General features: G+C 66.3%; 49 protein-coding genes (2 of these 49 cut by a window edge). 17 read left to right on the forward strand and 32 right to left on the reverse strand.

Features of this window, described 5'->3' with window-relative positions; genetic code table 11:
* The 5 genes in view from HCU76_RS15430 to HCU76_RS15450 are tightly spaced (at most 25 nt apart) and all read left to right on the forward strand, a layout consistent with a single transcriptional unit that may run on beyond the window.
* Nucleotides 1-122, forward strand: the 3' end of a protein-coding gene (locus HCU76_RS15430; protein ID WP_218509878.1) for a TauD/TfdA family dioxygenase. It extends 835 nt beyond the left edge of the window; only the last 122 of its 957 coding nucleotides appear in the window; its start codon lies beyond the left edge, outside the window; its stop codon occupies nt 120-122.
* Between the two features lie 25 nt (nt 123-147).
* Nucleotides 148-1,494, forward strand: a complete 1,347-nt coding sequence (locus HCU76_RS15435; RefSeq protein ID WP_218509879.1) for an ABC transporter substrate-binding protein — start codon at nt 148-150, stop codon at nt 1,492-1,494.
* A gap of 5 nt (nt 1,495-1,499) precedes the next feature.
* Nucleotides 1,500-2,441, forward strand: a complete 942-nt coding sequence (locus HCU76_RS15440; protein ID WP_218509929.1) for a carbohydrate ABC transporter permease — start codon at nt 1,500-1,502, stop codon at nt 2,439-2,441.
* On the forward strand, nt 2,428-3,375 hold the full coding sequence (locus HCU76_RS15445; protein ID WP_256354198.1) for a carbohydrate ABC transporter permease: 948 nt from the start codon (nt 2,428-2,430) through the stop codon (nt 3,373-3,375). The genes HCU76_RS15440 and HCU76_RS15445 overlap by 14 nt, the downstream gene beginning before the upstream one ends.
* 22 nt (nt 3,376-3,397) lie before the next feature.
* Nucleotides 3,398-4,474, forward strand: a complete 1,077-nt coding sequence (locus HCU76_RS15450; protein ID WP_218509880.1) for an ABC transporter ATP-binding protein — start codon at nt 3,398-3,400, stop codon at nt 4,472-4,474.
* Between the two features lie 41 nt (nt 4,475-4,515).
* Here HCU76_RS15450 and HCU76_RS15455 read toward each other — a convergent pair whose 3' ends face one another.
* Together HCU76_RS15455 and HCU76_RS15460 are read right to left on the reverse strand one after the other, a co-directional pair.
* Complete coding sequence (locus HCU76_RS15455) at nt 4,516-8,895, reverse strand: hypothetical protein (protein ID WP_213954437.1); 4,380 nt, start codon at nt 8,893-8,895, stop codon at nt 4,516-4,518.
* On the reverse strand, nt 8,892-9,635 hold the full coding sequence (locus tag HCU76_RS15460; protein WP_213954438.1) for a RusA family crossover junction endodeoxyribonuclease: 744 nt from the start codon (nt 9,633-9,635) through the stop codon (nt 8,892-8,894). Before HCU76_RS15460 ends, HCU76_RS15455 begins: the two co-directional genes overlap by 4 nt.
* Before the next feature lie 584 nt (nt 9,636-10,219).
* Here HCU76_RS15460 and HCU76_RS15465 point away from each other — a divergent pair.
* The 4 genes from HCU76_RS15465 (at nt 10,220) to HCU76_RS15480 (ending at nt 15,065) form a co-directional block, all read left to right on the forward strand.
* Nucleotides 10,220-10,744 (forward strand): universal stress protein, encoded by a 525-nt coding sequence (locus HCU76_RS15465; RefSeq protein WP_218509881.1) that lies wholly within the window; start codon nt 10,220-10,222, stop codon nt 10,742-10,744.
* 156 nt (nt 10,745-10,900) lie between these two features.
* The gene (gene acs / locus HCU76_RS15470; RefSeq protein ID WP_218509882.1) at nt 10,901-12,973 is read left to right on the forward strand and encodes an acetate--CoA ligase; all 2,073 of its coding nucleotides are present in this window, start codon (nt 10,901-10,903) and stop codon (nt 12,971-12,973) included.
* A 2-nt stretch (nt 12,974-12,975) separates the two neighbouring features.
* Complete coding sequence (locus tag HCU76_RS15475; protein WP_218509883.1) at nt 12,976-13,284, forward strand: DUF485 domain-containing protein; 309 nt, start codon at nt 12,976-12,978, stop codon at nt 13,282-13,284.
* On the forward strand, nt 13,281-15,065 hold the full coding sequence (locus tag HCU76_RS15480) for a cation acetate symporter (protein WP_213954442.1): 1,785 nt from the start codon (nt 13,281-13,283) through the stop codon (nt 15,063-15,065). Before HCU76_RS15475 ends, HCU76_RS15480 begins: the two co-directional genes overlap by 4 nt.
* 32 nt (nt 15,066-15,097) lie before the next feature.
* Here HCU76_RS15480 and HCU76_RS15485 read toward each other — a convergent pair whose 3' ends face one another.
* From HCU76_RS15485 to HCU76_RS15505, 5 genes are all read right to left on the reverse strand, one after another.
* Entirely contained in the window at nt 15,098-15,742 is a 645-nt protein-coding gene (locus HCU76_RS15485) for a peroxiredoxin (protein ID WP_218509884.1), read from the reverse strand.
* Between the two features lie 39 nt (nt 15,743-15,781).
* Nucleotides 15,782-16,429: an alkylhydroperoxidase domain protein gene (locus HCU76_RS15490; protein WP_218509885.1), complete on the reverse strand. Its 648-nt coding sequence runs from the start codon at nt 16,427-16,429 to the stop codon at nt 15,782-15,784.
* A complete protein-coding gene (locus HCU76_RS15495) occupies nt 16,426-17,094 on the reverse strand; it encodes a CMD domain protein (RefSeq protein ID WP_218509886.1) in 669 nt (222 codons plus the stop codon). The genes HCU76_RS15490 and HCU76_RS15495 overlap by 4 nt, the downstream gene beginning before the upstream one ends.
* Nucleotides 17,091-18,179, reverse strand: a complete 1,089-nt coding sequence (locus HCU76_RS15500) for a putative FMN-dependent luciferase-like monooxygenase (RefSeq protein WP_218509887.1) — start codon at nt 18,177-18,179, stop codon at nt 17,091-17,093. The genes HCU76_RS15495 and HCU76_RS15500 overlap by 4 nt, the downstream gene beginning before the upstream one ends.
* A gap of 124 nt (nt 18,180-18,303) precedes the next feature.
* On the reverse strand, nt 18,304-19,941 hold the full coding sequence (locus HCU76_RS15505; protein WP_371319833.1) for a rhodanese-like domain-containing protein: 1,638 nt from the start codon (nt 19,939-19,941) through the stop codon (nt 18,304-18,306).
* A 148-nt stretch (nt 19,942-20,089) separates the two neighbouring features.
* Here HCU76_RS15505 and HCU76_RS15510 point away from each other — a divergent pair, with 148 nt between their 5' ends.
* Nucleotides 20,090-21,037: a fatty acid desaturase gene (locus HCU76_RS15510; protein ID WP_218509888.1), complete on the forward strand. Its 948-nt coding sequence runs from the start codon at nt 20,090-20,092 to the stop codon at nt 21,035-21,037.
* Between the two features lie 416 nt (nt 21,038-21,453).
* On the opposite strand, the gene HCU76_RS15515 is transcribed toward HCU76_RS15510, so the two are convergent.
* The 10 genes from HCU76_RS15515 to HCU76_RS15560 form a co-directional block, all read right to left on the reverse strand.
* A complete protein-coding gene (locus HCU76_RS15515) occupies nt 21,454-22,341 on the reverse strand; it encodes a VOC family protein (RefSeq protein ID WP_213954449.1) in 888 nt (295 codons plus the stop codon).
* Nucleotides 22,342-22,353: 12 nt separating this feature from the next.
* Entirely contained in the window at nt 22,354-23,112 is a 759-nt protein-coding gene (locus HCU76_RS15520) for an ABC transporter ATP-binding protein (RefSeq protein ID WP_256354219.1), read from the reverse strand.
* Nucleotides 23,113-23,210: 98 nt separating this feature from the next.
* Nucleotides 23,211-24,083 (reverse strand): ABC transporter ATP-binding protein, encoded by an 873-nt coding sequence (locus HCU76_RS15525; protein ID WP_213954451.1) that lies wholly within the window; start codon nt 24,081-24,083, stop codon nt 23,211-23,213.
* On the reverse strand, nt 24,067-24,645 hold the full coding sequence (locus HCU76_RS15530; protein ID WP_213954452.1) for an OsmC family protein: 579 nt from the start codon (nt 24,643-24,645) through the stop codon (nt 24,067-24,069). The genes HCU76_RS15525 and HCU76_RS15530 overlap by 17 nt, the downstream gene beginning before the upstream one ends.
* A gap of 23 nt (nt 24,646-24,668) precedes the next feature.
* Nucleotides 24,669-26,498 (reverse strand): ABC transporter permease, encoded by a 1,830-nt coding sequence (locus HCU76_RS15535; protein WP_213954453.1) that lies wholly within the window; start codon nt 26,496-26,498, stop codon nt 24,669-24,671.
* 23 nt (nt 26,499-26,521) lie between these two features.
* Nucleotides 26,522-27,691, reverse strand: a complete 1,170-nt coding sequence (locus tag HCU76_RS15540) for an ABC transporter substrate-binding protein (protein ID WP_213954454.1) — start codon at nt 27,689-27,691, stop codon at nt 26,522-26,524.
* 167 nt (nt 27,692-27,858) lie between these two features.
* A complete protein-coding gene (locus tag HCU76_RS15545) occupies nt 27,859-28,218 on the reverse strand; it encodes a hypothetical protein (protein WP_213954455.1) in 360 nt (119 codons plus the stop codon).
* A gap of 11 nt (nt 28,219-28,229) precedes the next feature.
* Nucleotides 28,230-29,057, reverse strand: a complete 828-nt coding sequence (locus HCU76_RS15550) for a MetQ/NlpA family ABC transporter substrate-binding protein (protein WP_213954456.1) — start codon at nt 29,055-29,057, stop codon at nt 28,230-28,232.
* Between the two features lie 33 nt (nt 29,058-29,090).
* Complete coding sequence (locus HCU76_RS15555) at nt 29,091-29,753, reverse strand: methionine ABC transporter permease (RefSeq protein ID WP_213954457.1); 663 nt, start codon at nt 29,751-29,753, stop codon at nt 29,091-29,093.
* A complete protein-coding gene (locus tag HCU76_RS15560) occupies nt 29,746-30,624 on the reverse strand; it encodes a methionine ABC transporter ATP-binding protein (protein ID WP_218509889.1) in 879 nt (292 codons plus the stop codon). Before HCU76_RS15560 ends, HCU76_RS15555 begins: the two co-directional genes overlap by 8 nt.
* A gap of 223 nt (nt 30,625-30,847) precedes the next feature.
* Between HCU76_RS15560 and HCU76_RS15565 the strand changes: the two genes are divergently transcribed.
* Both HCU76_RS15565 and HCU76_RS15570 read left to right on the forward strand, forming a co-directional pair.
* A complete protein-coding gene (locus tag HCU76_RS15565) occupies nt 30,848-31,657 on the forward strand; it encodes a MetQ/NlpA family ABC transporter substrate-binding protein (protein ID WP_218509932.1) in 810 nt (269 codons plus the stop codon).
* A 16-nt stretch (nt 31,658-31,673) separates the two neighbouring features.
* On the forward strand, nt 31,674-32,660 hold the full coding sequence (locus HCU76_RS15570; protein ID WP_371319834.1) for a ketopantoate reductase family protein: 987 nt from the start codon (nt 31,674-31,676) through the stop codon (nt 32,658-32,660).
* A 207-nt stretch (nt 32,661-32,867) separates the two neighbouring features.
* On the opposite strand, the gene HCU76_RS15575 is transcribed toward HCU76_RS15570, so the two are convergent.
* The 7 genes from HCU76_RS15575 to HCU76_RS15605 all read right to left on the reverse strand — a co-directional run bounded on the left by HCU76_RS15575 (nt 32,868) and on the right by HCU76_RS15605 (nt 39,048).
* Entirely contained in the window at nt 32,868-34,769 is a 1,902-nt protein-coding gene (locus HCU76_RS15575) for a family 2A encapsulin nanocompartment cargo protein cysteine desulfurase (RefSeq protein ID WP_218509934.1), read from the reverse strand.
* Between the two features lie 90 nt (nt 34,770-34,859).
* A complete protein-coding gene (locus HCU76_RS15580; RefSeq protein ID WP_218509890.1) occupies nt 34,860-35,792 on the reverse strand; it encodes a family 2A encapsulin nanocompartment shell protein in 933 nt (310 codons plus the stop codon).
* A gap of 60 nt (nt 35,793-35,852) precedes the next feature.
* Nucleotides 35,853-36,125, reverse strand: a complete 273-nt coding sequence (locus HCU76_RS15585; protein WP_213954461.1) for a helix-turn-helix domain-containing protein — start codon at nt 36,123-36,125, stop codon at nt 35,853-35,855.
* A gap of 174 nt (nt 36,126-36,299) precedes the next feature.
* On the reverse strand, nt 36,300-37,226 hold the full coding sequence (gene epsC, locus HCU76_RS15590) for a serine O-acetyltransferase EpsC (RefSeq protein ID WP_213954462.1): 927 nt from the start codon (nt 37,224-37,226) through the stop codon (nt 36,300-36,302).
* A 33-nt stretch (nt 37,227-37,259) separates the two neighbouring features.
* Nucleotides 37,260-37,739 carry a rhodanese-like domain-containing protein gene (locus HCU76_RS15595; protein WP_213954463.1) on the reverse strand — a complete coding sequence of 160 codons (480 nt, stop codon included), beginning with the start codon at nt 37,737-37,739 and terminating at the stop codon, nt 37,260-37,262.
* Between the two features lie 155 nt (nt 37,740-37,894).
* The gene (locus HCU76_RS15600; RefSeq protein WP_218509891.1) at nt 37,895-38,857 is read right to left on the reverse strand and encodes an aliphatic sulfonate ABC transporter substrate-binding protein; all 963 of its coding nucleotides are present in this window, start codon (nt 38,855-38,857) and stop codon (nt 37,895-37,897) included.
* Between the two features lie 5 nt (nt 38,858-38,862).
* A complete protein-coding gene (locus HCU76_RS15605) occupies nt 38,863-39,048 on the reverse strand; it encodes a hypothetical protein (RefSeq protein ID WP_213954465.1) in 186 nt (61 codons plus the stop codon).
* Nucleotides 39,049-39,319: 271 nt separating this feature from the next.
* Between HCU76_RS15605 and HCU76_RS15610 the strand changes: the two genes are divergently transcribed.
* Nucleotides 39,320-41,941, forward strand: a complete 2,622-nt coding sequence (locus tag HCU76_RS15610) for an autotransporter (protein ID WP_213954466.1) — start codon at nt 39,320-39,322, stop codon at nt 41,939-41,941.
* Nucleotides 41,942-41,946: 5 nt separating this feature from the next.
* On the opposite strand, the gene HCU76_RS15615 is transcribed toward HCU76_RS15610, so the two are convergent.
* The 6 genes from HCU76_RS15615 to HCU76_RS15640 all read right to left on the reverse strand — a co-directional run bounded on the left by HCU76_RS15615 (nt 41,947) and on the right by HCU76_RS15640 (nt 50,688).
* Nucleotides 41,947-42,825: a TauD/TfdA family dioxygenase gene (locus HCU76_RS15615; protein WP_213954467.1), complete on the reverse strand. Its 879-nt coding sequence runs from the start codon at nt 42,823-42,825 to the stop codon at nt 41,947-41,949.
* A gap of 61 nt (nt 42,826-42,886) precedes the next feature.
* Nucleotides 42,887-43,033: a hypothetical protein gene (locus HCU76_RS15620; RefSeq protein WP_213954468.1), complete on the reverse strand. Its 147-nt coding sequence runs from the start codon at nt 43,031-43,033 to the stop codon at nt 42,887-42,889.
* 136 nt (nt 43,034-43,169) lie between these two features.
* Nucleotides 43,170-44,612 carry a hypothetical protein gene (locus tag HCU76_RS15625; protein ID WP_213954469.1) on the reverse strand — a complete coding sequence of 481 codons (1,443 nt, stop codon included), beginning with the start codon at nt 44,610-44,612 and terminating at the stop codon, nt 43,170-43,172.
* Nucleotides 44,609-44,881 carry a hypothetical protein gene (locus HCU76_RS15630; RefSeq protein WP_213954470.1) on the reverse strand — a complete coding sequence of 91 codons (273 nt, stop codon included), beginning with the start codon at nt 44,879-44,881 and terminating at the stop codon, nt 44,609-44,611. Before HCU76_RS15630 ends, HCU76_RS15625 begins: the two co-directional genes overlap by 4 nt.
* Nucleotides 44,878-47,229: a phospholipase D-like domain-containing protein gene (locus HCU76_RS15635; protein ID WP_218509892.1), complete on the reverse strand. Its 2,352-nt coding sequence runs from the start codon at nt 47,227-47,229 to the stop codon at nt 44,878-44,880. Before HCU76_RS15635 ends, HCU76_RS15630 begins: the two co-directional genes overlap by 4 nt.
* Nucleotides 47,230-47,232: 3 nt before the next feature.
* Nucleotides 47,233-50,688, reverse strand: coding sequence for a type VI secretion system Vgr family protein (locus HCU76_RS15640; RefSeq protein WP_256354199.1), 3,456 nt, complete (start codon nt 50,686-50,688; stop codon nt 47,233-47,235).
* A 277-nt stretch (nt 50,689-50,965) separates the two neighbouring features.
* On the opposite strand from HCU76_RS15640, the gene HCU76_RS15645 reads away from it, so the two are divergent.
* On the forward strand, nt 50,966-51,910 hold the full coding sequence (locus tag HCU76_RS15645) for a hypothetical protein (RefSeq protein WP_213954472.1): 945 nt from the start codon (nt 50,966-50,968) through the stop codon (nt 51,908-51,910).
* Nucleotides 51,911-51,919: 9 nt separating this feature from the next.
* On the opposite strand, the gene HCU76_RS15650 is transcribed toward HCU76_RS15645, so the two are convergent.
* Nucleotides 51,920-52,765, reverse strand: a complete 846-nt coding sequence (locus HCU76_RS15650; protein ID WP_213954473.1) for a M48 family metallopeptidase — start codon at nt 52,763-52,765, stop codon at nt 51,920-51,922.
* A 36-nt stretch (nt 52,766-52,801) separates the two neighbouring features.
* Between HCU76_RS15650 and HCU76_RS15655 the strand changes: the two genes are divergently transcribed.
* Entirely contained in the window at nt 52,802-54,232 is a 1,431-nt protein-coding gene (locus tag HCU76_RS15655) for an MFS transporter (protein WP_256354200.1), read from the forward strand.
* 47 nt (nt 54,233-54,279) lie between these two features.
* On the opposite strand, the gene HCU76_RS15660 is transcribed toward HCU76_RS15655, so the two are convergent.
* On the reverse strand, nt 54,280-55,383 hold the full coding sequence (locus tag HCU76_RS15660) for a mandelate racemase/muconate lactonizing enzyme family protein (protein ID WP_218509893.1): 1,104 nt from the start codon (nt 55,381-55,383) through the stop codon (nt 54,280-54,282).
* Nucleotides 55,384-55,579: 196 nt separating this feature from the next.
* On the opposite strand from HCU76_RS15660, the gene HCU76_RS15665 reads away from it, so the two are divergent.
* A complete protein-coding gene (locus HCU76_RS15665; RefSeq protein WP_213954475.1) occupies nt 55,580-56,584 on the forward strand; it encodes a GntR family transcriptional regulator in 1,005 nt (334 codons plus the stop codon).
* A 190-nt stretch (nt 56,585-56,774) separates the two neighbouring features.
* A protein-coding gene (locus tag HCU76_RS15670) for a beta-ketoacyl-[acyl-carrier-protein] synthase family protein (RefSeq protein WP_218509894.1) crosses the window boundary here: on the forward strand, nt 56,775-57,202 show its beginning. The gene runs 766 nt beyond the window's last position; only the first 428 of its 1,194 coding nucleotides appear in the window; its start codon is at nt 56,775-56,777; its stop codon lies beyond the right edge, outside the window.

Raw genomic sequence — 57,202 nt, forward strand, 5'->3', positions numbered from 1 at the left:
GCCGCGTGACGGTGCATGGTCAGCCGGCCGTGTCGGTCGATGGGCAACGCAGCCGCACGCGCAGCCGGCCCGAGGCGACGAATGACGAGCGCATCGATGAGCTGATCACGGCAACAGCCTGAAGCCCATCACGCACGCGAGGCAAATATGCACAACGATTTCAACAACGGCCGCCGCGGTCTTCTCAAGGCCGGCGCGGCACTCGGCGCAGGCGCACTCCTCCCCGGCCTGGCCGCAGCACAAGGCGGCGCGAAGAAGTTCGACGGCGTCACGCTCAACGTCTCCACCTTCAGCGCCGCCTACCCCAAGCTGCTGCAGCAATGGCTCCCCGAATTCGAAGCGCTGACGGGCGCCAAGGTCAACTTCGACGCGCCCTCCTTCCCCGTCTACAACCAGCGCGTCGACTTGGAGCTGTCGACCCGCGGCGCGGCCTACGACGTGGTCAACGTGACCTTCATCTATTCGAGCCGCTGGATCAACTCGGGCTGGCTCACACCGCTCGACGACTACATCCGAAACCCCAACCTCACGCCGGCCGACTTCGACCTCAACGACTTCCTGCCCGGCGCGCGTGCACCCGAGACCGGCAAGGACGGCAAGCTCTACGGCGTGCCGTGGACCGCCGAGGCGCTGCTCACCGCGTCCTCGCGCTTCGACCTTGTGCAGAAGGCCGGGCTCGCCTTCCCCGACACCACCGACGACCTGGTGAAGGTGCTGCGCGCCGTCAACAAGAAGGAGCGCGTGGCTGGCTTCGTCGCCGACAACCACTACGGCTGGACCTTCGTGCCCTACCTGCATGCCTTCGGCGGCGACGTGTTCCGCAAGGCGCCCGACGACCTGTTCCCCACGCTCGACACGCCCGAGGCGATTGCCGCCGGCGAGTACTACGCCAACCTGCTGAAGGAGTTCGGCCCCGACGGCGCCGTGACCTACCAGCCCGACCAGGTGACGCAGGCCCTCAAGCTCGGCCGCGTGAACTTCACCGATGCGGGCCAGCTGTACCTGGCGCAGCTCGGCGATCCGGCCACCAGCAAGACGATCCAGACCGTCAAGTTCGGCCTCATCCCCAAGGGTCCGGCCGGGCGCTTTCCGGGCACTGCGGTACACGCGCTCGGCATCCCTGCCGGCTCGAAGAAGAAGGAGGCCGCGTGGGCCTTCATCCAGTGGGCCCTGAGCAAGCAGACCACGCGCCGCGCAGTGGCAGCAGGCTACGGATCGCCCGCGCGCCGCTCCGACATCGACTCGCCCGAGTACCGGCAGAAGCAGGTCATCAACGGCAGCGACCTGGCCAAGCTCTCGCTCGAATCGATCGACCTCGCCGCGAAGAGCGGCCACATGAAGTACCGCACCGTGTCGGTCTATCCGCAGGTCGACCAGCAACTCAACAAGGCGATCGAGCTCATCGTGAGCGGCCAGCTGTCGGCGAAGCAGGCCTTCCAGCAGGCGCAGGCGCAGTCCATCGCGGAACTGAAACGGGCAGGCCTGAACCTGTGAGCGCGATCGCCGTTGCACGCGGTGGCAGTACGGCCGGCGGCAAGGGCGGCGGCAAGGGCGGAAGCTGGGAGGCCGAGCGCCGCCGCGCCTTCCTCATCGGCCTGTCGCCTTCGCTGCTGGTGCTGCTCGCGATCACGCTGGTGCCGGCCGCGGCGTTGCTGGTCGCGAGCCTCACGCCGCTGAGCCTGACCGACCCGGCCAACACCTTCCGCTTCGACGACCCGCTCGGCAACTATCGGCACCTGCTGGAAGACAGGCGCTTCCTCGCGTCGATCGCGGTGCAGCTCAAGCTGTCGGTGGTCAGCGTGGTGCTGCAACTCGGCGTGGGGCTGGGCCTGGCGCTGCTGCTCAACGGCAAGTCGAAGGTGCTGGGCGCGACGCGCACCGTGTTCCTCATCCCGATGGTGCTGCCGCCGATCGTCGTCGCGCTCATCTGGAAGATCATCTACACGCCCGACGTGAGCCCGATGCACCGTGTGCTGGAGGCCGTGGGCCTGCCGGTGCGCTCGCTCATCGCCAACCCCGACACGGCCCTGTGGGCGCTCACGGTCGCCGACACCTGGCAGTGGTTCCCCTTCACGATGCTGATGGTGCTGGCCTCGCTGCAGATGATCCCGGACGACCCGCTCGAAGCGGCCAGCCTCGACGGCGCCAACCGCTGGCAGCTGTTTCGGTACATCGTGTTCCCGTACATCCGGCCGGTGCTGGTCGTGTGCGGCCTGTTCCGCCTCATCGACAGCTTCAAGGCCTTTCCGCTGATCTACGTGCTGACCAACGGCGGGCCCGGCTCGGTCACCGAAGTCACCAACTACTACGGCTTCATCCAGGCCTTCAACTTCTCCTACTGGGGCTATGCGAGCGCGATCGCGATGGTGATCCTCGCGGGCGTGTTCACGCTGAGCTTGCTCGTCGGAAAACTCGGATGGAACGACCATGCAGAGCGGTAACTACGCCATCGACGGCGGCATGCTGATCGGCGCACACGACGAGGGCGTGTCGCTGCCTGCTGCGCCCGCGCCCACGACGTTGCGGCCTGCTGCGACGACACGGCCCCGCACGCACACGAAGAAGAAGTCGTGGCTGCGACGCCATGCGCGCCCCATCGTCGCGGTGCTGCTGATGCTGCTGGTGCTGTCGCCCTTCCTCTGGCTGGTGCAACTCGCCTTCAAGCCCGCGGGCGACCTCTTCGAAGACAGCCTGCTGTTCGTGCCCACGCTCGACAGCTTCAGGAGCCTGCTGCAGGGCAACTTCCTGAAGTCCTTCGGCAACAGCCTGCTGGTGAGCACGCTGTCGACCGGCATGTCGTTGCTGATCGGCGTGCCGGCCGCCTATGCGCTCACGCGCTGGCAGTTCCAGAGCCGCGACCGCATCGCGCTGTGGATTTTGGTGACGCGCATGGCGCCGCCGATCGCCTTCACGATTCCGTTCTTCCTCGCATACCAATACCTCGGCCTGCAGGACACGGTGATCGGCCTGGCGATCGTGTACCTCACCTTCAACCTGGCCATCGTGATCTGGTTGATGCAGACCTTCTTCGAGGCCGTGCCGGTCGCTCTGGAAGAGGCCGCGTGGATCGACGGCTGCGGCATCTGGCAGGCCTTCTGGCGCATCACGCTGCCGCTCACCGCGCCGGGGCTCGCGGCCACGGCGGTGCTCTGCTTCATCTTCTCGTGGAACGATTTCTTCTACGCGCTGATCCTCACGCGCACCAACGCCATCACGGCCCCGGTCGCGATCGTCAACTTCCTCCAGTACGAAGGCTGGGAATGGACCAAGATCGCCGCGAGCGGCACGCTGGTGATGTTCCCGGTGATCGTGTTCACCGTGCTGGTGCGGACCTACCTCGTGCGCGGCCTCACGGCCGGCGGCGTGAAAGATTGATTGATTGAACGGAAAAGAAGCCATGTCCTCTTCCATCAGCATCCGCAACCTCGTCAAGGACTTCGGCAGCACGCAGGTGCTGCGCAACATCGACATCGAGATCCACGAGGGCGAGTTCCTCGCGCTGGTCGGGCCTTCGGGCTGCGGCAAGTCGACGCTGCTGCGCATGATCGCGGGGCTGGAGAGCATCACCAGTGGTGAGATCCGGCTGGGCGACGAGACCATCAACGACGTGGCGCCGCGGGATCGCAACATCGCGATGGTGTTCCAGAACTATGCGTTGTATCCGCACATGACGGTCGCGGAGAACCTGGGCTTTGCGCTGTCGCTGCAGGGCATCGACCGCAAGGAGATCGCGCAGCGCGTGGGGCATGCGGCCGACATCCTGGGCCTGGGGGAGTTGCTGGCGCGCAGGCCGAAGCAGTTGTCAGGCGGCCAGCGCCAGCGCGTGGCGATGGGCCGCGCGATCGTGCGCCGGCCCGAGGCTTTCCTGTTCGACGAGCCGCTGTCGAATCTCGACGCCAAGTTGCGCGTGCAGATGCGCACCGAGATCAAGGCGCTGCATCAACGGCTCGGCACGACGACGGTGTACGTCACGCACGACCAGGTCGAGGCGATGACGATGGCGGATCGCATCGTGGTGCTGAAGGACGGCATGGTCGAGCAGGTCGGCGCGCCGCTGGCGCTGTATGACCAGCCGCGCAATGCGTTCGTCGCAGGGTTCATCGGGTCGCCGGCGATGAACTTCATTCCGGGGCGCTTGCAGCTGGACGGGGCTTCACCACCGCATGTGGTGACGGATGACGGGCTGCAGTTGCCGCTGGCGCGGCCTGCGCGGGGGGCGCATGGGGACCGGGTGTTGTACGGGGCGCGGCCGGAGCACTTCACGCTGGATGCGAGCCGCGGGGCGGGGGCGGATGTGATCGTTGTGGAGCCGACGGGGTCGGAGACGCAGATCGCAGCGCGGTTCGCGGGGCAGAACGTGATTGCGGCGTTTCGGGATCGGATCAGTGCACGGCCGGGGGATCGGCTGCCGCTGTGGCCGCTGGGGGAGGCGGCGCATTTGTTTGATGCGGGGAGTGGGGTGCGGTTGAATTGAGGTGGTTGCACGTTCGAACAATCGGCGGCTCCAGACTGATCTCAGTCACTCACGTCAGTAGCCGAACGGCAGCGATGCACCCGCGTCGCAGCCTTGGCACAGCTTGAAACGTCAACGACACAGATTTCCGGCTGCGGGCCCGAAAGCGATGACTCCCGGATCGTTGCCGCCAAAGCGCGCAGCCGCTCTACGACGGCCTCGAAGTTCAGGAACGTTCCGTCGGTCAGTTCCCATCCTTTCGGCCGCCGCGTCTGATGCACGAGTAAGAGGATGCCTTCTCGGCCATCTTGGGCGCGCAGATATTGGCCGCAGAGTTGTTTGACGAGGGCGTCTTTAAGCTGTGGCAGCGTCCAACTTTCCGCCACCTTGATCTCGGTTGCGACGTTGGCATCGCTGGCCTTAGCCCTGAAGCGCAGGTCCGGCTCCTTCTCTTCGGCGACGTGCGGCTCGCGCTCAATCGAATAGGCCGTTCCTTGTACGTGTCGAAGCCGGTCGGCCAACCAGTTCTGAACTGCAGGTTCGTCAGGTAGAGCGCTCAAGGTTGTACCCTGCCGAAAATCACCATGGATCAGGTCATGCTCCAGGTCTTCCAAGCGTTGCAGTGCGACGAGCTGCAGTTCCCGTCCCGTAACGGGCGGGCGCTCAAACCGCTCTTCAACCTGGCGCGCTTCTCCTGCTGTCCATGCGGTGTGCTCGGCGTCTTCTGCCGCGCGATCGTGTACCAAGGCACGCAGGCGCGATGCCGGTATCGGGAACCCAGGCGTGTCTATCAACCGCAGGATCGCCTCGAAAGTCGCGGCCCCGGGCATGCTGACCAATGCCTTGAATGCCGCCGATCGCGCCTCCTGGGCTTCGTCCCGTTCGTCCGGTGAGTACACCCCCTTCTTGGCGCGATCACGGTCATCTTCGATCCGCACGATGCGGTATGCCAGCAGGACGAGGCGTTCCAGTGTGGCAAGGTCAAGTGCAGCAGCCGATGGTTCTGAGCGCCCCCAACGCGAGCCGACTATCTGAGGTAGGGCGCGTTCGACGAGAGCTGTCTTCTCAGCTTCGCCAAGTCGGTCAAGCTTCGCGACCAGGGCGTCCGTTGCGCCTTGCGCGTTGATCGCATAGGCCGCGCCGAGATACTGCGCGCAGACCTGGGGATCGTCGGTGCCCTGAAACCTATAGAGAACAAGCGTGTACAGATCACCTTTTTCAACTTCGGGCAGACCGCGCACGAGGATGGGCAGCAAGGGTCGCAGGGCCAGTTGGTTCAAACCAGGCCTGGTCTGCAGCTCGCGCCATAAGGCGAGGGACATCAGTCGCGCGAGGTTTTCCGGGCCACGATATATGTCTTCCAGGGTTTGGTAGTGGACGCCCGGCGTTGGGTTGTCGAGATCACTGCCCGCTTCCTTGGCGAGCACCTGTTCGACGGCGGCGGGCCAAGCCGCGGCCAATGCTCCAATCCACTTGGGAAAGCCGTTGATTTCGAGTGTCGCGTACTCGGTGGCGCGAACGGCTTGCTCTTTAGTCAGCTGTGCTGCCCAGTTCGGCCGCGATGCCGCTTCGATTGAGACGCCAGCGATGCACATGCTATCGATCATGCCGATCTGGTTGCGCTCGTTCGGTGCGCGTTCGCTATGCAGCGTTGGCTTCCAGCTTCGCCAAATTTCGGCAAGCCTGTCGGCAAATGCTGTCGCGACTTCCTGCCCAGCAATCTCGGCGATAGGAGCGACGGTGTCGATGGCGTAGTGCGAACTGCCGCGAACGGCCTGGCGCAGCAGTTGCCATAGGTCATACACCCGTCCGTCAACGGTATTGGGTGCCGTGGGCAGGAGCTGCTGCAGCTTCACCGGATCAGCGCGCATTTCGGTGACGAAATCGACCCATGACTGTTCCCGCTGGGCCTGCGCTTGCTTGCCTGCCCGCTCGGATTTAGCCAGCTCTTCCTCGCTCTTGATCTCTTCTGCAGACTTGACTCGCGGCGTAATCCACTCGGTGTAAGCCGCCTGCATGTCGCTGTCGGAGGCGGCAACAGCAGCAATGCGCGCCTTCAGCGCCTCATCTTGTTGGTCTTCGTTGAACCACAGGCTGAGTGCTGCGTTGATTGCCAGCTGCCGTTCTGTAGCGCGGTCCCTGCCAGGTGCATCGGCGAGCAGCCAGTCGATATCGACTAGAACAAGTCCCGGCGGCCAGCCGAGGAACTTCATCTGGAAGGCATGGAGCAGCGGACGACCAGTAAGGATTCTGTGATTGCCGAGACGGTCGGCTGCCCGCCAGAAGGCCGCACGCCGGCGCTCCGGCGTCCGGTGCAGCTGCTCAACAGCGTCCGCTCCCTTCTTGAGCCGCCGTTGTGTCCGATCGAAGCGGCGATCGCCGATTCGCAGCACGGCGTCGATTGCTGCCTCGGGTGCGGCGTTCGGCGGCGACAGTTCGAGCAGTTGCTCCGCCGAGGTTGCAAGCGTTGTCGCGTATTGCGCGTCTCGCGATGAACTGTCGTCGGCGTCAGGATCGGGCGGCTCCGGTGCCAGCTGACTCAAGAGCCCGTCGATCAGCTTGGTTAGATCGGCAGCGGTTGCCAGTTTCGCGGCGAGGTCAGCGCCGTGCCAATCCAGATTGAAACCGCCGCCCTCACCATCACCAAGGTGCACGACCGCAAGAATGGCGAGCAAGTCATCGACATTGATCAGCCGCGGGAACAGGTCTTCCACGGCCTCCCATACGACGGTAGCCGGGATCGATGCACAGTTCCGCCTGACGTATTCGGCGTAGTTCGTTCGCTGACGATCGTCGCCGGCCGCAAGCAGCGCCCGGCCAGCCGTGATTGCGGTGTAGAGATCGGGAAATTGGCCGAATGACGCGGCCTCCGCGATGCCGGCGCATTCACCAAGTTTGCCAAGCCAGATCAACCGGAGGACGAACCGGCGAATTTCAGCGTTGCCCTTATCGGTCTCCCAGATGGCGCGCAGCGCGGGCGCGATATCCGGCTGGGTGAACCGTGCCAAGCTGCCGATGCCCAGCAGCGGGGTTTCCTCATCCCTGCGCATCCGCTCGATAAGTGCCGTCAATACGGCCTGGCGCGTCGCCGGAGGCAGGCTTGCCGGGTCGCCAGCGGTGAAGAGCAGAAAGGGTGCACGACGTATGACTTCGGTTGCCACGCTCTCATCCCAGAGGCTCAACCAAGCCGCTGTTTCGAGCATGGAGGGCTTGATCAGCTCGACCCCGTAGGTTCGCGAAAACAAGAAATCGTGCAGCCGGCGCCGAGGCAGATTTGCTTGTCGCAGTCGGTGCAGCCAGCGTGCAGCAAGATAGGCGCGTACTACCCCCTCGTTGTCGTTGTGCAGCCTGGCACGCCCGAACGTGGCCGGGTCGAATGCCGGTCTTGTCAACAACTGCAGCCGGTCTTCGCTCGGCCAGTCCGGCAATACGTCATCGATCGTGGCCGCAGGTCGGGCATCTTCGAGCGGCGCATCCCTGTCCGGTATGGCGATGGTGGTCTGCCGACCGAATACCAGTGCAGCCCCGATTCGTTCCAGCCCGCGATGCGCACGCTCGGCATCTAGAGAATCGCGACGAGCGCGGTCGGGGTCCACTTCCCGCACACGCTCACGCAGGCTGGCCTCGATCATCGCCATGAAGCTGCCGAGGCGGCCGTGGTCGCGCCAGTTGCGCACGATCCAGTCTAGGTCTAACGGCCGTCGCGCGAAGTCCCACATGTTCGCCGCTTGAATCGCATCGATGAGGCTATCCATCTCAGGCGCATTCTTGGCGGCGGCATATGTCCGCACCTTGTCGGCATCGAGCGAGGCCATTACGACGATCAATGGCGTCTCTGCCGGTGTCGGCTCCGGTGGCTTCTCATGGCGCAGCACGCGGCGGATCAGCTCATCGAGCGGTGGAACGGGTTCGGCCACGCTCTCACGTGGTAGTGGCAACTCCTCGTTCAGCCGGCGTGCGTCGCGGGCGAATTCCCAATCGGTGTGACGGCCGGAGAGCACGATATGAGCACGGCCCTCCGCGCCAACTATTCCGTTGGCGATCTGTCGCAGGGCGCGCTCAAGCCGAATGTTGTCGAGCTTTGCTTCGTCAATCGAGTCGATGAAAAACCAACCCGATTCGCTGCTGGAACGCCAGGCGTTCAGACGCGCCCCGTCGGCCGGGCGCAGGGCGCTTTCGAGCCCCTCTCGGCCAACATCCTGAACAGTCGCATAGAAGGCAAACTTGCCTGCGGCAGTTTGCAGGCACGCTTGCTCTGTCAGCTCTTCGGTCTTGCCGCTGCCGGCTTCGGCCAGGATGACGACGCGGCGCTTTGCGAGCAGGTCAGGCCATCCGAGCCTGCCATCCGAAAGGCCGGCGGCTGCGCGGTATCGCGAATGGGCAAGCCCATCGGCATCTTCGCGCCATTCGTAGAACCGGCGATCAAGCGCTACCGTGGTCACTTGTCAACTTGCTCTGCGATTCCGGGGTCGTGCAGTGTCCAGGTCTTGAGTGGGACAAGCTCAAATCCCGACTGCTCGACTCGCGTGCGATGGAAGCCCATCAAGATCGGCGACACGTACTTGCCGTGCTGGAAAGCGCGGAACTGCGGCAGACCGGCCTGACGCAGTTCGTGACGCAGGGTCCGCTTGCGCCGGGTCATGTCCGCCAACGCGTGCGCCAGGTCAAAGGTCTGTTCCACCGAAACGGCTTGCAGCCCTTCCGTCGTCCATGCCTGTTCAGACAGCGGGTAGTACAGGCCGTCCGGCATCTCATAGAAGCGCAGGGGCAACGGCATGAAGTCGTCTGGCGAGGCCTTGATCGCCATCTCAAAGCGCGCGCCACGTGGCACATCGACCCATGAAATGTCGATGTGCTGGACTTGGCAGTCGTCGATCAGCAGACCGCCGTGGCCCTTGATCGTGTCGAGCAACTGCTTGGCATGGTTGTCGATATCGCCATAGGACGGCGTTTCGAGCATCTTCTGTTCATCGAGGTAGAGCACAACTCGAAGCGAAATCTCGCCGACGAAGACGTACTTGTTGGTCAGCTGCTCGCGGACCATTGCCTTGAACGCGGCGCGGGCGTTGCCAGCGTTAGCGTATGAGACTGGCTCAAGGTCGAAGGTCTGCTGCCACTCTCCGAACATCGGGTCGATACCCGCGGCTGCGCCTCGGCGCTCAATCTCAAATGGCTCGTCCATATCGTCCTCAACTGCTACCCCTCGTATGCGTCTCTTTACCAGGGCAAGTCGCGGTGCGATCGCAGCTTCGCGCTACGCCGACGTACCAGGCCAAGATTGCCATGCGCGAATTGTGCCGTGAATGGGGTCGGATGCGGGGCTTAAAGACCGGCAAGTAGTTGATTCATAAGACACGAGCGCCGCGCCGAAAGTCTCATAAGCGCTTTGAACGGCCGGTGTTCTCGCAAGCGGTCAGCAGAGACATCGGGTCCGAGCGACAGCCGTCGCTGCATACCTGCCGCCACATGGTCATGAGTACAACGGAACGGGACCCGGTTCCAATCGCGCGCCGAAACTAGTCCCGCCAACGCACCTCGCCACGCCCCGCAGGTCCGGAGCCCCCTCGCCTATCCGGCTGTTGCAGCGAATCGATCACGTGCAGCATTCCGTCGAAGTTGCGGCCAGATGCTGGCCCGACAGGTGATGTTGCGCAGATCAACTCTTCGGGTCGATGAAAAGACGGTGCCAGCCGCCCCAACTCGGTATCCCACCGCACAGATCCCCCCGCCCAACAAGCCTACAACCGAGTGTTCCCAGGAGCACTCATGTACCAGCGAATCCTCGTCCCCCTCGACGGAAGCCCCACCTCCACACGCGGCCTGCAAGAGGCCATCCGTGTAGCCCAACTCACCAAGGGCCGCCTGCGGCTGATGCATGTGATCGACGAGCTTTCGTTCGCCCTGGGCATGAGTGCCTATGCAGGCTACGGCGGCGACTGGCTCGGCCTTCTTCGCGAAGCCGGAGCGAGCGTGCTGGAACAGGCCAAGTCGGCGGTCGTGGCCTCCGGTGTCGGCGTCGAAACGCTGCTGGAGGACCACCTGGCGGGCCCGGTGCACGTCATGGTGACGGCCGAAGCCAGCCGCTGGCCGGCGGACCTCATCGTGCTCGGCACCCACGGGCGGCGCGGCATCGGGCGCACGGTGCTGGGAAGCAGCGCGGAAAACATCCTGCGTTATTCGACCGTGCCGGTGCTGCTGGTGCGCGATCTGCCGGAGGCCAAGGCGGCTGCCGCGGCTTCGGGCGAGAGCGTGCGCCTTCACGCGCCCCCTGGCGCGGTGGCCATGCAATAGCCAGGCGCGCCAGTCGCGCGCGCCATGCAGGGGCCGCGGTGCGATGCCGCTCGGTGTGCCACCGCACAGACCGCGCGGCAAGGTGCGCGCAGGGTAAGAGGTAGCCAAGAGACAGGGAGGAAGTCGGATCCATCCATCCACAGAGAAGACATCACCATGAAGACAATCAGCCACGACGCTGCGGTCGCGCTCGGCGGCAAGGTCCCGCGCTTTGCAGCGAACGACAACAGCGACGACAGCAGCACCGCCAACCCGGCCCATGCGGCCGCCAGCAAGATCCATCTCCATCCCGTGCCGGAGTCCATCCTGAAGCGGGCGTACGTATCAGGCATGCCGGCCTACCAGAAGCTGGTGGCGGAGGCCGATGCCGACCACGCCGCCTACTGGGCCCGCCTCGCACGCGAGTTCGTCACATGGAAGACGCCCTTCGCCCGCTCGCTCGATCACACCAAGGCGCCCTTCTTCAAGTGGTTCGAGGACGGCACGCTGAACGTCTCGTACAACTGCCTCGACCGCCAGGTCGAGCGCGGCCTCGGCGACAAGGTCGCGATCCAGTTCGAGGCCGACGACGGCCAGGTCAGCCGCGTCACCTACAGCGAGCTGCTGGCGCGCACCTGCCGCCTGGCCAATGCGCTGAGAGCGCGCGGCGTGAAGAAAGGTGACCGCGTCGTCATCTACATGTCGATGAGCATCGAGGGCGTGGTCGCGATGCAGGCCTGCGCCCGCGTCGGCGCCACGCATTCGGTGGTGTTCGGCGGCTTCTCGGCGCAGAGCCTGCGCGATCGCATGGAAGGCGCCGGCGCGGTGATGGTGATCACGGCCGACGAGCAACTGCGCGGCGGCAGGCAGCTGCCGTTGAAGGCGATCGTCGACGAGGCCATCGCGCTCGGCGGATGCGATGCGGTCAAGGACGTGATCGTCTACCGCCGCACCGGCGGCAAGATCGAATGGCACCCGGCGCGTGACCACTGGATGCATGAAATCACCGCCGACCAGGCCGACACCTGCGAGCCCGAATGGGTGGGCGCCGAGCACCCGCTGTTCCTGCTCTACACCTCGGGTTCCACCGGCAAGCCCAAGGGCGTGCAGCACTCGAGCGGCGGCTACCTGCTGCATGCAGCGGTCACGACGAAGTGGACCTTCGACCTGCACGACGACGATGTGTTCTGGTGCACCGCCGACATCGGCTGGGTCACGGGCCACACCTACATCGCCTACGGCCCGCTGGCCATCGGTGCGACCCAGGTCGTGTTCGAGGGTGTACCGACCTACCCCGACGCGGGGCGCTTCTGGCGGATGATCCAGGATCACAAGGTCACGGTGTTCTATACGGCGCCGACGGCGATCCGCTCGCTCATCAAGGCATCGACCGCCAACGACGAGGTGCATCCGAAGTTCTACGACCTGTCGAGCCTGCGCATCCTCGGCTCGGTGGGCGAACCGATCAATCCGGCCGCGTGGGAGTGGTATCACGCGAATGTGGGCGGCGGCCGGTGTCCCATCGTCGACACCTTCTGGCAGACCGAGACCGGCGGCCACATGATCACGCCGCTGCCCGGCGCGACACCGCTGCTGCCGGGCTCCTGCACCCTGCCCTTCCCCGGCATCGCGGCGGCGATCGTGGACGAAGCCGGCAACGACATGCCCGTTGGGCAAGGCGGCCTGCTGGTCGTCAAGAAGCCGTGGCCGGGGATGATCCGCACGATCTGGAACGAGGAAGAGCGCTTCAAGTCCAGCTACTTCCCCAGCGAACTCAAGGGCTACTACCTCGCGGGCGACGGCGCCATCCGCAATGCGGACAACGGCTACTTCACCATCACCGGCCGAATCGACGACGTGCTCAACGTGTCGGGCCACCGGATGGGGACCATGGAGATCGAATCGGCCCTGGTGTCGTGCACCGAACTCGTCGCCGAGGCTGCCGTGGTGGGCCGGCCGGACGAGACCACCGGCGAGACCATCTGCGCTTTCGTGGTGCTGAAGGGGCCGCGTCCGACCGGCGATGAGGCGAAGCGCATCGCGGTCGAACTGCGCAACTGGGTCGGCAAGGAGATCGGGCCGATCGCCAAGCCCAAGGACATCCGCTTCGGCGACAACCTGCCCAAGACGCGCAGCGGAAAGATCATGCGGCGCCTGCTGCGCCTGATCGCCAATGACGAGCCCATCACGCAAGACATCTCGACGCTCGAGAACCCGGCTGTCCTCGAACAGCTGATGGAAAGGAACTGACCATGCAAGACGACCTGACGACGCGCATCCTGCGCGACCCGAACTACCAGGAGCTCAAGTCGACGCGCTCGCGCTTCGGCTGGTGGCTGGCCGGCGCGATGATGGTCGTGTACTACGGCTTCATCCTGCTGGTGGCATTCGACAAGACTTTCCTGCTGACGCGGCTCGGCGCAGGCGTCACCACGATCGGCATGCCGCTCGGGCTCGGCGTGATCGTCTTCACCGTTGTCATCACCGGCATCTACGTACACCGCGCCAATGGGCGCTACGACGCGCTGACGGCCCTCATCGCAAAGAAGGCGCGGACATGACCCACCCCCGAACGCGCCTGCGGCGCCTCACCCTCGAGGGGGCGCACCCAGCGGCCCGGCAGAGCCGGTTCCGCGGGTGCCCACGAACATGTTTCGCAGCGCTCGCACTGATTTCCTCCTTCGCGCAAGCAGCCGGTGCGGACCTCGGCCAGCTCGAGAAACAGCCGACCAACTGGACCGCGATCAGCATGTTCGCGGCCTTCGTCGTCGGCACGCTGTTCATCACGAAGTGGGCGGCGGCCAAGACCAAGAGCGCGGCGGACTTCTACACCGCGGGCGGCGGCATCACCGGCTTCCAGAACGGCATGGCCATCGCGGGCGACTACATGTCGGCCGCGTCGTTCCTCGGCATCTCGGCCGCGGTGATGGTGGGCGGCTTCGACGGGCTGATCTACTCGATCGGCTTCCTGGTCGGCTGGCCGGTCGTCACCTTCCTGCTGGCCGAGCGGCTGCGCAACCTGGGCAAGTTCACCTTCGCCGATGTCGCGGCCTTCCGCTTCGGGCAGACGCCGGTGCGCGTGTTCGCGGCGTCGGGCACGCTGGTGGTGGTGGCCTTCTATCTCATCGCGCAGATGGTGGGCGCGGGGCAGCTCATCAAGCTGCTGTTCGGGCTGGAGTACTGGATCGCGGTGGTGATCGTCGGCGCGCTGATGATGGTGTACGTGCTCTTCGGCGGCATGACGGCCACGACGTGGGTGCAGATCATCAAGGCCTGCCTGCTGCTGGCGGGCGCCACCTTCATGGCCTTCATGGTGCTATGGAACTTCGGCTTCAGTCCGGAGGCGATGTTTGCCAAGGCGGTCGATGTCAAGACCGAACTCGCGACGGCGGCGGGCCAGTCGAAGATGGACGCGGCGACCTCGGGCTTCTCGATCATGGGGCCGGGCGGCTTCATCAAGGACCCGATCTCGGCGATCAGCTTCGGCGTGGCGCTGATGTTCGGCACCGCGGGCCTGCCGCACATCCTGATGCGCTTCTTCACCGTGCCCAATGCCAAGGAGGCGCGCAAGTCGGTGCTGTGGGCGACGACGTGGATCGGCTACTTCTACGTGCTGACTTTCATCATCGGCTTTGGCGCGATCACTTTCGTGCTGACCGACACGCAGTTCCTCGACCCCAAGGGCGGGCTGCTCGGCGGCGGCAACATGGCGGCGGTGCACCTGGCCAAGGCGGTGGGCGGCAACGTGTTCCTGGGCTTCATCTCGGCGGTGGCCTTCGCGACGATCCTGGCCGTGGTGGCGGGCCTGACCTTGTCGGGCGCGTCGGCGGTGTCGCACGACATCTACGCGACGGTGGTGAAGAAGGGCAAGGCCGACAGTGCGTCGGAACTGAAGGTGTCACGCATCACCACGGTGGCGCTGGGCATCGTGGCCGTGGTGCTGGGCATCGTGTTCGAGAAGCAGAACATCGCGTTCATGGTGAGCCTGGCCTTCGCGATTGCCGCGTCGGCCAACTTCCCGGTGCTGCTGATGTCGGTGCTGTGGAAAGACTGCACCACGCGCGGCGCGGTGATCGGCGGCTTTTTGGGACTGATCTCGTCGGTGGTGCTGACCATCGTGTCGCCGGCCGTGTGGGAAGCGACGCTGGGCCATCCCGCAGGCTCTGCGCTGTTTCCGTATGCATCGCCTGCGCTGTTCTCGATGACGATCGGCTTCGCGGGGATCTGGCTGTTTTCCATCCTGGACAAGAGCGCGCGCGCCGTGAAGGACCGCGGGGGCTTTCTGAGCCAGCAGGTGCGGTCTGAGACGGGTATTGGGGCGGAGGGGGCGTCGGGGCACTGAGGGCTTGAGGCTTCAGGCGCTCGTGGCCCGCATCATCTGTTGGGTTGCGGCGTGATGCGCAGGTAGGGCCGCACCGCCGTGTAGCCCTTCGGAAAGCGCTGCGCAATCTCCGCCGGGTCCTGGATGCTCGGCACGATCACCACGTCGTCCCCATCGCGCCAGTTGGCCGGCGTCGCGACCTTGTGGCTGTCGGTGAGCTGCAGCGAATCGATCACACGCAGGATCTCGTCGAAGTTGCGGCCGGTGCTGGCGGGGTAGGTGATGGTGGTGCGGATCACCTTCTTCGGGTCGATGATGAAGACGCTGCGCACGGTCGCGGTGGTGGACGCGTTCGGGTGGATCAGGTCGTACAGGTCGGCCACCTTGCGGTCGGCGTCGGCCAGGATCGGGAAGTTGACCGTGGCGTTCTGCGTGTCGTTGATGTCGCCGATCCACTGCTTGTGCTTGTCGACGGGGTCGACGCTCACCGCGATGGGCTTCACGCCGCGGCGGGCGAACTCGGTGCCCAGCGCCGCGGTCTTGCCCAGCTCCGTGGTGCACACCGGCGTGAAGTCGGCCGGGTGCGAGAACAGCACCACCCACGAATCGCCCGCCCAGTCATGGAAGTCGATGGGGCCGTCGCTGGAGTCTTGCGTGAAGTCGGGCGCGGTGTCGCCGAGGCGGAGTGTCGTTGTCATGGAGAGGCTTCCGGTTGCTTGAGTGAATGGATGAAGAGTTCAGTGCGATGGCAATGCCGGCTCGCCCAGCGACAGCATCAGCCGGTTGGCCCAGTTGAAGAAGGCCGCGCCCTGGATCACGTCCGCAATCGCAAGGTCGTCCAGGCCCGTCGCGCGCAGCCGCGCCACATGCGCCGGCCCGAAGGCGATCGGCGTGGCCGACAGGGCCACCGACGCGTCGACGATGGCGTTCCAGCGCTCGCCGTCTTCATCGTCTTCGCCGTCCTTGTCCTTTCCGAAGCGCACCTTGCTCACGCCTTCATCGAGCAGGCGCTGCACGTCCTCGCTTCGCTGCGAGAAGTGCGACGCGAAGCGCGCATGCACCGACGCGCAGTAGATGCAGCCGTTGAAGCGCGAGGTGGCGGCAGCGGCAAGCTCGCGTTGCGCGCGTGGCAGTCCCGCCTCGGGGTTGTAGAAGATGTCCTTGTCGGTGCGCGTGCGCGCGCCGAGGATGTCCGGGTCGCGCGCCAGCAGCATGAAGTACGGCGACTTCGCGCGCGAGGCATCGACGAGTCCGGCGTAGTGCCGCTCGGTCAACTCGCTCTCGGGCAGCGGCGCGAGCCAGGGCAGCCATTCGAGTTCGCGTTGCGTGAAGGCGTTGGGCGGCACGTTGGCCGGGTGGTCGATGGTGGTGGTCGTCGCGCTCATGATGCAAGCGCCTCCGCCGCCGGCGATGACGCCGCGACTTCGTCGTCATCGCTGCTGCGCTTCAACGCCTGAAGGCCCACGACCACGCGCAACTGGAACGCCAGGAACGACACCAGTTGCGACAGCGTGACGATGTCGGTTTCAGACCAGCCGGCATCGAGCAGCGCCTGCAAGGCCTGCGCACTCGCATCGCGCGGATGGAACACCAGCAGGTGCGCATGGACCAGCGCTGCCGACAGCTTCGCGCCCAGCACGCCGGCGGACGCCTTGCTCACGCCGTATGAAAGCCCCGGCGCATCTTCCACGCTCAGCGGGCCTTCGGGGTAGCGCCCGTAAGGCCCCGACGCATCACCGGCCGCCGCCTCGGCCGCGATGGCGTTGATCAGCTCGCGCGAGGCGCCGTGGCTGGCCAGCCCGTCGGCATAGAAGCGCGTCGCCTGCGACTGCCCATGCAACAGCGCCACGAAGGTCGCGACGGCAAAGCGCTGCACCAGCGTGAACCCGTCTGCGGGCGGCGGCGATGCGGGCTCGAACAGCGCCAGGTAACTCTGCTGGCTGTGGATGCGCGCCTGTGCGCGTCCAGCGCGTGTCGCGTCGAGCGCGTGGCCGGGCACGATGCCCGCCAGCTGGTCGATCACATCGGGTGTGGAGTGTGGGGTGGTCATGCGGCGATGGGTTGGAGTGAGGAGGGTTGGGACGAGGAAGCGTCTGCGGGTGCCTGTGCGCTCCAGCCGAGCGCAGGCGCCACGCGCGTGGCGATCAGTTCGATGCTGCGCAGGATCAGCGGATGCGGCGGGTCCACCGAATGCACCTGGAACACCATGTCGGTCACGCGATCCAGGGCGCTGTCGGCACGCAGCGATGCGATCACGTCGTCGGGCGTGCCGACGTGCACGTCGTAGCCGGCGATCAGTTCCTGCAGGCTCGCCTCCGGGCCCGGCCGGGTCGGATCGGCCAGGCGTGCCACGCCGCTGCGCAATCCAAGCTCGGCGTATCGAAGTGCCTCGCGCCGGTCGTTCGCGACGAAGACCGAGCGCGAACCCATGATGCGGGGCGTGCGGCCTTCGGGCAGTTGCTGCAGGTAGGCATCGATGATGGGATGCTGGAGTTCGGACAGCGACGCGTGCGGCGCATCGGCCGTGCGCGGCTGCGTGCGCGAGAGCATCAGGCCGTCACCGGCCGCGCCCGCGCGCGCACCGCCGGCCACCGAGAAGGTGGCTTGCCAGATGCGGTCGAGCAGTTGGGGCGACGAGGGGTAGATCTGGTCGCCACCGGGCAACGGCCGGCCTGCCCATGCGTCACGCACCAGCGACAGGTGCGCGGCGAACGCCTCGGCCCGCTTCTCGCTCGTCTGGCCGAAGGCAGCAAAGGCCGATGGCGTGCCGCCGGTGCCCACGCCGAACTCCAGCCGATGGCCCGACAGCAGGTCCAGCACCGCCGCGTCCTCCGCGACGCGCACCGCGTTCTCCAGCGGCAGCGTGACCACGCCGGTGCCGATGCGGATGCGGCGGGTGAGCGCGGCCACGTGCGCGAGGAAGACGAAGGGCGATGGCAGGCCGCCTTCGGCCTCGTGGAAATGATGCTGTGCGACCCAGGCCGAATCGAAGCCGAAGCGCTCGGCATGGGCGATCTGTTCGGCGACGAGGCGGTAGCGTTCGGCGGCCGGCGCGTCGTCGAGCAGGCGGCTGAAGAAGCCGAGCCGCCGGGGCGCGCGCAGGGCTGCGTGAGGGTGTGATGAAGGAGCGGGCAAGAGGAGGTTCTCGGTGGAGGCGCGCAGGCGGCGCCGCTCGCAAAAATGCTACCGGGATCGGGCCAGTTGCATGCATCGAATTGGTCGCATGGATATCTGGTGAACAGATATGCGACGCGGGCTGCTACGGGGCGCGCGGCGTGTCTGCGGGGTCGGGGAAGTTGAAGCGGACTGTCGGGTCGCGCATGACGCGTGCGGACAAGGCGCGCTCCCATGCGAGGTAGTCGCGCCATGCGGACTCGCGCTGGTCGGGGCGGACGCGCATGGTGGAACCCCAGTCGTCGTCGAAGGGGGTGAGCAGGTCTTGCGGCGTGTAGTCGGAGGTGGTGGGCATGGCTTGCGATACCCAGGCTTGAATGCCGCCGACGAGCCAGTGGAAGGCGTGTGCGTCGGGCCATTCGCGCTGGGCATCGCGCGCCGCGAGGCGCGATGCGGCGCCATCTTCGGAAGTGAAGACGATGGGGCGGCCTTGCGCGATCAGCGGCGCGAGCGGGGCCATCGACGCGGGGAGCAGGTAGCGGGCGCCGGGCACATGCCGGCGTTCGAAGTCCTCGCTGGGGCCGACGTGGACGACGATGACCTCGTGCCTAGCGAGCCGGTCCTGGAGCGCTGGCGCGTCGATGCCTTGAGATACGGCATCGTCTTCGGCTTCGCGCGTGATGTCGACTTGCGCAGGCCGAGGCGGCGCCTCGCCATCGAGCACCGCGACCTCGCATTGGTTGAACTGCCGCAACCAGAAGGCCGTGACCGCCGCCCGCAGGCCATGTGCATCGTCCACCAGCACGACGCGTGCGTTGCGCGTGCCGACCAGCTGCTCGAAGTGCATGAGCACCTGCCCACCGGGCACGTGGCGCACATCGCTGGCCGCTGCGCTCGCCGCGGACGGGACGGGGCGCACGTCGAACAGGTAGAGCGTGCGCTGCGTGTCGGCGCGCCAGCGGGCGAGTTGCGCGCCGTCGATCACCTGCAGGCCGGCGCGGGCGCGCAATTGGGCGGCGCGTTCGGCCAGCACTTGCGCGGAGGCCGGCGGCAGGTCGGCCGCTGCTTGCGCGTGGCTCGCCACCGCGCCACCGTTCAGGCGCCACGCCATCACGCCGTCTTCGACGAATGCGGCATGGCGATGACCGAGCACCGCCAAGGTGGTGGCGCCCAGGAGCCCCCGGGTGCGGCTGAAGCATTGGATGGCCCACAACGGGTCATCGGCGCCGCCGTCGTCGATCGCGAAGTCCCGCAGCGCCAGCTCGGTGCCGGGATGGTTGCGTGCGCCCTCGATCGACAGGAAGGCGAACTCGTCGGGCGGTCGCACATCGACGACTGCGACCTGCGCGCCCGATGCGCGCAGCGCCTGCAACGCAGGCACGGGCAGGATGCGCGTGGCGTAGTGCTGCCGCACGCAGTCGCCAAAGGTCTTGATCAGCGTGTTCCATCCGTCGATCGACGGCAAGCCCCGCGCCGTCCAGGCCTCGAGGCCGCCTTGCAGCACGCGCACGTCTTCATGGCCGAGTCGCTGCAGCAGTGCCCAGGCTCGGTCAGCTGCCGCGCCCGGCTCGCCTGCATCGTCATACACCACGACCGTCGCGCTGCGCCGCGGCACGAACTCGGGGATCTGCAGTTCCAGCCCGCTCAGCGGCGCGCAGCGCGCGAGATTCAAGTGCCCCGCGTGAAAGGCACGCGCCTCGCGCACGTCGAGCAGCGCCAGCTCGCCATCGGCCAGGAGCAGCGCCTGCAGCGCATCGGGGGTGATCATGGGCGGGTCGGTCACTTATGCACTCTATGAGCAGCGACGCGGATCGGTCGAGCGATTTCCGCATATCCACATGCGCATTGGTCGCATGCAAACCGCGACGGGTTTCCTACCATCGACACGCGCCCAGCTCGCTCCCGAATTTGCAGTTCCTCATCAGAGACACATGACGACCGCATCCACCGCCTCGGCAACTCCTCCTCGCCAAGCACGCCCTGCCCGCCTGGTCTGGTGGCGCCACTACGAAGCGCCGACGCTGGCATTGGTGGCCGCGTGCTATGCCGCGTGGGCCGCACTGATCTGGTGGCACGCATCGCTGCCGGGCTGGCTGCTGTTCGTGCTGGGCGGCTATGTCGCGCAGCTTCATTCGTCGCTGCAGCACGAGAGCATCCACGCAATGCGCTACCTGCCGCGCTGGCTGCGCCAGGCCATCGTGTGGCCGCCGCTCAACCTGTGGCTGCCGTATGCGCTGTATCACCGCGGACACAGCGCGCACCACGTCAACTTTCACCTGACGCATCCGGACAAGGACAGCGAGAGCAACTACCACTCCGCGCCGGCGTGGCAGCGCTACGTGCCGTGGCGGCGCGCGCTGTACTCAGCAAACCAACTGCTGTCCTTTCGCTTGCTGGCGGGGCCGGCGATGCGCCTGTGCACGCTCGTGCGCGGCGAGTGGCGCCGGGTGCGCGCGGGCGACTTCTCGCATGCGCGGATGTGGCTGGTGCACGCGCTCGGCGTGGCGGGCGTATTCGCTTTCGTGGTCGGCGTGTGCGGCATGAAAGTCTCGACCTACCTGCTGTGCTTCGTCTACCCCGGCATGATGCTGGGCCTGCTGCGCAGCTTCACCGAGCACCGCTGGAGCGACACGCCGCACGCGCGCGTGGCCATCGTCGAATCGAACTGGTTCGTGGGGCTCATGTACCTCTACAACAACCTGCACCACGTCCACCACCGCGCGCCGAGCATGCCCTGGTACGAGATCCCGCTGTACTTCCGCCGGCACCGCGCCGAGGTGCTGCAGGGCAACGGGCACTTCTACTACCGGGGCTATGGGGAGATCGTGCGGCGGTTCCTGTTCCGGCCGGTGTTCGCGCCTGTGCATCCGAAGTGGTGAAGGTGCCGACGCCTTTGTGACGGCGGCGGGCTTTCGGTTTTTCACGACGGGATAGCACGATCCGCGATGTACGGAACTCGAAAGACGCAGGTGCTGGGTTCAGCAGTGCGTGCCGAGGACACCGGGTATCTCCCTCCGCGAATGTCCCCCGGCCTTCGGCCTCCTCCTTTATTTCGCTGCGGGAGACACCCGATGCCCTCGGCACGTGGAACTGTTCGTTGCGTTCCTGAATTCGGTCGATCAACCGCAGCGCGTCTGGATCACGTCGATGGTGTGCTCTGCGCAGCGAAATAAAGGAGGAGGCCGAAGGCCGGGGGACATTCGCGGAGCAGAGTACGCCGTCGGCGTGAGCCTGCTCGCAACGCCTCCTGTTCAGTGCCACGACAGGCACGGAACGTCGCGTTCGTCGTCAGCATTCAAGCCGGTTCAGCAAGCGCGGCAGCTTGTGCGAAATGAAGGTGGGAAACCGCCGCAGCGCCTTCCAATTCGAACTCGATGCTGGCGCCGTGCGTGCGCGCGAAGGCGGGCGTTGCCGCATCTGCACGCGTGGTGCGCAGCGTCAGGTGGAACGGGCCTTCGCCGTGCGCGGCAAGCCGGCGCGCGATGGGGTCGCCGTCTTCGTCTTCGGTGCTGTCGTCTGCGTTGACCGCGCGCCGGGTCGAACTCAGCACTAGCGTGCTCTCGCCCAGGGTGATCAGCGCGATGCGGTCGTGCCGCGCATGCAGCGTCACGGCGCGGCCGACGTGCGTTCCTTGCGCCTCGCCGAGCAACGCGCGGTAGCGTGCGAGGGTTGCGTCCAGGTCCTGCACCGCGATGGCGAGGCTGGCGACGCCTGTTGCGCCGTTGGCATGCACGCGGGCATCGCCTTCGGGCACGCGCAGCGCACGGGGCGTGATGTCACCGCAAAGGAAGGGCAGGTCGTGAGTGGTGGGCCGCGCGGTCTGCCACACCAGGCGCTCGCCATCGGGACGCAGGCGGCCGCCGTCGAGCGGGCCTTCCAGCTTCAGGCCACGCTGCGCGGCCTGCGCCACCGTTTCGCCTGTGTCGGCAGGCAGCAGCGCGAAGTCGACGAGGCCTTCGCCGCGGCGCTGCAACAGTTGCCACCAGCGCTCCTGCGGCGCCGGGGACTTCCATGCGATGAGCTCCAAGTAGCTACCGTCTGCGAAAACGACCAGCGCGTTGTGCGTGCTGCGGCCCGGATGGTCGCCGCCGCGCTGCACGTTGAAGCCCAACGCGGCGTAGTCGGCGATGGTGGCCTCCAGGTCATGGACGGCGATGACGATGTGGTCGAGTCTGAGTGACATGGATGTTGGCTTTCAGGAAGCGGTGCTGGCGGCATCGCCACCACCGAGATAGGCGTCACGGATGCGCGTGTCGGTCAGCAGTTGCGCGGCCGGGCCCTGCAGCACGATGCGCCCGGTCTGCAGCACATAGCCGTAGTGCGCGATCTGCAGCGCGAGGCTGGCGTTCTGCTCGACCATGAAGACCGACACGCCCTGCCGGTTGATCTGCGCGATGAGCTCCAGCACCTTGTCGACGTAGAGCGGCGACAGGCCCATGGTCGGCTCGTCCATGCAGATGAGTCGCGGCCGGCCCATGAGGGCGCGCGCCATCGCGACCATCTGCTGCTCGCCGCCGGAGAGCGTTCCGGCCTGGAACTCGATGCGCTCTGCCACGCGCGGGAAGAGTTCGAGCATGCGCTCGAGGTCTTCCGCGATCGCCTTGCTGTCATTGCGCGCATAGGCGCCCATCAGCAGGTTCTCGCGCACCGTCATCGCGGGGAACAGTCGCCGCGCCTCCGGCACGGAGCCGATGCCGCGGCGGATCACCTGCGGGGTGCTGAGGCCGAGCGTGGACTGGCCGGCAAAACGCACCTCGCCGGAGCGCGGCTTCTGCAGGCCGAGCACGACTTTCATGGTGGTGGACTTGCCGCTGGCGTTGCCGCCGAGCAGGCTCACGATCTGGCCGGTGCGCACTTCGAGGTCGAGGTCGAAGTGGGCTTGGACGGGGCCGTAGAAGGTGTTGACCTTGCGGAGTTCGAGCAAGGGGTGCGACGTGGAGGGGCCCTGGATCATCGCCGCGGCTTCTCGGCGCGGCGTGCCCTCACCCCAGCCCTCTCCCCGCAGGGGAGAGGGAGCGGGGAAACCGGTGCGGGCGACGGTCGAGAGGATCGTCATGCGGCGAGTGCTTGCGGCGCGGGCGCAAGGGCCTTCGCCGCGATGGTCTGGCCGACGTTGCGGCTGCCCAGGTAGGCCTCGATCACCTTGGCATCGTTGCGCACATCCTGCGGCAACCCTTCGGCGATCTTGCGGCCATCGTCCAGCACCACGACGCGGTCGGACAACTGCATCACCAGGTCGAGCTTGTGCTCGATCAGCAGGATGGTCTGGCCGCGCGACTTGAGGGTGCGGATGATCTCCAGCATCTCGGCGGTCTCGCTTTCGTTCATGCCGGCGGTCGGCTCGTCGAGCAGCAGCAGGCGCGGCTGCAGCGCCAGCGCACGGGCGATCTCGACGCGGCGGCGATTCGCATACGACAGGCTGTACGCGGGATGGTCGATGCGCGGCGCCAGGCGTTCGCCGAACAGCGCGATGATCTCCAGCGCTTCCTCACGCAGCTGCGCTTCCTCTCGCGTGACCGATGGCGGTTGCACCAGGGCCAGCGCAAGTTCGGCCAGTGCGCCCACGCCCGGCACGCCGCCCAGGCGCGGACGCACCGCGCGCAGCCGCGTGTGCGCGCCGACCAGCACGTTGTCGAGCACCGTGAGGTTGGCGAACACGCGCCCGTGCTGGAAGGTGCGCGCGAGGCCGCGTTGCGCGAGCTTCGGCGCGGGCCATCCCGTGATGTCCTCGCCTTCGAAGCGCACCGTGCCGCCGTCGGGTTGGTCCAGGCCGGTGACGAGGTTGAACAGCGTGGTCTTGCCCGCACCGTTCGGGCCGATCACGCTCACCAGTTCGCCCTCGCCTACCGCGAGGTCGACCGCGTTGACCGCCGTCAAACCGCCGAAGCGCCGCGTGAGGCCCGAGACTTCAAGCAGCGAGGGCATCCGCGTCCTTGGTCGCCGCGTTGGCGGCGGTCGCTTTCGAATTGACCAGCTTGACCTCGGCGCGGATCGTCTGCGGATTGCGCAGCAGGTTGAGGATCGGGCAGGTGCGCTCCACCGCTTCGAACAGCGCGTCGATGTCTTCGCGCGGCGCCGGCGAATCGATGTTCACCGTGTAGGCGATCTCGTGCGGCCAGATCGGCGTCTGCTCATGGCCGGGCTTGCCGCCGCGCGGGTCGATGATGCCGGTCACTTCCACGTCCAGGCTTTCCAGCGGCACCTGCCGTTGCGCTGCATGGATCAGGAAGATGTGCGTCACGCAGGTGCCCAGCACGCCCAATTGCAGTTCTGGTGAACTCGGGCCGAGGTTGTAGCCGGCGAAGTCCGGCGGGCTGTCGCTGATGACCTGATGGTCGCGGATGCGCAGTCGCCGCACGCCGCTGCGGCCTTCGGCGCGCACGTTGGCCTTCAGTTGCAGCGGCTGGGCGGTGCCGGCCTCGATGGCGGCATCGCGTGCGAGCACGGCGGCGCGTTTCTCGGCGAGATAGTCGTTCAGGTGGCTCATCGAAATTTCCTTTGCATGAAGGTTCAAACAGTGCCCAGCAGGCCCTGCGGACGGAAGCGGATCAGCAGCAGCAACGCCACGCCATAGATCAACATGCGGTACTCCGCCGTCACGCGGAACAGCTCCGGCAGGCTGACCAGCGCGACCGCGCCGAGCAGCGCGCCGCTGATGTTCCCGAGCCCGCCCAGGATCACCATCGTCAGCGCGAGGATGGAGATCTGCGAGGTGAAGGTCTCGTGGTTGATGTACGAATACAGGTGCGCCGTGAAGGCCCCGCTCACGCCGGCCGCGAAGCCGCCGAAGCCGAAGGCCATCGCCTTGTAGCGATCGGGGCTCACGCCGTAGGCACGCGCGGCCACCTCGTCCTCGCGCACCGCGCGGAAGGTGCGGCCCAGGTGCGACCGCAGCAGCCGCCATTGCAGCAAGGCCAGCAGCACCATCGCGGAGAAGGAGGCCCAGTAGAACGAAGCGTTGGACGAGGCGTCGTGCCCGAACAGCGACAACGGCGGAATGCCCGAGATGCCGATCGGCCCGCGCGTCAGGCTTTCCCAATTCAGGATGGTGAGCGCCACGATCTCGCCGATGCCCAGCGTCGCGATCGACACATAGTGCCCGCGCAACCGGAACGCCGGAAAGATCAACGCGGTGCCGATCAGCGAAGTCAGCAGCCCCGCCACCACGATGCTCGTGCCCACCGGCAAGTGCAGATCCAGCACCAGCAGCGACGACGCATAGGCACCGATGGCCAGCAGCCCCGCATGCCCCAGCGAGATCTGCCCGATGGTCCCGGCCACCAGCGTCAGGCTCAGCGCCAGCGCCGCATAGAGCCACGAGTTGGTCAGCACCTGCAGCAGGTAGGGGGAAGGGTTGAACAGCGGCAGCACCGCGGCGATCACGAACAGCGCGGCCAGCAACGGCGGCGGCACGCGCCACGGCTTGCTCGGCGCGATGAAGGTGCCGGTCAGCGGCTCCGGCGGCAACGCGCGCTTGCGGCCGAACAGGCCGTTGGGCTTCCACACCAGGATGAGCAGCAGCAGCACGAAGGCGAACAGGTTGCGGTACGGCGTGCCGAACATCGCCACGCCATAGCTTTCGGTGAGCCCCAGCAGCATGCTGCCTACGACGGCGCCCGGCACGTTGCCGACGCCGCCCACCACCGTCGCGACCACGCCCTTGAGCGTCGCCTGGAAGCTCATGGCCGGGCTGATGTTGTTGTAGTACATGCCCACCAGCACGCCCGACAGGCCGCCCAGCGCGGAGGCGATGGCGAACACGCTCTGGTTGACGCGGTTCACGTCCACGCCCATCTGCTGCGCGGCGTCGCGGTCCTGCGCCGTCGCACGCACGGCCCAGCCCAGCTTGGTGAAGCGCAGGAAGCCGAACAGCAGCGCGGCGCTCGCGATGCCGATGCCGGCGATCAGCAGGTCCAGCGCGCCGATGGTGCCAGTGCCGATCTGCAGGCGCCAGTCGGGCAGCTGCGTCGGCAGCGCGCGCGGGTCGGGGCTCGCGAAGAGCTGCACCAGGATGTCGAGCACGAAGCTGATGCCGATGGTCGCGAGCAGCGGCGCGATGCGGGCAGACCCTTGCAAGGGCCGCAGTCCGACACGCTCGATCAGCATGCCGAGTGCGCCGGAGCCCAGCACCACCAGCAGCAACGTAATGGGCAGTGGCGTGTGCAGGAAGGTGATCGATGCCCAGCCGATGTACGCACCGACCGTGTAGACAGACCCGTGCGCGAAGTTGATGAGGTGCGACACCCCGAAGATCAACGCGAGGCCGACGGCCAGCATCGCGTAGATGTTGCCGATGATCAGGCCATTGACCGTGTAGTCGAAGAACGAGGTGAAGCTCATGCGCGCTCAGGGGTCGCAGTGCTTCAGCGGGCCGAAGCCACCGAGGCCTTGCCCTTCACGTCGCTGAGCGCCCACTTGCCATCCTTCACCACCAGGTCGACGCTCTTCACGCCGATCACGCGGCGCGACTGCGGATCGAAGTTGGCCTTGCCGAACACCACGCTCGGCACGTCCTTGATCTTGTAGAAGGCATCGCGCACTGCGGTGCGATCGCCCGTGGGGCCGGCCTGGTTCAGCGCGGCGGCGGCGATCTGCACGGCGTCGTAGGCATAGGCATTGAAGGCGTCGGGCTCCTTGCCGAACTTGGCCTTGAAGCGCGTGACGAAGGCCTGCACCTCGGCGCGCGGCTCCTCAGGGAAGAAGGCGGTGTTGCTGTAGACGCCGTTGACCGCCGCGCCGCCGAGCTCGATGAACTTGGGCGAGTAGACCGAGCCGCTCGCCGCGATCGGCTGCTTCAGGCCGACGTTGCGCACCTGCCCTGCGATGAGCGCGCCGTCGGGGTAGTAGGAGATCAGCACCAGGCCATCGGGGTTGGCGTCGCGCACGCGCACCAGCGTCGAGCGGAAGTCCTTCTCGTCGGGCTGGTAGCCCTCGGCGATGACCACCTGCGCACCACGCGCCTCGGCCGCCTTCACGAACACGTCGCGGCTGGTGCGGCCCCAGTCGGTGTTGAGGAACAGCACCGCCACGCGCTTGAAGCCCAGCGTGGTGACGGCCAGGTCGGCCAGCAGCGGCTGCGAGTCGGCCTGGCTGATCGAGGGGCTCCAGATGTAGTCGCCGCCCTTGGTGTAGTCGGGGTGCGAGTTGGTGAAGCCGAGTTGCACCAGGCCCGCGCGCTGGTAGATGGGCGAGGCGGCCATCGAGGCCGGGCTGGAGAAGTCGCCGAGCTCGATCTGGATGCGCTTGTCGTTGACGAACTTCTGCGCGAGGCCGACGGCCTGGCGCGGGTCGCTCTGGCTGTCCTCGAAGGTGTAGGCCAGCGGCCGGCCGTGGATGCCGCCCTTGGCATTGATGTCGTCGAGCGCGAGGTCGAAGCCGGCCTTCCACTGCGCGCCGTACTGCGCGTTCTGGCCGGTCAGCGGGCCGCTGACACCGAACCAGACGGGCTCGCCCGTGGCCGGTGCAGCGCTCGCGAGCATGGGGGCCAGCAGGATGACGCCGGCGAGGCGAAGGAAGAGTTGGCGGCTAAGCATGAGAGTGCGCTCCAGGGCAACAGGAAGACCTTGATTCTTCGATCCGCGCGCCTGCAAGGGAACGAAGAAAAAGGAGCAGGCTTAGTTGCTATCCGACTATCCGTTGCACCTCGGAACTGCAGCATCGCGGCATTGGTTCACTGCTGCATCGCCGCACCGCTGCAGCGTCACTCGTCGTCTGCGGACTCGTTGCCGGTGAGTTCGAGCATGGTCTCGATGAAGGTGTCGAGCGAGGGGAGGTCCGGCCATGCGCCGAGCGGCTTGTCGCGGCCCGGCGCGGGCGCATTGCCGGCCTTGGCTTCGATCCAGTCGCCGGGCTCGCAGAGCACGCCGGCAAAGCCGTCGCCGGCGCGCAGGTAGAGCAGGCGCGTCTTGGCGAGTGCGGCATCCGACTGCTGCCTCGCGCGCCGCCGCGCACGCGGTCGCCACGCAGCGCCCAGCTCGGCCAGGCAGCGCGCGATCTCGCTGTCGCACACATGGGTCTCGCCCCAGTTCCCTTGGGCGTCGAAGCTGACGAGTACACCCATGGCTGCCGCGCCTACTGCAGGAAAGTCGGCTTGGCGTAGCCCTGGAATTTGCTGTCCACCACGGTCTGGAAGTCCTTCGAGTGGTATGCCTCGACGATGTCCTTGGCCCACGGCGTGTCCTTGTCGGCGCGCTTCACGGCCACGACATTGAGGTAGTGGTCCGGTGTCTTCTCCAGCGCCACCGCTTCCGTCAGCTTGAGGCCCGACGAGATCGCGAAGTTGCCGTTGACGATGGCGTACTCGGTGTCGTCCAGCGAGCGCGGCAGCTGCGCGGCTTCGAGCGGGATGAACTTCAGCTTGCGCGGGTTCTCGGCCACGTCCTTCTCCGATGCGCGGATCGGGTCGATGCCCGGCTTGAGCGTGATGAGCTTGTTCTGCTCCAGCAGCACCAGCGCACGGGCCAGGTTGCTCGGATCGTTCGGCAGCGTGACGCGGTCGCCCTCCTTCGCCTCCGCGATGGTCTTGCGCTTGTGCGAGTACACACCCAGCGGTGCGATCGGGCCTTGCACCAGTTCGACGATGTCGAGCTTCTGGTCGGCCGCGAACTTCTGCAGATAGACGCGATGCTGGAAGAAGTTGGCGTCGAGCGAACCTTGGGCGAGCGCCTGGTTGGGCTGCACGTAGTCGTTGAACTCGACCAGCTTCACCTTGTAGCCCTTCTTCTCGAGGATGGGCACGATACCGGCCTTGAGCTGGTCGATGTTGGAGCCGGCGGTGCCGCCGATCACCAACTCCTTCTTGGTGGCGGGTTGTGCGTGGGCCTGCAGCGCGAGGCCGCCGACAGAGAGCACGGCGATGGAGAGGGCGAGGACGGAGCGGCGGAGGAGCGAGGTGGTCATGGAAGATCCGGTGATTGAAAGGGAATAGAGGGTTCAGCGCTTGTCGAGCCGGCGCGCCGCCGTGTTGCCGACGAACTGCAGGATCTGCACAAGCACGACCAGCAATGCGACGGTCAGCACCATCACGTCGGTCTGGAAGCGGTAGTAGCCGTAGCGGATCGCCAGGTCGCCGATGCCGCCACCGCCCACCACGCCGGCGATGGCGGAGTACGACAGGAAGCTCACCGACAGCACGGTGAACGCCAGCACCAGGCCCGACCGCGCCTCGACGATCAGTACGCGCCAGATGATCTGCAGCTCCGACGCGCCCATCGCATGCGCCGCCTCGATGACGCCCCGCGGCACGTCGCGCAGGCACTGGTCGACGAGACGCGCGAGGTACGGAATGGCCGCCACCGACAACGGCACCGCCGCCGCGAGCGGCCCGATCGAGGTGCCGGCAATGACCCGCGTGAACGGCACCAGCGCCACCAGCAGGATGATGAAAGGAAAGGACCGCACCGTGTTCACGATCCAGTTGAGCACCAGGAACACCGGCCTGTTGGCGAGCGACTGGCCGGGACTCAGCAGGAACAGCAGGATGCCCAGCGGCCCGCCGATCAGCAGGGCGGCGCTGAGGCCGATGCCCAGCATGAGGAAGGTCTGGCCGATGGCGATGCCCAGCTCGGGCAGGATGGCGGCGATGTTCTCAGGCATACGCCACTCCTTGCTGCGGTGCGATGTGGCGTTGCACTGCCGGGCGCGTGGCCTGCTGCGCTGCTTCGCGTTCGCGGCGGCGCACCAGTTCATCGATCTCCCGGCCCAGTGCCGTGGCGCGCTCCGCGGCTGGCGGTGCATCGACCTCGAACTGCTCCACGAGCCGACCCTGCTCCAGGATTGCGACGTGGCGGCACAGCGCCTCGACCACCGAGAGCTCGTGCGTCACGATGACGATGGTCACGCCGATCTTCTGGTGGATGTCGCGCAGCGTGTCGAGCAGTGCGCGCGTGGTCTCGCTGTCCAACGCCGACGTCGGCTCGTCGCACAGCAGCACCTTCGGGCGCGGCGCCAGTGCGCGTGCGATCGCCACGCGCTGCTTCTGCCCGCCCGACAGTTGCGCCGGGTAGCTGTCGATCTTCTCGGCCAGGCCCACCAGGTCGAGGCACTCGCGCACGCGCGCCCGGATCTCCTCGCGTGAGTGGCGGCCGTGGATCTTCAGCGGGAAGGCAACGTTGTCGAACACCGTCGCGTTCTGGATCAGGTTGAACTGCTGGAAGATCATGCCGATCGACTGGCGCGTGTCGCGCAGTTCGCGGCGCGACAACGTCGTGAGGTCGCGCCCGTCCACGAGCACCTTGCCGGCGTCGGGGCGTTCGAGCAGGTTGATGAGCCGCAGCAGCGTCGACTTGCCGGCGCCGCTCTTGCCGATGAGGCCGAAGATGTTGCCTGCGTGGATGTCGAGCGAGAGCGAACGCACGGCGTCGAACACCTCGCCGTTGGGGAGCTTGAAGGACTTCTGGACGGCTTCCAGGCGGATGACGGGTTGCTGCGTGCCCGGAGGGGCTTCGGCGATGGATGCGGATGTCATGAGCGATGCGGCCGCACGCTGTGCGGGCCATGCAAAGCCGCGAGTATCGGAACGCAGCGTCGGAATGGGAACGACGCAATTGGCGGGTGCTTATCTGGTCAGCGCATAAGCGGCCATGCCGCGATCGCCAAAGTTTTCCGCATATCGCTGCGCGAATTTCTTCGTTCGCGCAGGCGGCATGCGCGCGCAAAGTCGCCGCTCCATCTTCAACGATCCGTTCGCCATGCACTTCCCCTTCCGCCGCCGCACCGCCATCGCCGCCCTCTCTCTCGCCTTCGCGGTCGCGCTGCCCCTCCATGCCCAGGACAGGAAGACCGTCAAGGTCGGCGTCTCCGTCGGCAACGGCGAGCAGATCTTCGAAGTGGTGAAGAAGGTCGCGGCGCGCGACGGCCTGGCGCTCGACGTCATCGTGTTCAACGACTACCAGTTGCCCAATGCCGCGCTGGCCGCCGGCGACCTCGATGCCAATGCCTTCCAGCACCAGCCCTTCCTCGACAACCAGAACAAGGCGCGCGGCTTCGACATCGTGCCGGTGGCCCTGACCATCACCGCGCCGCTGGGCTTCTATTCGCACAAGATCAAGGCTATCGATGCGCTGCCCGACGGCGCCTCGGTCGGCATCCAGAACGATCCGTCCAACGGCAACCGCGCGCTGCTGCTGCTGCAGCAGGCCGGCCTCATCACGCTCAAGCCCGAGGCGGTGAAGAACAACACCGCCACGCCGCTCGACGTCGTGACCAATCCGAAGAAGCTCAAGCTGGTGCCGCTCGATGCCGCGCAGCTGCCACGCTCGCTGGACGACCTGACCATCGCCTCCATCAACAACGACTATGCCGAGAAGGCGGGCCTGTCGTTCGTGAAGGACGCGGTGATCAAGGAATCACCGAAGGGGCCGTATGCCAACCTCATCGCGGTGCGCCGCGTCGACAAGGACAAGCCATGGGCGCAGCAACTGGTGAAGGCCTATCACTCGCCCGAGGTGAAGAGCTTCATCGAAACCAAGTTCAACGGCGCGCTGGTGCCGGCCTTCTGACAGCGCACGCAGCCCTATGCCCAACGTATCCGACAAGTCCGAGATGAAGTTCCTCGTGGTCGGTGCCGGCGCGGTCGGCAGCTATTTCGGTGGCCGCTTGCTGCAGGCCGGGCACGACGTGAGCTTTCTCGCGCGGCCCGGCCGTGCGGCGCAGCTGGCCGCGCGCGGGCTTGCGATCCGCAGTCCAACGGGCAACCTGCAACTGCCCTCTCCAACCGTTCTCGCAAGCCGGCAGATCCAGCAGCCATACGACGTGGTCATCGTCGCCTGCAAGGCCTACGACCTCGAGGCGGCCATGGTCGACTTCGCGCCCGCGGTTGGCGCGGACACCGCCATCCTCCCGCTGCTCAACGGCATGCGCCACCTCGACCTGCTGGTCGAGCGCTTCGGGCGCCGCAGCGTGCTGGGCGGAGCCTGCGTGATCGCTGCATCGGTCGACGAGACGGGAGCCATCGAGCATGACGGCCCGGAGCACACGCTGTTGTTCGGCGAACTCGAAGGCGAGCGCACGGCGCGCATCGACCGTATCGCGCAGGCGTTAGGGCAGGCCCGCTTCGAAGGGCTGGCCAGCGACCGCATCGTCCAGGACATGTGGGAGAAGTGGATCCACATCGCCACGCTCGCCAGCCTCACGGCGCTGCTGCGCGCCAACGTGGGCGACATCGTCAGCGCCGGCGCGCAGCACATCGCGCTGGACCTGCTCGACGAGTGCTGCCGCATCGCCGCCTTCAACGCGCATGCGCCCCGAGAGAAGGCCATCGTACGCACGCGTGCGGCCCTGTGCATGCCGGGCTCGGTGCTGACGGGATCGATGTACCACGACATCGAACGTGGCGAGCCCACCGAGAGCGAGCACATCCTCGGCGACCTGCTGCGACGCGGCCGCTGGTCCACGGCGGACACGCGCCTGCTGCCCGTGGCCTATGCGCAGTTCAGGAGCCATGAAGCGCGCCGTGCACGCGAGGCGCAGGAAGCAGCGCGACCCCGGCGCCTGGTGGCCTGAACGGAGCCCACCGCCAAACGCGCCTGCAGAGCGCCGCTCCTCAGCCATTCAAGGGGCGCGTGTGGCGAACGGTGAGCCCGGCCCATCCCTCTTCGCATGAAGCCGCACGTCGGTGCTGGCAACGTCTTGCGCGACCTCAAGAAAAAGCGGGGCCCGCAGGCCCCGCAAATCGTCGCGCACGAGCGACGAGGAGACAACCCCAATCCTTCAGCGTTTCAAAGCCCTGTGTCCCGACAGCCGCCGCACCACCGCCACCATCCGGTCGATCTCATCGAAGGTGTTGTAGAACGCCAGCGAAGGCCGCACCGTGGTCTCGACGCCGTTGCGCCGCAGGATCGGCTGCGCGCAGTGGTGCCCGGTGCGCACCGCGATGCCTTCGTCGTTCAGCGCATGGCCCACTTCCTCGGTCGTGTAGCCATCCAGCACGAAGGACATCACGCTCGCCTTGTCCGCCGCCGTACCGATCAGCCGCACGCCCGGAATCGCGCCCAGTTCCCGCATGCCGTACACCAGCAGCTCATGTTCGTAGCGCGCGATGTTCTCGATGCCGATCCTGTTGACGTAGTCGATCGCCGCGCCCAGGCCCACCGCGTCGGCGATGTTGCCGGTGCCAGCCTCGAACTTGCTGGGGATCGGCTGGAACACGGTCTTCTCGAAGGTCACGTCGGCAATCATGTTGCCGCCGCCCTGCCACGGCGGCATGTCTTCCAGCACCTCGCGCTTGCCCCACAGCGCGCCGATGCCGGTCGGGCCGAACACCTTGTGGCCGGAGAACACGAAGAAGTCGGCGCCGATGTCCTGCACGTCGACGCGCATGTGCGAGACCGACTGCGCGCCATCGACCAGCGCCACGGCACCGGCGCGATGCGCCAGCTCGACGATCTCCTTCACCGGCACCACCGTGCCCAGCGCATTCGACACCTGCGTGACGGCGACGATCTTGGTGCGGTCGTTCAGCAGCTTGCGGTATTCGTCGAGCAGCACCTGCCCCGAGTCGTCTACCGGAATCACGCGCAGCTTCGCGCCCTTGGCGGATGCGAGCTGCTGCCACGGCACGATGTTGGCGTGGTGCTCCAGATGCGACACGATGATTTCGTCGCCCTCGCGCACATGCTGGCCACCCCAGCTCTTGGCCACGAGGTTGATGGCCTCGGTGGTGCCGCGCACGAAGATCACCTCGTCCACTTCCGGCGCGTTGATGAACTTGCGCACCCGCTCGCGCGCACCCTCGTAGGCATCGGTCGCGCGCGCCGCCAGTTCGTGCGCGGCGCGGTGGATGTTCGAGTTCTCGTGCTCGTAGAAGTAGCTGATGCGATCGATCACCGATTGCGGCTTGTGCGTGGTCGCGGCGTTGTCGAACCAGACCAGTTGCCGGCCGTTCACGCGCTCCTGCAGCACAGGGAAATCGCGCCGCACGGCATGCACGTCGAAGGGCTGTCGCTGGCCTGCGGTTGCCACGGGCACATCGCTGCCATGCGGCGATGGCTTGGCCGGCGTGACGTAGCCGCTGGGCAGGCGCACGGCGTCGACGAAGTAGTACTGCGGCTCGGTCGAGGGCGTGGGTGTCGATGGGGTCGCTGGCGCCTGCTTTGCCAGCAAGCCCTGCACGTCGGCACCCTGTGGTTGCGCGAACGGGAAATACGCCAGTTCATCGCTGATGCGCGGCGCGCTGTCGGTACCCCGGCCGCCAGGCGATGGCTGGCCATAGGTGTCCCCGAGGAAGTAGAACGGCGATGCGCCCGCAGCGGGATGCGTCGCCGCTTGCGACGGCGTCACCGCTGCAGCCTCCGGCACGCCGATGGCCGCGGTCGCCAGGCGCGGCTCATACGCCGGCAGCGCAGCGAACACGTTGTCCGGTACGCCATTGCCGGCCACCGCATTCGGCAGCTGCGACGGCAGGCGGTTCGCGAGCGACGGCAGTTGGGTCGGCGAAGCCGGCAGCAGGTTGCTGCCCGGCACCTGGCCTTGCGGGATCGGCGTGCCGGGCACGCTCGGTCCGAAGCCCGCGGGGCTCACCAGCGGCGAACCCGGCGGCGCGAGTTGCGATGGCGCCTGCGCGCCCGGCGGCACGTAGTGCCCCGGCAAGGCCGCGAACAACTGGCTCGCCATGCGCGCCAGCACCTCGGGATCGAACGGCGCCTCCACGCCGTGCGGCAGGCCGGCGCCGGTGGGGGGAGAGATTGGGCTGCTCACCGCGGCCTACTTGTAGGTGTCGGCGTAGTCGTGGTACTTGCCGACCTCGACATCGTCGAGCACGGCCAGCGCATCCGTCGTCAGAACCGCGAGCGAGCAATACAGCGAGATCAGGTAGGACGCGATCGCATGGTTGTTGATGCCCATGAAGCGCACCGACAGGCCCGGGCTCTGCTCGCCGGTGAGGCCCGGCTGGAACAGGCCGACCACGCCCTGGCGCTTGTCGCCCACGCGCAGCAGGATGATCTTGCTCTTGCCGTCGGCCACCGGCACCTTGTTCGACGGGATCAGCGGAATGCCACGCCAGGTGATGAACTGCGAGCCGAACAGGCTCACCGTCGGCGGCGGGGTGCCGCGGCGCGTGGCTTCGCGGCCGAACGCCGCGATCGCGAGCGGGTGCGTGAGGAAGAAGGCGGGTTCCTTCCACACCTTGGTCAGCAGCTCGTCGAGGTCGTCGGGCGTGGGCGCGCCGGTCAGCGGAAAGATGCGCTGCTCTTCCGTCACCTGCGCCAGCAGGCCGTAGTCGGGGTTGTTGATGAGCTCGCTCTCCTGGTTCTCCTTGATCGTCTCGATCGTCAGGCGAAGCTGCTCCTTGATCTGGTCGTGCGGGCTGCTGTAGAGGTCGGAGATGCGGGTGTGCACGTCGAGCACGGTGCTGACCGCGTTGAGGAAGTATTCGCGCGGGTTCTCCTCGTAGTCGACGAAGGTGCGCGGCAGCTGGTTCTCTTCCTCGCGCGATGTGCAGGTGACCTTGATCGACTCGGGGTTCTTGACCTTGTTGAGGCGATAGATGCCTGCCTCCACCGGGACCCATTGCAACAGGTGCGTGAGCCAGCGCGGACTGATGGTCTCGAGCTGGGGGACGGTCTTGGTGGCATTGGCGAGCTGGCGCGCTGCGTTGTCGCCAAGGGCGGTGGTTCCACCGACTGTTGCACTCATGGGGGGCTCCGTGGGTTGAGGAAAGGACGAAGCCAGTGTCCTGTTGCCAAGGGTTATCCCTCAACAGGCTATAGCCATCAAATTGATGCGTTTGGCCAACACCTGCGACTCCAGCTCCTCGCAGCGCGCGAGCAGGCCCGAGGTGTTGAGCTTCAGCGCGTCGGCCAGCTTGCGGGCAGTGACGATCGACGGAATGACGCGGCCCCGCTCGATCTCGCCGACGTAGGACCGGTTCAGGTCGGAGTGCTCGGCCAGTTGCTCCTGCGACCAGCCCTGCTGCTCGCGCAACCGCCGCACCGCGACGCCGAAACTCTCGATGAGCGCTGCGGTCATTTGCGCCCCCACGCTCGGCACTTCGTGTCCTCGCTGCCCCCCGAGGGGGCGCGAGCTTGCTTGGGGCGGCCCGGCGCTGCGCTCATTTGCACCCCCACGCTCGGTACTTCGTGTCCTCGCTGCCCCCCCGAGGGGGCGCGAGCTTGCTTGGGGCGGCCCGGCGCTGCGCTCATTTCAAGCCCGCAACGCCAGCCGCGGCTGCGGCGCGTTCTGCAAGCTGGCCTGTGTCACGCTCGTGCCGGCAGGCACGTCGTCGGTGACCCAGACATTGCCGCCGATCGTCGCCCCTTTGCCGATGGTCACCCGTCCGAGGATGGTGGCGCCGGCGTAGATCACCACGTCGTCCTCCACCACCGGGTGCCGCGGCAGTCCCTTCTGCAGGTGGCCGGATGCATCGGTCGGAAAGCGCTTCGCGCCCAGCGTCACGGCCTGGTAGACGCGCACATGCCGCCCGATCACCGCCGTCTCGCCGATCACGACGCCGGTGCCATGGTCGATGAAGAAGCCGGGCCCGATCCGCGCGCCCGGATGGATGTCGACGCCGGTCTGGCCATGCGCCAACTCCGCCACGATGCGCGCCAGCAGCGGTAGCCCCAGCGTGTAGAGCGTGTGCGCCAGCCGGTGGTGGATCATGGCCAGCACGCCCGGATAGCACAGCAGCACCTCGTCCACGCTGTGCGCGGCCGGGTCGCCCTGGAATGCAGCCACCACGTCGCTGTCGAGCAGCCGGCGGATGTCGGGCAAGGCATCGCCGAATTCCCGCACCGCCTGCGCAGCGCGCGCATCGACCTCGTCCGCCGCGGCAGGGGCATGCCTGCCGACGTACTGCAACTCCAGCCGGGCCTGGTCCAGCAGCGTGTGCAGGGCCGCGTCGAGCGTGTGCGCGACGTAGTAGTCCTCGCCGTCCGGGCGCAGGCTGGGCGGCCCCAGGCGCAGCGGAAACAGTGCGCCCTTCAACTGCTCGACCACCACTGCGAGCGATTCGCGCGACGGGAACTCGCGTCCCGCCGGCTCGCGTGAACGCTTCTGCGCATCGCGCCATTCGCTGCGCACGCCGCGCAGGGAACTCGCGATGCGGTCGATGTCGAGGCGTGCGGGCATGGCGTCCTTTACGTTCGTTGGCCGGGATGCCGGTCAGTCCTGCACCCAGGGCAGTTGATGAAAGCGCCAGCCGTCGGCCACGCCGCGGTGCTGGTGCGCATCGATCTCGCCCTCGAAGCCTTCGAGGACGTTGTAGACGTTCGCAAAGCCGGCCTTGGCAGCGGCCTCCGCCGCCAGCGCCGAGCGCTTGCCGCTGCGGCACAGCAACAGCACCACCGCCTCCTTGCCGCCCTCCTTCGCCACCTTGGCTTCCAGCTCGCGCACGAAGCGCGGGTTGCGCGTGAGCGCGGTGCCCGTGGCCCATGGCACGTGCAGGCTGTCTGGCACATGGCCGACGAACTTGCGTTCTTCGCCGGAACGCACGTCCACAAGCACGGCCTGTGCCTGCTGCACCAGTTGCCACGCCACGAACGGCGTCACGCCGCCCGCATAAGGAAGGTTCTGCTGCGCCGCGAGGTCACGGGCCTGCTCCAGGGCGTGGGGCAATTCAAGGGTTGCTGCATCGAAATTCATGAGGGAGGTCTCCGCTTTCTTGTGGGGATCGAGGACTCGCCGCGATGATGGCGATAGACAACTTTAGGTTGGGTGCCTGCCAACTCAAACGACTGAGAATTCAGTTCTTAAGCACCGAACTGTCTATGACCGCGTTGGTGCTACGCGGCGCACATTCAAGCGCCGGGCTCGAACAGCGTCACGGCCAAGGTGTCGACGCGACGCGGCAACAGCTTCTCGGCAAGGAAGGCATCCGCGATGCGCTGCTGCTCGGCCGAGCCTGCGTGCACCACAGGGCGCACCTGGTAGCTGCGCCGCGCATTCGCCTGCTCGATGGTCGCCGCGTCCAGGCCCCACACCGGTGCGAGCACGGCGGCCGCTTCGGCCGGGTTCTGCTTGATCCAGCGACCGGCCTTCTCCAGCTCCGCGTAGACCGCGCGCAGCACATCGGGCCGCGCCTGCGCATAGCGCGTGCGTGCGAGGTAGTAGCGCTGGTACGACGCAATGCCGGTGCCGTCGGCCAGCACGCGCGCCTGCGTCTGGCGCTGCGCGGCGGCGAGGAACGGGTCCCACACCACCCAGGCGTCGATGGCGCCGGTCTCGAAGGCCGCGCGACCGTCCGCCGGCGTGAGGTAGGCCGGCTCGATGTCCTTGAACGACAGGCCGGCCTTCGCGAGCGCGGCGATCAGCAGGTAGTGCGAGCCGGCCGCCTTCGCGAAGCCGACCTTGCGGCCCTTGAGGTCCGCGACCTTCCTGATCGGCGAATCGGCCCGCACCAGGATTGCCTGCGCCGACGGCGACGGCGCCTCCTGCGCGACGAAGGTGAGCTGCGCGCCGGCGGCCTGCGCGAACACCGGCACCGTGTCGGCCACATCGGCGCTGAAGTCGAGGTTGTCGAGGTTCAGCGCCTCCAGCAAGGGCAGCCCGCTGGTGAACTCATGCCAGCTGAGCTTCACGCCCAGCGGCGCGAGGCGTTTCTCCAGCGTGCCTTGCGCCTTGAGCAGCGCGATCAGCGTCGATGATTTCTGATAGCCGAGTCGCAAGGTGTCGGAAGCCCCACCCGCCTGCGCCAGCGCCTGCGTTGCCGCGAGCGAACCCAGCAAGCCGAGCACGCCCCGGCGCGTGAATGCGTGCGCCATCGCCGTCACCACGAGTGCGCCAGCAGCACGTGCGACGGTGCGTTCGCGGGCGCATTGAAGCGCAGGCGCTTCAGCATGCGGATCGATAGCGAACGACGCGGCGCACGCGGCGCCACATGCCAGGCCGATGCCGTGACGGCAATCACCCGGTGTGCCCGGTCGACGGGCGAAATCTCTGCAAGCTGTGTCATCGTGACTTCCACCTGAAGCGGGCCGGCGGCCCGCGCGTCACGAGATTCTGCGAAGGTGCGCCCGCAAAGCCAAAGAAGGAATTCGGCTATGCAGATTCGGTTTGCGAGGGTCGTCGGGGGCGGCAAGCAAAGCATTCGGTTACCGTTGCGGAGGGCCCGGGCGAGCGGGTTTTCGCTCTACATTCGTGGCCCCTGGGCCGAGTCGGCGCGCTGGCCAGCCAATGGCCGCCGCTCGCCGTGACCCTGGGCCATGCCAATTGAAAAGGGTTCGATGAACAAGAAGTCCGGGCGCATTGCGCTCGCCATCCTTTCGGGTCTCGCGGGTGCGACGCACGTCTTGCCGGTCGGTGCGCAATCCGCCGCACCACCAGGCAACTACGCGAGCGATCGTGCGGCCGGCAAGGTCGCGAGCGCCGAAGCCATCGGGCGCGAGGCTGGCTGGCCACGCACCATCAAGACCGCGGGCAACGTCACGCTCATCGTCTTCGAGCCGCAACTGGACAGTTGGGACGGCGCCAACCTGGTGGGTCGCTCGGCGGTGCAGGTCGAGATCGGCACCGACCGGCCGGAAACGCGCTACGGCATCGTCAGCTTCAATGCGCGCACGCTGACCGACAAGGGCACGCGGGTGGTCACCGTCGACAGCGTGCAGTTCGCCAAGGTGGACTTTCCCTCGTCCACCGCGGCGCAGACGAAGGCATGGAGCGATGCGATCGCGAAGGACCTCACCGGCCGCTCGCGCACCATCGCGCTGGACCGGCTGGAGGCCGCGTTGTCGATCACCGAGGAACAGCGGCCGCAGCAACGACAGCCGCTGCGCAACCAGCCGCCGCGCATCGTGTTCTCGAGCGTGCCGGCGATCCTCGTTTCCGTCGATGGCGAGCCGCGCTACGGCGCGATGCAGGGCACGCCGTTCCAGCGCGTGCTCAACACCCGGCCGCTGGTGCTGCGCGACAGCACCGGCACGCACTACCTCAAGGTGTTCGACGGCTGGATGAGCGCACCGGCGCTGGCCGGGCCGTGGCAGGTGCTGAACGCGCCCGCCGCCTCGCTCGCCCGCGCCTTCAAGCAGGCCAGCGACGCGCATGCGATCGACCCGCTGACGGGGCAGAGCACGGCCGACCGGCCCGCGCCATCGCTGTCGGGGCTGGTGCCGTCGATCGTCGTGGCGCAGTCGCCCACCGAACTCATCGTGACCGACGGGCCCGCGCGGCCCGTGCCGCTGGCCGGCACGCAGCTGCTCTACGTCGAGAACACGACCGGCAACATCTTCAAGGACATGCTCGACAACCGCACCTATGTGCTGGTCGCGGGTCGCTGGTTCCGTGCGGCATCGGAGGCGGGCCCGTGGGAATACGTGGCGGCGAATGCCTTGCCACCGGAGTTCGCGCAGATCCCCGACGACAGCCCGAAGGAGAACGTCAAGGCCTCGATCGCCGGCACCTCGCAGGCGCGCGAGGCGGTCATCGCGGCATCGGTGCCGCAGACGGCGGCGGTGAAGGTTTCAGGCACTGCGCTGAAGCGACCCATCTTCGACGGCGCGCCGGTGTTCAAGCCCATCGAAGGCACCGCGCTGTCCTACGTCGCCAACTCGCCCACCGCCATCATCCGCGTGAGCGACAACGCCTTCTACGCGGTCGAGAACGGCGTGTGGTTCACCAGCGGCTCGGTGACGGGGCCATGGTCGGTCGCGCGCTCGGTGCCGGCGGCGATCTATGCGATCCCGTCGAGTTCACCGCTGCACTACGTGACCTTCGTGCGCATCTACGAGGCCACGCCCGACGTCGTCTACACAGGCTACTCGCCGGGCTACATGGGCTCGTACGTGGACCCGGTCAGCGGCGTGGTGGTGTACGGCACGGGCTACTACTACGACCCGTGGATCGGCAGCTACTGGTATGGCGCGCCGGTGACCTACGGCTATGGCGCCGCGGTCGCGTACACGCCGTGGACCGGCTGGGCGGTGGCCTTCGGCCTGGGCTGGGCCTGGGGCGCAGCGACCGTGGCGACGGGCTGGGGCTGGGGGCCCTACCCCTACTGGGGGCCGTGGGCGGCGCCGGTGTGGGGCGGCGCGGCTTTCGGGCCGCGCGGGGGCGCCGTCGCGTGGGGGCCGGGCGGATGGGCGGGCTACTCGGGGAACATCTACAGCCAGTGGGGATCACGGGCCAGCGTGTCGCGCGTGGGCGGCGGCTACAACGCCTGGACCGGCAATGCCTGGGCCGGGCAGGTCGGATCTTCCTACAACTCGCGCACCGGCATCGCGTCGGCGGGGCAGCGCGGTGCGGTCGGCAATGTCTACGCCGGGAACTACGCGGCAGGTGCGCGCGGCGTGGCGGCCGGGCCGGGCGGTGCTGTCGCGGTCGGGGGGCGCGGCACGGCGGGCAATGCGTACACGGGCAACGAGGTGTCGGGCGGGCGTGGCGCGGTCTACAACCCCAACACCGGCAATGTCACCGGCTACGCACGTGCCACGGGCGAAGGCGGCGGCACCGTCGCGCGCGTCGGCAACGACGTCTATGCGGGGAAGGACGGCAACGTCTACCGGAACACCGGCGATGGGTGGCAGCAGCACACGCAGGGTGGCGGCTGGTCGTCGGCGAGCGGACCGGCCATGCGCGAGGGCGGTGCGGGTGCTGCGGGTGCTGCGGGATTTGCTGGCGCGGGCGGCGGGGCCGGCGGGACGGCTGCGGGAGGTGCGGGCGCCAACAGTGCCCGCATCGAGCAACTCAACCGCGACCTCAACGCCCGCGACTTCGGCGGGCAACGCGCGCAGAACCTGCGCCAGTCCTCCATGGGCATGGACCACTCATGGGGCGGCGGCGGCGGGCAGTTCCGTGGTGGCGGCGGTGGCGGCTTCCACGGCGGGGGTGGCTTCCGGGGCGGTCGTCGCTAGCGGGGCTAGTACGGCAGATCGCCCTGGATCGTCGTGCGATACAGCTTCCGCCGCAGTTCATCCGGCGTGCCCGCCGCGAGGTGCATCAGCGAGCGGTTGTCCCAGAACACGAGGTCGTGCGGCTTCCATTGGTGGCGGTAGACGAACTCGGGCTGCACGCTGTGCGCGAACAGTTCGGCCAGCAACGCATCGCCCTCATCCCTCGGCAGGCCGACGATGCCGGTCGTGAAATGCTCGCTGACGAACAGCGCCTTGCGGCCGGTCTCCGGATGCGTGCGCACCACGGGCTGGATGGCCGGCGCGACCTTGTCGATCTGCTCCTGCGAGAGCTTCGGCCGCCACGGGTTTTTTGAGCGCAGTTCCTCGTACTTCGCCAGGTAGCTGTGCTCGGCCTTGAGCGGCAGAAGGCGTTGCTGCATCGACGGGCTCAAGGCTTCCCAGGCCAGATGCTGGTCGGCGAACAACGTGTCACCGCCTTCGCTCGGCAACTCCTGCGCGTGCAGCAGCGAGCCGAGGCTGGGCTTGTCCTTGTACGAGATGTCGGAGTGCCAGTACGCGCCCGCGTCGCCGAGGCCGATCGGCTCGCCGTTCTCCTTGATGTTGGAGACGATGAGGATCTCGGGATGGTTCTCCAGGTGGTACTGGTGCAGCACATGGATCTCCAGCGGGCCGAAGCGGCGGCTGAAGGCGATGTGAGCCTCGGGCGAGACGTCCTGGTCGCGGAACACGACGACATGGTGATCGAGGTGCGCGCGGTGGATGCGGGCGAAGTCGGCGTCGTTGATAGGCCTGGAGATGTCGAGGCCGATGATCTCCGCGCCCACGGGCGCGTCGAGCCGGCGGACTTCGAAGGCCTGCGCGGGGATGGAAGCAATGGCGGTCATGCGGGAAAGTCTAAGGCGGCAGCGCGCTGGCTGCCGAGGGACGCGGGACTGCGCGGCTTGCTTACACGGTGCCTGAGAGGAAGCCCCCGATCAACGCGGCGGCCGCGACGACCAGGATGCTCAGCGCCAGGTCGCGCAACGCGGTGCCCAACGAATGGCGCTCCTGCGGATCGGCGGCGAAGTCTTCGGTGCGAACGGGGGAAAGCATGGGCGGATTCTGCGGATGGCCGGGACTTTGGGGAACGATGGAGTTGTCAGTTGCATATAACTGAAACGACCGAGGCGAGGGCTCCACGTGCAGGGGACGATGGCCCTGTGGCCCGCTGGCCCGGTGCACGCTTGGCCTATCTTGGGGCCGATGGCAACTCAGGGTAGGCCCGCATGGCCCACGCATCAAAGTCAAAGGCCTTGAAGAATTCCTCCTTGGTCTTCCACTTCACCACCCCGTCAGGGGTGCCGTAGGCCATCTCGGCATCGTCCAGGCGCTCGTTGCGCATGGCCGAGCCAAGCTTGGTATTCCAGCCAATGGCGACCAGCTCGGGATTGCCGGCATCGTCGTAGTCCCAGACGCGATAGTGGAGCTTGTTGGTCTTGACTTTCAAGCCGACAAGGCCACTCAGCCTTTCATCGTAGAAGCCGCCGCTGTTCTTGTACTTGCCGACAAAGCCGAGATTGATGACGCGCTTGAGCCTGCCTTGGTCATCGTATTTTTCCTGGCGAATGGTTCGGTCGAAACCGGTATAGAAGCGCTCGCGCAGAACATGCACGTTTGCCGGATAGAACTCCACCAGCTTGACGCCTGAAAGCACATCTGTTTCGCGCCTGCGGTCATGCCGGTAGAGTTGCTCCATGTCGGTGAGAACCGATGCCGGGACCGGCTGCTTGGTGAAGTAATACTCGATGGGAGGCAACTTGCCACTGTCATACGGGTACTTGGTGTTGTCGCTTTGGTCTTTGGGCCCAACTCGCACACCACCCAGGATTTCTACCAAGCCCTTGCCTGATTCGACTTTGGCGTAGCCGGTGTAGGGCTGCGCATCGTCTAAGGGACCGACAAAATCAATTCGATCTTCCCACGTGCCGTCTTTGCTGGCGTAATGCTGCTGCGCCCAAACAGTCACGGGCTCGCCCTTGTAGTCGGCATAGCGAAACGCGCGCCAATAGTCCTTGAGGTCAGGATCACCCGTGGGGCAAACGTCGCGCGTGTTGGCCGCAACGTAGAGCAGTAGTTGGTTTTTTACGTTGTAACGAAAGCATTGACGGTCAAATGTCTCCGTTGGCAAGGGCAACACTTTGAAAGTCTCCTGAATTCTCCCAACCTTGTCATATAGAAAGACCGTTGCACTCCCAAAATAGTGAGACTGCATAAGCGGGCGCAGACTCGCATTGCCGGATTGGTACTTCGCCGTTTGAGCGATCTTCAATGGATCCGTCGACTCATCCCTCGCACGCCACTTCTCTTGGCGGCAAATTCTCCAATTGCCTTTCGAATCAAGTTCGTAATATGAAATCCAGCCTTCCGTGTTCGCGGGCAACGTCCCATCGCTCCTTTCGAGCATTTCGGGGGGCGGTGGGGGAGCAAAAGGTTGGAAGTTCTGGCCACTGGAAGGATCGCCTGCAAACTGTGTACCAGATAACGACTGTTGATATCCGATCAGCATCTTCACTCCTACCTTGGGTGATTCCAACCAATTTGCCGGATTGTTGCAGGCCGCCATCACGGGGCCGCAGATCAGCATCACTGCGATCGCAGCCAACTTGAAAAAAATGCCGATTGTTGCTCTCATGTGTGTCCGCCCTCCCGAGGCAAGGTCTGGTGGTTGTCCTGGGCAATGTCGATGGACTTGTACTTGAAGACACCGCCGTCCACGTCTGCGCCTTCCCCCCAATTGAGCGGCATCAGAACAAAGAAGCCGCAAACGTTGCTCTTTAAATGGCCGATCGCCTTGTCGATGTCGTGCACTGTCCTGCGTTCGTAGGTCACATAGCGATGGGCGAAATCGCTTTTTGGTATGCGAAGGCTCTCTCGCTGGTTCGGCATCAAGTTCGAGGTCATAGCGGGGGCACCACGCCACGAAACTCCTCGCTCATGCGCTCGATCTGGACTTCGATTCGCTGGAGAATTGGTCTATTGGTCGCTGACCCGATGCCCAATGAACGCGCACTTTCCTTTGGGGGCTCCCATGTCGCTCGTTGCTTTTCGTAGACATTCAATCGATCCAGTGCGTCACCTGCTGCTGCTGCCGGATAGGGTTGGTTGTAGCAGGCCAAGACATCCTCGAATCCGCGCATGCTGTTGCGAGGTATTTGCGGAAAGACAGCTTCGAAGGCACGAGCGTTGCCTTCGGCAATCGTCTGAATGGCTTTCACAGATGCCGGGTGACACGGCCTATCTAGTACTGTTTGCCAGTCGACGTCCGTGGTATCCCTGAATTTCTTTGGTGTGGTTTTCAGCTTCGGAGGATTCTGCTGAATCGGCTCCAAGTTCAAATTCTCACGCTCTGCACGCTTGGTTGATTCGAAGTATTTTTTGTCGTCCAAAGCAAACCCGAAGTGCTTCTCCCACAAACTGCGCCGCAGTTCCCTCGCAAACTTGCGCGTCGGTACTGTGTGAGCTCCGCCCAGATCCTTGACTTCTATGCCATCGTTGTCCACGACAACAGCAGCGATTTCCGTATCGCCATTGCCCGTCAGGCTGCGATCATTTATGTTGGCACTTCCTACGATGGCGACCGCGTCGTCAACGATCAGCAGCTTGGAATGGATGTAGACCTGCTCGGTGATGACGTACCGGCCAATCTCGCGCGAGAAGTCCTCGCGCCACGTCTTCGGGTCTCGCGCATATTGCACCGCTACCCCATAACTGCGCATGTTGAGCACCGTCAGGTAGCGATTCCAGCCCTCGTTCTGGCCGGTATGTTTCTTGATCGCACGCTTGATCTGCCCGATGAGACTCTTTTCGCCGTGGTGGATCGTTGCGAGCGCCAGCCAGTGTTGTTTCCAGACCGAGCCATCCGTAATTGCGCCTTCGGGATGCACCGGCAGCACCAAATACACATGGAACGGGGTGCCCGCGGCGATGTGCGCCTCGATGCGCTCCGCAAGCACATCCACGATGGTGTTTTTGATCCCGTCGTTCTCATTGCCGGCCTTGCTGCTGTCGACCTTGCCACCGCATGCAGTACCGAACCTGGAGATAAAGAACTGGGTTTCGATATAGACGTAGCAGTCGGCGCTGCGGATGCAGTTGACCATCGCATTGAGGATGTTGGCCTGATGCTCGGTTCGCCACTCCAAAATTCCTCTCCCCACTCGTGCGCCCAAGGTCTTGTCCTGAAACAGTTGGACATCGTCAGGGACACCCTCCAAGGATTCCTGTGCCAGATGCCGATTGGACACTGACCGCACGATTTGCACCGTCGCCCCGCCCGGCTTGGAATTCTGCGAGTCGCGAAGCAAGCCAGCGCCGCCGCAGGCTTCGAGCCAAGCAATATCGATCCGGCCGGGCTTGCTGACGGACTCGCGCTTGAAATCAGGCAAGGCAGAACGGCCGACCGATCTGCCTCGCGTGAAATAGGCATCGACACCGACACGGGCGTTCCACCGTCTCACAAAATTTCGATGCATGTCCACGACCGCCGGTCCCACGAGCTTTATGTGCACGTCCTGCCATGGCATGCGCGGTTGGCACCCTTCGTCGATCAGGTTCTCGTAGGACTTTGAAAAACCTTGCGCTACCAACTCCTCCTCATGAGGAGCCATGCCGCGGAGCTTGGTCGCACACGGGTTGTACATCTCGTTCAGCACATAGCGGGATGGGTCAACCACGACGTCAAACTCTGGTGTCGAATAGCGGCCGTAACTCAGATCAATGCCGCCGATAAATCCTGTATTGCCATCGATGACTACAAATTTCTGGTGATGGGAATAGTCGATCGAATCCTGCTGGGCGCTTGTCGGAGCCTGAAGCAATACGATGACCTTGCCTGGATAGCTGTTGTTGTTGATTGCGTTGATCTGGCTCGAGACCATGCCATCGCGAGTGCCCGGCGCCATCGCGTCCGCAAAGCTTCTATAGAGCAGCACCCGTATCTGCACTGGCTTGGTTTGGACGATGCTTTTGATGACTTCGATCAATCGCCCCGGGTGACCCTTTTCGCCACGCTGAGCCAGTTCGACATCAAAGGCCATCTGCCAGTCGGCGATCCAGATGAACCGTTCCGCTGACTTCATTGCTTTCAGGATCTGCGCGAACGCCTCAGCGCCGGAATCCAGGCGTTCCACCTTGTTGCCAGGCATCGGCAGGGCAAACTGCCGTTCGTTGCAAAAGTACTGACCTGAATCGGCCAATTTGGTATCGAGATCGAGCGACAGGGTCGCCTGCTGGGGCAGTGGTGCATTCATGCGTCAGGCCTTGATTTCGGTCTTCGGGGCCGCCCTGAGCGAACACTCGTAGTCTTGCTCGACCCATGCACGGGAAACTTCTTTCTGAACATCGGATTGAAGTTCTTGCGACGTGGGTGCGTAGTTGAGGGCGTCCAGGATCTTTCGATGTTCCGTGTCACCGAGACCGCTTGTGAACGAGTCAAAGGCAAGCGGCGTTGCATTGGCGCCCGACACCAGCCACACCGCGCCGCTCCCACGTTGCACAGCGGCCCAAATGCTCTTTCTCTGGTACTCGTTCAGCACGCATTCGCCCTGCGCTGTCGACACGCCGTTTGCCATCGACTCGCGCCACATTTTTCGGTTCAAGGCCATGAGCCTGTCCTCAGGGTCAACCGCCCCTTTCAGCAAGACCACCGACCACTCACGATCCGGCAATGGAACTCCTTGCTTGCCGGGGATGTCCTTGAGAGTCAGGCCGAAATTTGGCTTCTCTGGCGGCAACCCGCTTTTCGAGAAAGACGGCAATGAATAGGCCTTGTTCGTCGGCCCAGCCAACTTCCTTTGCAAGGTGTAGTACGTAATCGTCCCCGGGCACTGAAACGTGATGTCCCCGTTCTCCATCACGATCGAAGCGCCTTGCGCGGTCGCCACCCTGATCTTCTTCTTGGCAGCGATCTCCACGGTCTTCGACGTGCTGGCGATCTTCAGCTTGTCTTTCGCCTGCACCTTGAGTTCATCGTGCTGGGCCTGGAAGTCCAGGTCGTCCTGGGCCGCGATGATGGCGAGCCCTGCCTCCGCATCGGCCTTCTGCGCACCCGCGAGGACGCCGATGGCCTGGCCACTGTGGATGCGCAGCACGTCGGTCAATGCGAAGTTCAGGTCGCCTCCCGTCGCGAGAGTCGCGGTCTCGCCGGCCACCATCTGCACATGCTGCCCGGCTACCATCGCCAGCCCGCCCTTGGCCGCCATCGCGATCACCGCGTCCGTGGCATGCGGGACCTTGTCCTTGCCCGTCGATGTGTTCTTGTCAGCCGCGTCGGCGCTGGCATCTTCCAGGCTCTGGCCGGCCACCATGCCGCTGACGGCCTGCTGCATGGCCGCGAAAGGGGCCCTGGCCTTGTCGAGGATGGATTCGTCGGGCTTCGTCGCGCCGACGTGGCCGGCCATCTGCACGGTGAGGTGGGTCTTGGCGGCACCGCTCAGGGCCTGGCCGAGTTGGCTGACCTGCTTCATCAAGGCCATGCCGGGGGCGAAGTCACCGGTGGGTTCCAGCGTCGTGCCGCCCTGGCCGTGGTAGGTGCTCAGCAGGACGCCCTTGCCGCCTCGCAGCGACGCGTAGGCATCGGTGCGCAGTTCCAGGCCCTGGCCGCGGAAGCTGCCGCGGTAGTTGTCCTTCTGGTGGATGAGGTGGCCCAGGTTCAACTGGCTGTGGGCGGTGCTGGCGTGCAGTTGAATCCGCAACTGGCTGTCGGAGTCGTCGAAGACGAGTTGGCTGAAACCCGCGCCGCCGAATTCCTTGGTCTTGAAGCCGGTGAGCGCTGCCGTATTGCGGTGTCCCTTGGCGTCGGCGCTGGCGCCGTGCCAGGCGGGCGCGTTGCCGGTGGACTCCCCGTTGGCGAGGTTGGCCTGCCCGCTCGCGGCGGCGTCGCTGGCCTGGGCGAAGACGCTGGTACTGCCTTCCGCCTTCGCTTCGCCTCCGGGGGAGGGAGCGGCGCCGCCTTCGCCGCGGCCGTTGTAGACCCCGCCGACGACGATGGGCTGATCGATGTCGCCGTCGACGAAGCGCACGAGCGCCTCCTGGCCGATGCGCTGGAGCCACTGCCAGCCCATGCCGGGGCCGGCTTGGCGCTGGGCGCTGCGGACCCACCGGGTGGTCTTGTTGTCGTCGCGGGCTTCCTCCGGGCGTTGCCAGTGGAAGCGAACGCGGATGTCGCCGCGGGCGTTGCAGTAGAGCTCGTCGGCGCCGCTGGGGCTGGTTTCTCCAGCGGGGCCGACGACGATGGCGCTCTGGACGCCGTGCACGGTCGGCTTGCTGTGCAGGCGGGCGCCGTTGGCGGCGAGGACTGCGGGACGCCAGGGGCGGGCTTCGTGTACGCCGGTGAAGGCGTTGGCGTAGCCGGTGGTCTGGGCAGTGGCGAGGGAGCGGGGGTCGGGCTGGATGTCGGGCAGGGAGTTGACCTGCAAGTTGGGCCGTGGACGGGCTTCGCTTGGGTCGGATGACTGGACCTTACGGCCCATGGGTACGAGGCCGAAGATATCGGCTTCAGCGGTGACGCCATGGAGTGCGTGCGTGTTCGTCCCCGGTGTATCGAAGACAAGGTACGGCAGCAGGCCGCCGAGCTGAGCGGCAATCGACGCGGCGGTGTCGCGCGGCAGGTTGTTGATGCCCACGTGTTCCACGGCATCGAGCAGCAGGTGCGGGGGCTTGGCCAGGCCCAGGGCGGGGGCCTGGGTGATCTCGATGCGGGTGCCCGCGCGCATTGTGCGCACGGTGCTGTGGCCCAGCAGCATGTCGGCGCGGCATTCGGCGGCTTCCATGAGGAGGTCGGCGTAGCGCTGCACCGTGCGGCCATCGTTCCAGTTGCGGGCCTGGTCGTTCAGGCCATGGACGTCGTCGTATTCGAGGCGCGGGGCGTGCGGGCCGCCGACCGGATATCGGGTGGGAGCTGCGCCGTTGATCTGGCGCTTGCTGTCGACGTGCCAGGTGCTCAGGTGGACCTGCGCGACAGGTTGGCGCAGGCGTCGTCCCAGGGCCTGGATGGCGTCGCTTTGTTCCTGGGAGCTTTTGCGATGGAAGCGGATGGGGGAGGAAGGGTCGGCCGGTTGCTCGTTGGCAGAGAAGATGATGAGCTTGTGGCCCAGGGGGGCGGACGGGTCTTCCTCGATACGCCAGGCCAGGCCTTCTTCGGCCAGCAGGCGGGAGAAGAAGTCGAAATCGCTTTCCCGGTATTGGGTGCAGTACGTTCGTTCGGGTGCGTCGGCGAGGAAGCCGTGTGCTTCGGGGGAAAAGTCCCAGGCGAGGTCGCTCGCGTAGGGGGCGAGGATCTGCTCGATGATGTCGCCCACCGTGCGGCGCTGGAAGACCTGGCTGCGCGCTTGCTGGGTGGCCAGCCAGAGGGCGGGCACGACGGTGAGGCGGTAGCGGGCCAGGCCCCCGTCTGCGCCGAGCGATTCGGCCGCGCGGATGAGACCGCTGCGGCGCACCACCTGGCCGTTGGCCAGGACGCTGAGGAGGGTGAGCGATTCGCCGACGAGGGCCTTGTGGGCGAGGTGCGCGTCCAGGCTCAGGCAGACGATACGCAACTGGAACAGGCCGCTGATGGCTTCGCGCTGGACCCAGCCTTCGACGCGCAGTGCATCGATGGAGGTGGACTGGTTGCTGCCGCCGGATTCGAGCCGGTACAGGCGGTTGGCCTGGCTGAGTTCGGCCCAGACGCTCGCAACGTCAATGCCGGCCACTGGCATCGGCTTTTGCATGACTTCTCTCCCTGATACGCACGGTGCCGGGGGCGGCCCGTGTCTTGGAGGCTGAGTCTAACTTCGCGGGGAGAGAACCTTTTGCCTCCTTTTGAGGAGGCGCCGAACCCGTTGCGCAGAAGTACCGGGAATTTGCAGGCGGGCAGCCTGCGCCCCTCCGGCCAGCCCCTTGATGGGTCTTACCACCCCGGCACGCGCGCCTCGATTAACCCCGTTCAACAGGCCCGCCCGTACAAGCTCCCACGGTCAATGTCGACCGGCCTGCGAGGAGCCCTTCATGTCCCATCCTGTCGCCGCCCTGCCGCCCTGCGCGGCCGGCCTGTTGAACCGCCGCCTGCTGCTCGGCCTGCCCGCCGCGGGCCTGCTGGTGGCCTGCGCGATGCCGACATGGTCGCGATCGCAACCGGATTCGAGCTGGCTGCGCGTCGAGGTGCAGGACCGCGACAGCGGCGCAACGCTCCCGGTCTACACAGCCGCCGACGGCCAGCGCTACGTGGCCGGCCGGACCGGTGCGCGCTACGGCGTCACGCTGCGCAACCTGCGCGGCGAGCGCATCCTGGTCGTGATGTCGGTGGACGGCATCAACGTGCTGAATGGCAAGACCGCCGGATGGGACCAGGACGGCTACGTGCTGGGCGCGCGTGCCGCCGGCCAGATCGACGGATGGCGCAAGAGCGATCGCGAAGTCGCGGCCTTCGAATTCACCGCGCCCGGCGACGCCTATGCCTCGCGCACCGGACGCCCGTTCGACCTCGGTGTGATCGGCCTTGCGGTGTTCGGCGAGCGGCGGCCCGAGCCGCGCCCGATGCCCAGGCCACCGATGATCCCGGCCCCGATGCAAAAGGACAGCAGCGCCGCAAGCGAGGCCGCGCCTTCTGCACGCGCTGAAGCACCGGCCGGCGCCCCCCAGCCATCGGCCGCTGGCGCCGCCAACGACGCGGCTGCGCCTTCCACGCTGGCCCGCCGCGATCGCGCACCGCTGGAAGACCAGAAGCTGGGCACCGGCCACGGCCAGCGCGAGGAATCCATCGTCACGCACACCCGCTTCGTGCGCGCACGCAGCACGCCCGACGAGGTGATTGCACTGCGCTACGACAGCCGCGCCAACCTGATCCGCATGGGCGTGATTCCCGGCCCGGACGACCGCCAGGCGCGCCCGCCGCGGCCATTCCCGCAGAACCCGCAGGCGAGCTACGTGCCCGACCCGCCGCCGCGTTATTGACCGGGGTGCTCAGCGCTTTGCAGCGCGGTAGAGGCCTTCGACCTTCGGCACGTTGGCTTCGAGGATCTTGATGCGGTCGGTGCCGCTCGGGTGGGTCGACAGGAAGCTCAACCCGCCCGACGACTTGCTCGCCTCCGCCATCTTCTTCCACAGCGTGATCGAGGCCTTCGGGTCGTAACCGGCGCGCGCCGCGATCTCGAGCCCCACTAGGTCGGCATCGGTCTCGTCATTGCGGCTGAACTTCAGCGTGATGAGCTGCGTCGCGCCGCGCGCCGCCAGGTCGCCCATCTGGCCCAGGCCCAGCAGTTGCGCGCCGATCGACAGCGCCGCGCCCGTACCCGCGTTCTTCGCCATGCGCGCCCGGGCGTGCTCGCGCAGGGCATGCGCCATCTCGTGACCCATCACCATCGCGATCTCGTCGTCGGTGAGCTTCAACTGGTCGATGATCCCGGTGAAGAAGGCAATCTTGCCGCCCGGCATGCAAAAGGCGTTGATCTGCTTGCTGCCGATCAGGTTGACTTCCCATTTCCACTGACGGGCGCGCGGATTCCACTGGCCGACAAAAGGAATCAGCCGCGCCGCAATGGCGCGCAGGCGCTGCAATTGCGGATTGCCGTCACCGGCCAACGCGCCCTTGGCACGAGCCTGCGCCATCAACTGGCTGTATTGCTGCGTGCCGGCCTGCTCGATCTCGTCCGCCGACACCAGGTTGCGCGCCATCGATGCCTCGCCGACATTGACCTGCGCGAGCGCGGGCCCGGCGATGGAGGCACCTCCCGCGAGCAGGAATGCGCGGCGCGCGAACAGCGGACCTTCGGGATTGCCGGTGGAATTGAAATGGCGGCGTGAACACATGCGGGAATAATAGTCAGCACGCCCTGCTCGCCATTCATGTCCCTACCTTCCGCCGACCCCACCCTTCCCGCTTCACAAGTCGATGTGGCTTTGCCATCGCGACTGGATCCCCCGCGAGGGGCGGGCCGGGCACAGCCGGGCGCTGGGGGCTCGGAAGATCGCAAGCTCCCTTGGCGCGACACCCTCAAGGTCTACCTCGAACCGGCCACGCTGCGCATGCTCGCGCTGGGCTTCTCGGCGGGGCTGCCATTGCTGCTGGTGCTCGGCACGCTGAGCTTCCGGCTGCGCGAGGCCGGCATCGACCGCGCCACCATCGGCTTCCTGAGCTGGGTCGGTCTGGCCTATGCCTTCAAGTGGGTGTGGGCGCCGCTGGTCGACCGGCTCCCGCTGCCGCCGCTGACCACGCTGCTCGGCCGGCGCCGAGGCTGGTTGCTGTTCGCGCAGGGGCTGGTGGTCGCCGGCCTGGTCGGCATGGCGCTCAACGACCCGCGCGACGGCTTGCATCCCCTGGTCTGGTGCGCGTTGCTCGCGGCCTTCGGGTCGGCCACGCAGGACATTGCGCTCGACGCCTTCCGCATCGAATCGGCCGCCACGCGCAAGCAGGCCGCGCTCGCCGCGGCCTACCAGACCGGCTATCGCCTCGCGATGATCTGGGCGGGTGCCGGTGTGCTGTGGGTGGCGGCATGGGCCGAGGCGAGCGACGCCGCCGGCTACCAGAACGCCGCGTGGCGCACCGCCTACCTGGTGATGGCGGCATCGATGTCGGTGGGCGTGCTGACGGTCCTGTTGTCGCCCGAGCCGGCGCCCCGCGTGCTCGCGCCGACGAAGAATGCCGCCGAGTGGCTGCAAAGCGTATTGATCGAACCCTTCGCCGACTTCATCCGCCGCTACAAGTGGCAGGCCGCGCTGATCCTGTCGCTGATCGCCATCTATCGCATCAGCGACGTGGTGATGGGCATCATGGCCAACCCGTTCTACGTCGACATGGGCTTCACCAAGGACGAGGTGGCCACGGTCAGCAAGATCTTCGGCGTCATCATGACGCTGGTGGGCGCATTCGTCGGCGGCGTGCTGTCGATGCGATTCGGCGTGATGCGGGTGCTGATGCTCGGCGCGGTGCTCAGCGCGGCCAGCAACCTGCTGTTCGCCTGGCTGGCCACGCGCGGGCACGACCTGCGGGCGCTGGTGGCGGTGGTGTCGGCCGACAACCTCGCGGGCGGTATCGCGTCGGCCGCGTTCATCGCCTACTTGTCGAGCCTCACCAACATCAACTATTCGGCCACGCAGTACGCGCTGTTCAGCTCGATGATGCTGCTGCTGCCCAAGTTCATCGCGGGGTATTCGGGCGTGTTCGTCGACAGCTACGGGTACTCGACCTTCTTCACCGCCACCGCGCTGCTGGGCGTGCCGGTGCTGGTGCTGGTGGCGCTGGCTTCCAGGGCGCGGACCGCTTCCGAAAAGGGCTGATCAGAGCGTCCAGCCGCCGTCGATCCGCAGTAGAAAGATTCGACCCTTCAGCTGTGCAGCTTGCGGTGGACGGTGTGGTCCTGCAGCTTGTCCCAGTCCCAGTCGATGCCCAGTCCAGGCTCGCTGGACGGAATCGCCTGCCCGTTCTCCACGCGCATCCCGGTGTGCGTGACCAGGTCCAGTTGCGGGATGAACTCCAGCCAGCGGCTGTTGGGCACGGCGCAGCACAGCGCCACGTGGATCTCCATCAGGAAGTGCGGGCACACCGGCACGTTGAAGGCCTCGGCCATGTGCGCCACCTTGAGCCACGGCGTGATGCCGCCGATGCGGCCGACGTCGGTCTGCACGATGGAGCAGGCGCCGCTTTGCAGGTAGTCCTTGAACTGCGACAGGCTGTACATCGATTCGCCCACCGCGATCGGCACCGTGGTCGAGGCGCACAGGCGCTGGTGCGCCAGCACGTCGTCGGCGTGGATCGGCTCCTCGAACCAGGCGATGTCGTAGGGCTCGAAGCAGCGCGCGCGGCGGATCGCCTCGTCCAGGCTCAGGCCCTGGTTGGCGTCGGTCATCACGTCCCAGTCGTTGCCGACGGCCTCGCGCACGGCGGCGATGCGGCGCACGTCCTCGCCCACATGCGGCTTGCCGACCTTGAGCTTGGTGCCGCCGAAGCCGGCTTCCTTGGCCTTGAGCGCCTCTTCCACCAGTTGCGCCTGCTCGATGTGCAGCCAGCCGCCTTCGGTGTAGTACAGCGGAATGTTGTCCTTGGCGCCGCCCGCGACGATGTGCAGCGGCAGCTTGGCCTTGCGGCCGCGCAGGTCCCACAGCGCCGTGTCGATGGCCGCCATGGCGATCGAGGTGATCGCGCCCACGGTGGTGGCGTGCACGCGATAGAACATGTCGCGCCAGATCTTCTCGACCTCTCCGGCTTCGCGGCCGAGGAGCATCGGCGCCAGATGGTCGTCGATCAGCTTGATGACCGACGAGCCGCCGGTGCCGATGGTGTAGCTGTAGCCGGTGCCCACCACGCCGTCCGCGTCGCGGATGCGCACCATCGGCGTCTCCTGGCATTCGAAGCTCTGGACGGCATCGGTGCGGACGACCTTGGGCTTCAGGTCGACCTTGAGCACCTCGATGGAAACGATCTTGGCCATGGAGACGGTCCTTTGCGGAATGAATTCTGGAGTAAACGTACTTTACATGCCATGTACGTTTACATCAACGCTTCATGAGCCAGAGTTATCCTCTGTACAAAGTCAAGAGACCAGCGTATATATTGGATTCAGCGTGCAAGATACAAAACCAAGCCCCTCCCTTCGACGGACTTCGCTCGCACCGCGGCGTGCCCCCGTGACGCCACCCGAAAGTTCGTCCGCTCCGCTGCTGGCAGACACCGTCTACCGCGTGCTGCGCCGGCACATCGAGGAGCGCCGCCTGCCCGAGGGCCTGGTGCTGGGCGAGGCCAACATCGCCAAGGAGCTCTCGGTGAGCCGCACGCCGGCGCGCGCAGCCTTGCAACGGCTGGCTGACGATGGCCTGTTGGTGGCGCATGACGGCCGCGGCCTGTTGGTGCGCTACGACGCGCCGTCGCCCGAGGCGCTGCGCATGGACTTGCGCGAAGCCGGGCTCAGCCTGGTCACGGCCGACGAAGACCACCTCGACTCATCGACCACGGCAGACCGCATCTATCCGAGCGTCGAGAAGGCGATCGCATCCTGCATGGCCTTCGGCCGCTTCTGGGTCAACCAGACCGCCCTGGCCAACCATTTCGGCATCAGCCGCACGGTGGCGCACGACGTGCTCACGCGGCTGGAGAAGGTGGGCGTGGTGTCGCGCGACCGCAATGCCCGCTGGTATGTCGAGCCGCTGACCCCAACCAAGGCGCAGGAGCACTACACCTTGCGCGCACTGCTCGAACCCGAGGCCCTGCTGCTGGCGTATCCACGCATGGGCAAGGCCCGCATCGAGGAATGCTGGCAACGGCTCATCGCCTCCATCCAGGCGCCGGCCACGCTCGACGCCGCCGGCTTCGACCACATCGAGCGCGACCTCCACGTCGACCTGATCCACCTTTGTCCGAACGCCCAGATGGTCAAGGTGATCCAGGAAAGCCAGATGCCGCTGATCGCCACGCACTACACGATCGAGCGCTACGGCGATTCGGAGCAGATCGGCCAGTCGATGCTGCAGCATCTGTCGGTGCTGACGCCCCTGATGGAGCAGAACCCCCAGCGCGCGGCTGAGGCGCTGCGCTACCACCTGCAACAGGCCGCCGAGGTGACGATCCCGCGAATCGCCAACCTGCCCGCCTTGCGGCCGGACCAATACCCGGGCTACCTCTCCCCCGCAGCCTGAAACCCACCTCCGAACGCGCCTTCGCCGCGCTCGCACTGGTTTCATGCGCCTCGGAAGAGGCTCGGCATCATGGCGCACTGATCGGGAGCCCGGGGCCTTGGGTATGGCAAAACACCCACGCAGAAAGCCTTCGTGAACTGGTACCCTTTCGGGCTACCTCCCTCCGGCTTTCCCCTTTACCTCCTACCTCGTGCCCTCCAGGATCCCGCCACTTCACATCAGCGCCTTCACCGCCACCTCGGCGCTCGGCGTCGGCAAGGCGCCGCTGCTCGCCGCGCTCGAACAAGAGCGCAGCGGCCTGCGCGCCAATGACTTCGGCGATGCCCCGCTGCCCACATGGATCGGCCGCGTCGACGGCCTCGAAGACATCCGCCTGCCCGAGCCGCTCGCGGCCTGGGACTGCCGCAACAACCGGCTGGCCTGGCTCGGCCTGCATGCCGATGGCTTCATGGAGGCAGTGGCCGCCGCGCGCGCGCGTCATGGCGCGGCGCGCATCGCGCTGATCCTCGGCACCTCGACCTCGAGCATCGGCGAAACCGAGTTCGCGTACACCCAGCTGACCGCAGACCGCCAGTTCCCACCCGAGCAGCGCCGCGCCGCCGTGCACACGCCGCATTC

The sequence above is a fragment of the Variovorax sp. dw_308 genome, assembly GCF_019207085.1.
In the GTDB taxonomy this organism is placed as follows: domain Bacteria; phylum Pseudomonadota; class Gammaproteobacteria; order Burkholderiales; family Burkholderiaceae_C; genus Variovorax.

Bases quoted from the DNA above. Each gene is read 5' to 3' on its own strand.
- HCU76_RS15435 (WP_218509879.1), top strand. From the start codon at position 148: ATGCACAACGATTTCAACAACGGCCGCCGCGGTCTTCTCAAGGCCGGC.
- HCU76_RS15445 (WP_256354198.1), top strand. From the start codon at position 2,428: ATGCAGAGCGGTAACTACGCCATCGACGGCGGCATGCTGATCGGCGCA.
- HCU76_RS15450 (WP_218509880.1), top strand. From the start codon at position 3,398: ATGTCCTCTTCCATCAGCATCCGCAACCTCGTCAAGGACTTCGGCAGC.
- HCU76_RS15460 (WP_213954438.1), bottom strand. From the start codon at position 9,635: ATGGACGAGCCATTTGAGATTGAGCGCCGAGGCGCAGCCGCGGGTATC.
- HCU76_RS15465 (WP_218509881.1), top strand. From the start codon at position 10,220: ATGTACCAGCGAATCCTCGTCCCCCTCGACGGAAGCCCCACCTCCACA.
- acs (WP_218509882.1), top strand. From the start codon at position 10,901: ATGAAGACAATCAGCCACGACGCTGCGGTCGCGCTCGGCGGCAAGGTC.
- HCU76_RS15475 (WP_218509883.1), top strand. From the start codon at position 12,976: ATGCAAGACGACCTGACGACGCGCATCCTGCGCGACCCGAACTACCAG.
- HCU76_RS15480 (WP_213954442.1), top strand. From the start codon at position 13,281: ATGACCCACCCCCGAACGCGCCTGCGGCGCCTCACCCTCGAGGGGGCG.
- HCU76_RS15485 (WP_218509884.1), bottom strand. From the start codon at position 15,742: ATGACAACGACACTCCGCCTCGGCGACACCGCGCCCGACTTCACGCAA.
- HCU76_RS15490 (WP_218509885.1), bottom strand. From the start codon at position 16,429: ATGAGCGCGACGACCACCACCATCGACCACCCGGCCAACGTGCCGCCC.
- HCU76_RS15495 (WP_218509886.1), bottom strand. From the start codon at position 17,094: ATGACCACCCCACACTCCACACCCGATGTGATCGACCAGCTGGCGGGC.
- HCU76_RS15510 (WP_218509888.1), top strand. From the start codon at position 20,090: ATGACGACCGCATCCACCGCCTCGGCAACTCCTCCTCGCCAAGCACGC.
- HCU76_RS15515 (WP_213954449.1), bottom strand. From the start codon at position 22,341: ATGTCACTCAGACTCGACCACATCGTCATCGCCGTCCATGACCTGGAG.
- HCU76_RS15520 (WP_256354219.1), bottom strand. From the start codon at position 23,112: ATGATCCAGGGCCCCTCCACGTCGCACCCCTTGCTCGAACTCCGCAAG.
- HCU76_RS15525 (WP_213954451.1), bottom strand. From the start codon at position 24,083: ATGCCCTCGCTGCTTGAAGTCTCGGGCCTCACGCGGCGCTTCGGCGGT.
- HCU76_RS15530 (WP_213954452.1), bottom strand. From the start codon at position 24,645: ATGAGCCACCTGAACGACTATCTCGCCGAGAAACGCGCCGCCGTGCTC.
- HCU76_RS15535 (WP_213954453.1), bottom strand. From the start codon at position 26,498: ATGAGCTTCACCTCGTTCTTCGACTACACGGTCAATGGCCTGATCATC.
- HCU76_RS15540 (WP_213954454.1), bottom strand. From the start codon at position 27,691: ATGCTTAGCCGCCAACTCTTCCTTCGCCTCGCCGGCGTCATCCTGCTG.
- HCU76_RS15545 (WP_213954455.1), bottom strand. From the start codon at position 28,218: ATGGGTGTACTCGTCAGCTTCGACGCCCAAGGGAACTGGGGCGAGACC.
- HCU76_RS15550 (WP_213954456.1), bottom strand. From the start codon at position 29,057: ATGACCACCTCGCTCCTCCGCCGCTCCGTCCTCGCCCTCTCCATCGCC.
- HCU76_RS15555 (WP_213954457.1), bottom strand. From the start codon at position 29,753: ATGCCTGAGAACATCGCCGCCATCCTGCCCGAGCTGGGCATCGCCATC.
- HCU76_RS15560 (WP_218509889.1), bottom strand. From the start codon at position 30,624: ATGACATCCGCATCCATCGCCGAAGCCCCTCCGGGCACGCAGCAACCC.
- HCU76_RS15565 (WP_218509932.1), top strand. From the start codon at position 30,848: ATGCACTTCCCCTTCCGCCGCCGCACCGCCATCGCCGCCCTCTCTCTC.
- HCU76_RS15570 (WP_371319834.1), top strand. From the start codon at position 31,674: ATGCCCAACGTATCCGACAAGTCCGAGATGAAGTTCCTCGTGGTCGGT.
- HCU76_RS15575 (WP_218509934.1), bottom strand. From the start codon at position 34,769: ATGGCGAGCCAGTTGTTCGCGGCCTTGCCGGGGCACTACGTGCCGCCG.
- HCU76_RS15580 (WP_218509890.1), bottom strand. From the start codon at position 35,792: ATGAGTGCAACAGTCGGTGGAACCACCGCCCTTGGCGACAACGCAGCG.
- HCU76_RS15585 (WP_213954461.1), bottom strand. From the start codon at position 36,125: ATGACCGCAGCGCTCATCGAGAGTTTCGGCGTCGCGGTGCGGCGGTTG.
- epsC (WP_213954462.1), bottom strand. From the start codon at position 37,226: ATGCCCGCACGCCTCGACATCGACCGCATCGCGAGTTCCCTGCGCGGC.
- HCU76_RS15595 (WP_213954463.1), bottom strand. From the start codon at position 37,739: ATGAATTTCGATGCAGCAACCCTTGAATTGCCCCACGCCCTGGAGCAG.
- HCU76_RS15600 (WP_218509891.1), bottom strand. From the start codon at position 38,857: ATGGCGCACGCATTCACGCGCCGGGGCGTGCTCGGCTTGCTGGGTTCG.
- HCU76_RS15605 (WP_213954465.1), bottom strand. From the start codon at position 39,048: ATGACACAGCTTGCAGAGATTTCGCCCGTCGACCGGGCACACCGGGTG.
- HCU76_RS15610 (WP_213954466.1), top strand. From the start codon at position 39,320: ATGAACAAGAAGTCCGGGCGCATTGCGCTCGCCATCCTTTCGGGTCTC.
- HCU76_RS15615 (WP_213954467.1), bottom strand. From the start codon at position 42,825: ATGACCGCCATTGCTTCCATCCCCGCGCAGGCCTTCGAAGTCCGCCGG.
- HCU76_RS15620 (WP_213954468.1), bottom strand. From the start codon at position 43,033: ATGCTTTCCCCCGTTCGCACCGAAGACTTCGCCGCCGATCCGCAGGAG.
- HCU76_RS15625 (WP_213954469.1), bottom strand. From the start codon at position 44,612: ATGAGAGCAACAATCGGCATTTTTTTCAAGTTGGCTGCGATCGCAGTG.
- HCU76_RS15630 (WP_213954470.1), bottom strand. From the start codon at position 44,881: ATGACCTCGAACTTGATGCCGAACCAGCGAGAGAGCCTTCGCATACCA.
- HCU76_RS15635 (WP_218509892.1), bottom strand. From the start codon at position 47,229: ATGAATGCACCACTGCCCCAGCAGGCGACCCTGTCGCTCGATCTCGAT.
- HCU76_RS15640 (WP_256354199.1), bottom strand. From the start codon at position 50,688: ATGCAAAAGCCGATGCCAGTGGCCGGCATTGACGTTGCGAGCGTCTGG.
- HCU76_RS15645 (WP_213954472.1), top strand. From the start codon at position 50,966: ATGTCCCATCCTGTCGCCGCCCTGCCGCCCTGCGCGGCCGGCCTGTTG.
- HCU76_RS15650 (WP_213954473.1), bottom strand. From the start codon at position 52,765: ATGTGTTCACGCCGCCATTTCAATTCCACCGGCAATCCCGAAGGTCCG.
- HCU76_RS15655 (WP_256354200.1), top strand. From the start codon at position 52,802: ATGTCCCTACCTTCCGCCGACCCCACCCTTCCCGCTTCACAAGTCGAT.
- HCU76_RS15660 (WP_218509893.1), bottom strand. From the start codon at position 55,383: ATGGCCAAGATCGTTTCCATCGAGGTGCTCAAGGTCGACCTGAAGCCC.